Origin of the sequence: Sphingomonas sp. PvP018, assembly GCF_017876865.1 — a bacterium.
GTDB lineage: Bacteria > Pseudomonadota > Alphaproteobacteria > Sphingomonadales > Sphingomonadaceae > Sphingomonas > Sphingomonas aerolata.
In genome coordinates, this window is record NZ_JAGIOU010000001.1 from 3,972,844 (window position 1) to 4,027,540 (window position 54,697).

The following is a 54,697-nucleotide window of genomic DNA, read 5'->3' on the forward strand; positions in this document are numbered from 1 at the left end:
CGGCGGCGGGAACTAGCAGCATGGTCAGGACGAGCGGATGGGGGAGGATGCGTCTCGACCGTGACGGCCGGAACGGGGTCGGGATGGCGGGGAGGCACGTGCGTTGTCCCCGATCAGTGTCGTTCCCCGACTGGGCCCCGGCCTTCGCCGGGGTGGGGGTTGGGGTTGGGGTTGGGGTTGGGGTTGGGGTGTTTGTGTTTGCGGGGTCTGACCGCTGAAAGACACTGGTCATGGGTCGAGCGGATCGCGGGGATCCTGGCGGAGCGACTGGCGTGATGGGCGGAATTCGAGGTCGTAGACGGACAGCCGCTGGCCGATCATGCCGGGCATGTAGCCGAGCTCGGCGATGTTGCGCGTGGTGAAGGTCGGGCTTTCGATATAGGCGCTCTGCTGCGCGTCGGTGACGATCAGCGTCGGCCGGTCGAGCGGGATGCCGAGCGCGGCCATCCGCCGCGTGGCGTTGCGCAGATTGGTCGTCGTGTGCCGCGCATAGGGTTCGAGGATGATGCGATCGGCGGGGATCGCGTAGCGCTCGATCAGCGCGCGGCGGATCTCGACGGCTTCGACGAAGCGCGTGCCGCGCGGGTGGACCGCGCTGCCCGAGACGAGGATGAACGGGGCGAGCCCCTGGCGATAGCGTTGCGCGGCGAGCAGCGCGTGGAGCTTGCTGCGCGGGCTGAGCCGTGTGGCGCCGTCCTCCGGCCCGACGCCGGGGACGATCAGCGCGGTATAGCGGAAGGCGGTCCAGTCGGTGCGGGCGGCCGCGGCGCGGGCGCCGGCATTCTCGCGGTCGTCGAGCGGTTCGAACAGCGTCGCCGCGGTCGCGTCGTTGCCATCGAGCAGCGCGAGCGCGAGCGCGACGCTGCCGTCGAGCGTGTCGGGTTCGGCGCCCGAGGCGGCGCGGGCGAACTCGATGCCGACTGCGACGTCATCGGCGAAATACGGGACCGCGGGGGTGAAGACGGGGCCGTCGATCGCGGGATAGCGTGACGGATGGCCGAGCCCGTAGACGCGCAGCACCGCGTTCAGCCCGTCGAGCTCGGCATCGATCGCCGCGACCGGCGCGAGATCCGCGTTCGCCGCGAGCGTCGGCAGCCCGCGCTTGCCCGCGAGCCGGTCGAGGATCGCGACGAGCGCGGCGCGATCTTCGATCGTCCAGATCGCCGCCTCGATCGTGCAGGCGGCTGTGGTGCCACATGACGCGCGCCGCGCCGTGCGCGCAGCTTGCAGCGTGCGCATCGCCGGGTCGCGGTCGAGCGCCTGCGCCCAGCCCGGCGTCGCGCGTAACGCGCCGAGCCGGGGAAACAGGCGCTGCGAAAGCGCGTCGATCGGGGCGTCGGGGGATTGCCCGACTGCCCCGATCTGCCCGGTTGCCGCCTGTGCCGGAACCTGCGCGCCGAGCGGTACCGATGCGCTGCCCGCCAGTGCCACCGCGAGGATCATCCGCAGGCCGGTCACCAGGACTTGCTGACCACGAGGCGGACGTTGCGGCCGAAGATCGGACGGCCGTAGATCGCGTCCGCGGTGCCTTGGCCGCTGAGCTGGTCGGTGCGCGTATTGCCCTCGGTCAGGCCCTTGGCATTGAAAATGTTGTCGCCGACGACCTGCATCTGCCACGTGTCACGCGTCAGCGTGATCCCCGCGCCGACCGTCCCATAGGCGGGCAGCGCGGTGTTGTTGAAGAAATCGACATAGCGTTTCCCGACATATTCGTAGCGACCATAGAGCTGGACTGCATTCCCCGCGATGTCGAAATCGACCGAGGGGCGGATATTGCCATAGACCTTGGGCTCGCGGACGAGCTGGTTGCCCTCGACATCGCCTGCGCTGGCGCCGTTCGCGTTGACGAGGCTCTTGTACTTGGGATCGCTGACCGTGACCGCGCCGGTGATCGCAAAGCCGTAGGGCAGCGCGAGATTGCCGTCGATCTCGATCCCCTTGATGTCCGCCTTGCCGACGAACGGCACCGACTGGTCGTTGCGGCCGGTGACCGGGTCGAGCGCGACGAACGAGGCGTTGAGCGGGTCGTAGCGCGTGTAGAAGCCGATGACATAGAGATAGGACCGGCCGAACGCCGCCTTCAGCCCGACCTCATACTGGTTGGCCTTGGGGGTCAGGATCGTCGGGTTGATCTGATAGGTGACCTGGGTCGAGGGCGGGGTTTCGAGATGCGAGGCGCGCGCATAGGCGCCGAGATGGCGGGTGACGTCGTAGTTGATGCCCGCGGTCCAGTTGGTGATGTCGGGCGCGAGCGAGGAGCGGATGATCTGGCCGGTAAAGGCGCGCACGGCATTGTCGGCGAGCGTCGTCGTGTCGCCGAGATTGGCCGAGGTCGTCGCAAAGGCATAGCCGTCGAAGCTGTAGCGTTCGTGACGGATGCCGCCGTCGATCTTCAGCCCCGGGGTCAGTTCCCAGGTGTCGTTGGCGTAGAAGGCGTACATCGAAGCGTCGGTGTTGCCGCGGTTGAGCGTGGTCGTGTAGCGCAGCACGCCATTGTCGGTCACCGAGCCGAGCGCCTGGCCGGCGGCGTTATAGGCGATCAGGTCGAGCGTGCGCGGTTTGCCCCGGACCTCTAGCAGATAGTCCTGATAGGCGACTTCGTTGGTTTCGCCGTACAGGCTGCCATAGACGCCGACGCGCAGGTCGTGCGTGCCGAAGCCGGTCGCGATCGAGCGGGTGACGCTGAGATCACCCTGGGTCGAGTAGAATTTCGACGTGACGTCGCGGAACTGCGCGGGGACGACCAGGCCGGAAGCCGCATTGGGGTCATAGACCTCGGCGCCGTCGGTGCCGGCGATCGCATAGCCGAGGCGGGTGACGCCCGCGCCGAAGGCGGTGCGCGCGGCGGTCAGGTAGCTGCCCGCAAAGGCGGTGGCGTCGGACGGATTGCTGGTCGAATAGAGCGCGTTGAAGTGGAGCTTGCCGATGCTGACCCCGCCCTTGGCGGCGACCTTCCAGCCGTCATAATCGGCGTCATACTGAACGCCGATATTGCCGAACTGCGTATGGCGGCCATTGCCGAGATCGGCGCCGACGTTGCGCGTCGTGCCATCGGCCTCGCGGTAGCGGATCGTCGCGTCGCGCAAAGCGGGCGAATTCATCGTGCCGCTGAAGAAGTCGATATACTGGTTGAGCGACTTGGACGGATCGCGCGGGTCGGCGGTCGGGATCGGCAGGTAGAAGACGTTGTGGTCGTTCAGGTAATTGCCCGACACGCGCAGCGACCCATTCGAGAAGTCATGCTTGATGTTGGCGCGGATCTGGCCGCCGCGGTCGTTGGGGAAGCCGTTGTCGCGATAGCCGTCGTGGCGGCGGAGGAAGCCGCCGATCGCGTAATAGGTCGAATCGTCGATCGGCCCGGCCTGATAGCCGTCGATCCGGTAGAGGCCGGTGTCGCCGAGCGTGAGCTGTGCCTTGCCGCGCACCGTGTCGGTGCCCGAGACGGTGATGTTGTTGACGATCGCGGCGGCATAGCTCGCATAGACGGGGGCGGGGCCGCCGCGCACGACCTCGACGCGCTGCGTCATCAGGTCGAAGCGGTTGAGGCTGTCGCCGCGGAAGAAGTTGCCGTCATTCTCGTGGAACAGCGGCAGGCCGTCCTGCTGGAAGGTGACGAGGCCGCCGTCGCTGGGCAGACCGCGCAGCCGGATGATGTTCTGGACCTCGCCACCGGTGTTCTCGACTGCGAAGCCCGGCAGCTTGCCGAGCAGATCGGCGAAGTTGAGCGGCGCGAGCTTCTGGATGTCGGCATTGCTGAGCGAATTGACCGCATAGGAGACATCGAAGCGACGCTGCTCGCGTGCCGAGCCGGTGACGATGATGTCGGTGCCGGCGACGGGGTCGGTTTGGGCAGGGTCGGCCTGGGCGGGATCACCCTGGGCGGGGTCGCTGGCCGGGTCGGCAGCGGTCGCGGTGGTGGCGGCGGGGGCCGACGGCGCCGTCTGTGCCCAGGCCGGCGTCTGTGCCGCAATCCCCAGCGCGATCAGCGCACATCCCGAACGCAAGCCGTGTTTTGTCATGATTTTTTTTCTCCCACCCGATTGATATATCAGCCGGTGGTCGGGAAATATGACAAAATTAATTAATTTCACGAAATAAACTAATCGGCTATCTGTCGCGGCGAAGGGACGTGTGCGGATGGCGATGTCGCGGTTGAGACTGGATGACGACGAGCGGCGCGTGATGCAGATCCTGCGGTCCTGGGGGGCACGGTCGCGCAAGGATCTCGCCGCCGATCTGGGAATGAGCGCGACCAAGATCACGCGGCTGTCGGCGACGCTGCTCGCGCACGGGCTGATCGAGGAATGCCCGGGGGCGGCCCCGGTCGCGCCCGGCCGCCCGGCGGTCCCGCTGCAAATCTCGCCCGAGGCGGGATACGGGGTCGGGGCGATGCTCCACCGCGGGCTGCTCGAGGTGGCGCTGGTCGATTATGCGGGCGGCGTGATCGCGCACCGGTTCGCGCCGTTCGACGATCCCGATCCGCGCGTGTTCGCGCAGCGGGTGACGACCGCGATGCACGAGATGGCGATCGCGAACCGGCTGCTCGGCCGGCGGCTGCTCGGCGTCGGGATCGGCGTGCCGGGTGCGGCGCTGTCGATCGAGGGAACGCGGCGCTGGACGGTCGACAGCCTGGCGGCGTGGCGCGGGATCGACCTGAAGGCGTTGTTCGAGGAGCATATCGGCCACCCGGTGTGGATCGAGAACGACGCGAACGCGGCGGCGCTCGCCGAATATTATGTCGGGGGACTGATGCGGCGCTGTTCGACCGCGGTCGTCATCCTGCTCGGGCACGGGATCGGCGCGGGAATCATCGTCGAGGGGCGGATCCTGCGCGGGGCGATGGCGAGCGCGGGGGAGATCGGCTGCCTCTACCCGACCAGCGCGCCGCGCCCCTCGACGCTCGACCTGTTGTCGACGTTGCGCGAGGCGGGCTGCGCGATCGACTCGCTGGTGGATTTCGACCGGGTAATCCAGGGCTATGAGCCGGTCGTCGATGCGTGGGTGCGCCGGGCCGCGCGGCAGATCGGGCCGATCATCAACTGGGGCATCGCCTGGATCGATCCGGGTGAGTTCGTGATCTCGAGCCCGTTGCCGACGCCGATCCTCGACGCCTTGGTCCGCCACATTGATTTCGGCGCGATGCATATCGGCGACCATTGCAGCGTCCCGCCGCGCATCTCGGTATCGACGCTGCAGGGTGCGGCCGCGACGATCGGCGCGGCGCTGATGCCGATCCACGCGACCGCGGTCGGCTGACGCCCGGCCCCGCCGTTACGACGCCGATCGCGTCGCCGTCGCGGGCATCCGGACCCGCAGCGTCGCGGCCGCGCCGAGCACCATCAGTGCGCCCGACACATACAGGATGTTGCGCGGGTCGCCGCCGAGCAGCGACTGGTAGAAGAGCGGGACGGTCAGGCTCTCGATGATCATCGGGATGACGATGAACATGTTGAAGATGCCCATATAGACGCCGTTGCGTTCGGGCGGGATCATGTCGATCAGCATGACGTACGGATTGCCCATCATGCTCGCCCAGCCGATGCCGATGCCAAGCATCGCGACGAACAGCCCCGCCTCGTCGCGGATGCCGGGGATCGCCAGCATGGCGACGCCCGATGCGAGCAGGCAGCCGGCATGCGCCGTCTTCGCACCGAAACGGCGGGCGACGGGCACCAGCGCGATCGCCGCGACGAATGCGACCGCATTGTAGAAGGCGCCGAGCTGGCCGACGGTCAGCACGGTGTCGCGGAACGCCACGCTCTTCGCATCCGACGTGCCGTGCAGCGAGCGTGCGACCGCGAAGGTGATGAACTGCCAATAGGCGAACATCGCATACCATTGGCACAGCATGGCGAGCGCGAGCTGGCGCATCGGCCGCGGCATCTCGACCAGCGCGGTCTTCAGGTCGCGCAGCGTGCCGCCGAGCGTCAGCGGTTCCTTCGCCAGCCGCGCCTTTTCCTCCTCGGGCAAGGGCAGCTCGGGTACGCGCAGCACCGACCAGAGGATCGTCGCGAGCGACAGTACCGCGCCGATCAGGAAGGCGATCCGCGTGATATCGGGGATGCCGTTGCCGTCAACCGCATCCTTGTTGAAGCCGATCCAGACGAGCAGCGACGGCGCGAGATAGGACAAGGTCTGCGCAAGGCCGGTGAACGCCGACTGGGTGAGGAACCCCGCGGCACGCTGATCATCGGGCAGTCGGTCGCCGACATAGGCGCGGTAGGGCTCCATCGTCACGTTGTTCGCGGCGTCGAGCACCCACAACAGGCTGGCGGCGACCCACAAAGTCGGGCTGTACGGCATGGCGAGCAGGCACAGGCTGCACAGCACCGCGCCGACGAGGAAATAGGGGGTCCGCCGCCCGATCCGGGTCGAGGTGCGGTCGCTCATCGCGCCGATGAGCGGCTGAATCAGCAGCCCGGTCACCGGCCCCGCGAGCCAGAGCAGCGGCAGGCTCGCCTCGTCCGCGCCGAGATAGCCGTAGATCGGCGCCATGTTGGCCTGTTGCAGGCCGAACGAGAATTGCAGCCCGAGAAAGCCGAGATTCATCTCGATGAGGCGGATCAGCGACAGACGGGGTTTGGTCATCGACGCGCCCTTTGTGCGAGTGCCAGTGCGCCGAGCAGCCCGGCGCGGTCGCCAAGTCCCGGCGCGACGATGAGGGTGGCATAATCGGGGGTGCCGAAATAGCCGTTCGCCATCCGCGCGGCGTGATCGCGAACCCGGTCGAGCAGCCCGGGGGTTCCCAGCACGCCGCCGCCGAGGACGATCCGCCGCGGCGACAGCAGCGCCTGCTGCGCGACGACCAGCTGGGCGAGATAATAGGCGACGATGTCATGCGCGGGATGATCGGGGCCGAGCTCCGACAGTGACGCGCCCCAGCGCGCGGCGATCGCGGGTCCGCTCGCCAGTCCTTCGAGGCAGTCGCCGTGGAAGGGGCAGGTGCCGGCGAAGTCGCGGTCGTCGGGATGCCGGCGGGGGAGGATATGCCCCATTTCCGGGTGGCGGCTGCCATGCACGGGGCGTTCCTCGACCAGCGCACCGCCGCCGATGCCGGTGCCGACGGTGACATACACCGCGATGTCGGCGCCGGTGGCGGCGCCCCACAGGCTTTCGGCGAGGATCGCGCCGTTGACGTCGGTGTCGAACCCGACCGGGCAGTCGAGCGCGCGGGCGAACGGGCCGACCAGGTCGGTGCCGCTCCAGCCGGGCTTGGGTGTGTCGACGATCCGGCCCCAGCCCGGTGACGAGCGATCGAGATCGACGGGGCCGAACGAGGCGATGCCGAGCGCGTCGAATGCACCCCATTCGGCTTGCGCCGCGGTGAAGAATTCGAGCGCGGCGGCGAGCGTCTCGTCGGGCGTCGTGGTGGGGATGCGTGCGGTCCGGATGACGGTGTCGGGATCACGCGCGACGCCGAGCACGAACTTGGTGCCCCCCGCCTCGATGCAGCCGAACAGCGGCGGGGCGGCGGTCATGCCGAGGGTCCTGCCCAAAGCACGCTCCAGGGACCGATCATGGCGTCGTCTCCGATGGGGGTATCCGCCACCCGGTCGTGCCGGCCGGCGAGATCGCCGACCCGGACCGCATGGGGCGAGAAGTTGAGGAAGACGCGGTCGCTGCCACAGGCGATGCCGAGCAGCGCGGGCGTCGACGTGGCGATCGTCGCAGGCGCGCCGGCCCCGCCGCTGGCGATGCGCGCGGCGCGCAACGCCCTGATGTCGCCGGAGATCCGCCGGGCGGCGGCGCCGTCGAGCGCATCCCAGTCCATCACCGGGCGGTGCAGCCAGCGCCCCTCATGCGCGCGATCGGGATCGTCGCGATAGCTGTGGTCGTTGAGCAGGCCGGCCTCGTCGCCCATATAGAGCGTGGCAAGTCCGCCGCTGGCGATCGACAGCGCGTTGAGCAGCGCGATGCGGCGGAACGCATGCTCGCGCTCCTCATCGGTCCGCGCGGCCTCGAGCCCGGCGAGCGACGCCATCGTCCCGTTCGAGCCGTGCAGCACCGAGCCGTCCGACTGGAACGGTTCGCCGCGCGCCCAGCTGCCCTCCGCGCCGTCGAGAAACTTCGCCGCTATGGTCAGCCGCGCGACCGGGTCCGGGTCGATCCCGGCAAGGTCGCCGATCACCGCGCCCCAGCCGATATCGTCATGGCAGCGCGCATAGCTGAGCCAGTTCGCGCCGCGTGGCAAGCCGCCGCTCGCCGCGACGATCGCGTGGGGCAGCGCGGCCGACTGCTCGGCGAGCCCGACCCAGCCGGCGACCATCAGCGAGTTGTTGTAGACGAGATGGCATTCGGGCTCGAACCCGCCATCCCAGTCCGACCCCTCGTCCGCGCCGAAATAGGGCGGGACCAGCGCGGTCGGGACGATCGCCTCGGCCTTGAGCAAGGTCGCGGGGGCGACGATGTCGAGCGCGGCGCGCAGTGCGCGGACGATGTAATGTGCCTGCGGCCGGTTGCGGCAATCGGTGCCGAGCTGCTTCCAGAGGAACGCGATCGAGTCGAGCCGGAACGCCTCGAACCCGTGATTGGCGAGCCGCAGCATCGTGTCGACGATCGCGAGCATGACCTCCGGATTGGCCCAGTTCAGGTCCCACTGGAACGGGTAGAAGGTCGTCCAGACCTGTCCACCCATCGCCGGGACGGGCGTGAAATTGCCCGGTGCGGTGGTCGGGAAGACCTGCAGCAGATCGGCCTCATAGGCCTGCGCCTCGTCGTCGCCAAGGACGTGGTAGAAGGCGCGGTAATGCGGATCGCCGTCGCGCGCCGCCTGCGCCCAGGCATGATCATCCGCGGTATGGTTGAGCGCGAGATCGACGCACAGGCTTATCCGCCCCTCGCGCAGTCGTGCGGCGAGCCGCTCGACATCGGTCATCGTTCCCAGCCGTGGCTCGACCGACAGATAGTCGGCGACCGCGAAGCCGCCATCGCTGTCGCCCTCGCGCGCCTTCAACAGCGCGAGCAGGTGGAGATAGCGGACACCGAGCGATTCGAGATGGTCGACATGCCCGATCAGACCCTCGACGGTCCCGGCGAAGCGGTCGACATAGGTCGAATAGCCGAGCATGTCGGGCGCGACGAACCAGTCGGGGTCGGCGAGCCGCGCCTCGTCGAGGGCAGCCATCGCGGCGGGGCGTTCGGCAGCCCGCTCGCACAGGATCGCCTCGAGCCGCGGCCAGATCGCCAGCCCGGTACTGCCATACAGGCGTTCGAGCTGGCGGCGCAGGCGGGGCCCGAGCGCCGCGAGGCGACGCTCGGTGGGGGAGGATACGCGCACCTGGGTCAGCCGATCAGAAGCCGAAGCGGACGGCGGCGGAGATCGTGCGACCGGTGATCGACCGCGCGCGGACGATGCCGTTGGTCGGGATCGCACCCTCTTCGGCTTCGGTGATGCCCTTCACGTCGAACAGGTTGTTGCCGTTCACCGACAGCGTCACATTGTCCGCCGGGCGGATCGAGACGAACGCGTTGACCTGCGTATAGCCCGGCATCTTGAGGACATTGTTGTCCTGCGCATAGCTGTCGGTGGTGCCGATCACGTTCGCGCCGATCGTCACGCGGTCGAAATCGACCTGTGGCGTCGCCTGATAGATGAACTTGGCCTGGCGACGCGGACGGTTGCCCTCGACCCCGGGGTTGAGCACGTCGCGGGTGATCTCGGCATCGGTATAGGTGCCGCCGGCCGAGAGCGAGAACGGTCCGCGTGCGATCCGGCCCTCGATCTCGACGCCCTTGGCGTCATATTCGCGGTTGAAGAAGCGCTGCGTCGTCGCCTCGAAATTCTGTTCCTCGGTGCGTGCCCAGAAGCCGGTGGCGTAGAGCGAGACGCCGCCCTGGCGGAACTTGAACCCGCCCTCGAGCTGGCGGACGAAATCGACCGCTGCGCCCTGGTCGGTCAGCCCGCCCGTCGTGGTGTTGATCGAGGGGCCGAACAACAGGCGATCGGCATTGGCACGCCCGCCGCGGCTGTAGCGACCGAACACCGCGGTGCTGTCAGTCAGGCGGAAGTTCACGCCGCCCGAATAGGACAGGTAATCATAGTTATAGTCGAGCGGCGAGCGGACGTTGGGGATCACCGCGACCTGACGCTCGGCCGCCGAGATCACGCCGTCGCCGTTGATGTCGAACGTCGTGATGCCGCTGCCGAACGCGGCGCCGAGATCGGAGCCGGCGACGCTGCCGCGTGCGCGACCGAAATCGTAGCGCAGCGACCCGTCGATGTTGAACCGGCCGAGCTCGAGCCCGAGCTGCGCGAACGGTGCGTAGGTCGTGTAGTCGAGGTCATAGGAGCGGCGGCAGCAATTGCCGAAGAAGCTCGCCGAATAGCCGGGGACGCCGTTCTGCGTGACGGGCACGCCCGCCGCGGTGCGGACGTCGACGAGTTCCGAGCGGCCATTGTCCGCGACGGTCTGGACGGACGAGGTCCACAGCCAGTCGCTCTTGATGTCCTGACGCGAGGCATAGAAGCCGCCGGTGACCGCGAGCGACCCGCCGGCGAACGGCAGCGAACCGTTCAGGCGGATGTCGTTGGTGATGTTGTTGAGGCTCTTCAGGTCGACATCGAACAGGACGATGTTGGCGAGCAGGCCGTTGCCGTTGAGCGAGGCGGGGTCAGCGATGCGCTGACCGGTCTGCGCGCCGCTGGCGTAGAAGAGCTGTGCGCCCGCGCCGCCGATGCCGTTGGCGATCGACTGCGCCGAATCGACGCTGGCAGGGAAGGGCGAGGTGAAACCGCCCGAGATGTCGGCGTAGCGGAACCGCTCGACGATGTTCCAGTCGTCCGCGAGCGGGATCTGCGTCTCGAGACCCGCCGAATAGACGACCGGGTGCTGGCCGTCACGGATCGACCGCGTGGTCAGCCGGTTGTTGCCGTCGAGCGTCTGCACTGTGCGGATGTTGGCGCTGTGCAGCGTGCCGTTGTTGATCGAGAAATTGGCGATGCTGCTGTAATCGGGGTCGCTGTTGCTGCCCGTAACGCGCACCGGGTTGGGGAGATAGCCGATCGCGCGGTCGTCGAGATACTTGCCGTAGAGCCGGACATAGCCGCCATTGCCGAACGACTTGGTGATGTTCGCCTTGAGCTGGCCGCCCTTGGCGCCGTCGAAGCCGACTTCGCGCTGGCCGTCGCCGATCCGGTAGAAGCCGCCGACATGATAGGTGACGCTGTCCGAGAGCTTGCCGCCCTGGTCGAAATCGACGCGGAATTCGCGGTAGTCGAGCCCGCTCGACAGCTGGAACGCGCCGCCTTCCTGCTCACCGGTCTTCGAGATGAAGTTGATCACCCCGCCCGGCGAATTGGACGCGAAGGTCGAGGCGGAGCCGCCGCGGACCGACTCGACGGTGCGGACGTTGAAATCGGCGCGCAGGAAAATGTCGGCATTGCCGAAGGTGATGTCGCCGAATTCGAGGATCGGGAGACCGTCTTCCTGGAGCTGGAGAAACTTCGAGCCGCCCGATGCGACCGGCAGGCCGCGGACCGAGATGTTCGCGTTGCCGTCACCGCCCGAGGCTTCGACGCGAATGCCGGGCAGGTTGCGCAACAGCTCGCCCGAGGTACGCGGCGCGAGCTGGATCAGCGCGTCAGAGCCGATCGAGCTGGTTGTGATCGAGGTGTTGAGGCGGTTGGTGCCGCGCGCGACTGCGGTGACGACGATGTCGTCCTGGCCGTCGATCGGCGCTGGAGTCGCGGCGGTGTCGACTGGCTGATCGCCCGGTGCGGGTGCGGCCTGAACGGGCGTGTCCTGGATGGGCGTGGTCTGCGCTGCGGCCACCGTCGCGAAGGACGTGGCGGCGATTCCGGCGAGCAAAATGTAACGTGCTTTCATGATATCCTCCCTGCGCGGTGGCTTTCTATGAAGCCCAGAATCGCCTCATACGCTTTTCACAATCGATTGCAAGGCGCGTTATGCAATCGATTGCGAAGTGTTGAAATCAGCGCAGGCGGAGCGGTTCAGGCGGACTGGCGCTCGATCAGGACGGGGGTGACGATCGCGGATCCGGTCGCATGGCCCGCGATCCGCTGCATCAGGCGATCGACCATCAGCGCGGCGCCCTCGGCGAGATCCTGGCGGATGGTCGTGAGCGCGGGGGAGGTGTGCGCGGCCAGCGTGACGTCGTCATAGCCGATCACTGCGGTGGTGGTGGGGACGTCGATCCCGGCTTCGGCGAGCGCGCGCAGCACGCTCATTGCGGCGACGTCGGACGCGGCGAAGATGCCGTCGGGGGGCGGCGCGGCGGCGAGCCGCTGCGCCATCGCCGCGTGCACGGCCTCCGGGGTCATCGGCGTTTCGAGCAGCTCGCAGGGGAGCCCCGCCTCCGCGGCGGCGGCGGCGAATCCGGCGAAGCGATCGGCGAATTCGGGCGGGGCGGGGTCGCCGACGAACATCAGACGGGACCGGCCCTGGTCGATCATGCGGCGGCCCGCGAGTCGGCCGCCTGCGATATTGTCGGAGCCGATCGTCAGATGGTTCTGGTCCGCCCGGTACGCGCCCCACACGACCAGCGGCGCATAGCGTTGCGACACGCGTTCGATCACCGCCCCCTGGTCGGACTGGCCGACGAGGAGCAGGCCGTCGATGCGGCCGCTGTCGACCAGCCGGTCGAGCCAGTCGTCGCCGTCAGGAATGACCCGCGACAACAGGATGTCGTAGCCGCGTTCGACCAGCAGATCGGCGAGCAGCCCGAGCAAGGTCAGGAAGAATGGATCGGTCAGATGCTGCGTGCGGGCATGGCCGAGCGGCAGGACGAGTCCGATCGCACCGGTGCTCTTCAGCCGCAGGTTGCGCGCGAGCTGGTTGGGACGGACGTCATGTTCCTGCGCCAGCGCCTGGATACGTGCGCGGGTCTGCGCATTGACGGACGAATGCCCGGCCAGGGCGCGTGACACGGTTGCGGTCGAAACGCCGGCGAGCACGGCCAGATCGGCGAGCTTCATTGCGATAGGATATCCTCATCGTCACGGGTGATCGCCCGGTCGTACCGTCAGCCGCGCCAAGCCGCAATTGCGCGCGATCGAAGCGGGGTGCTTACGACGGGGGGCTAAAACAGAAAACGTTTTCTGTTGCGTCCTTCACCTGCTGTCGGTAGGAGCGGGATACGCAAAGCGACAGAGCAGTGTGCCGCCCCGCCATAAGGTGACGTCGGGGCGGTGGCGGCGTTCGCTCGTGCCCGCGGCTCCGGGGAGTCGTCACCGTCCACGCCAGCCCGAGAGACGCAATTGAGCATCGAACTTACCATTCAGAGCCATGGTGCGCGTCTGGCGGCCATCGGCGGCGTGCCGCTGGCCTTCCTGGCTTATGCGGCCTTCGCGTTCAGCGACGCGTCGGTACGGCTGCTCGAAGGCGCGTTCAGTCCGTTCCAGGTGACGTTCACCGGCGCGCTGCTCGGGCTGGTCGCCTTGCCCTTCGTGCGGACGCCCGGCGACCGCCTGCTCGACGTGTTCAGCGCGACGCGACGCTCGCTATGGCTGGCGCGCGCGATCGGATCGTCGATCAGCGGCCTGTCGAGCGTCGTCGCCTTCACGCGGCTGCCGATGCCCGAGGCGTTCGCGCTGATCTTCCTGATGCCGATGCTGGTGACGTTGCTGTCGATGCTGTTCCTGAAGGAACAGGTCGGTGCCTGGCGCTGGGCGGCGGTGGCGATCGGCTTCGTCGGCGTGCTGATGGTGCTGCGTCCGGGGCTGCGCGCATTCGATCTCGGCCATGGCGCGGCGATGCTGTGCGCATTGTCGAGTGCGATCGTCATCGTGCTGTTTCGCGCCGGTGGCGCGGGCGAGAAGCGTGTGTCGATGCTCGGCGCGGGGCTGATCGGACCGCTGGTGATCAACGGCGCGGCACTGCTGTGGCTGCAGGCGTTCCGCTGGCCGGACGGGGCCGAGATGGTCCTGCTCGCCGGTTATGGCCTGCTCGCGATCCTCGGCCAGGCGCTGCTGATGCTGGCGGCGCAACGCGTCGCGGTCAGCCGGATCGCGCCGCCGCAATATAGCCAGATGATCTGGGCGGTCGCGCTCAGCTACACCGTGTTTCACCAGAGCGTCGACCTGCCGACTTTTGCCGGCATCGCCGTCATCATCGGCGCCGGCCTGCTGACCTGGGCGCGCGAGCAGATCCGCCTGCCGTCCTGGCGTCGCCGCTTCGCGCTGCGCCCGCGCTGAACAGCCTTTCAACGACCACGGAGTCCTCCACGTTTTGACAGATCACAGCATCGCCCCATCCCTGACGCGGCGCAGCCTGACGGCGCGCAACGAGCCGAGAATTCCCGAACCCTATGCCAATGGCGACCGGGTGCTGCGCACCGCAGCGTTTGTCGCCGCGGTATGCGGCGCGCTCTATGGCTATGACACGGGGATCATATCGGGGGCGTTGCTGTCGATCACCGACGAGTTCGGGCTGGATCACCGCATGCAGGAGATCGTCACCGCGGCGATCCTGGCGGGCGCGGTGATCGGTGCGCTGGCGACGAGCTGGCTGTCCGAACGGATCGGGCGCAAGCTGTCGGTGATGGGGGTGAGCGCGCTGTTCACGCTGGGCGCGATCGCCTGTGCGATGGCGCCGAGCGTCGGCGCGCTGATCACCGCGCGGGTGTTCCTGGGCATGGCGGTCGGCGGATCGACGCAGGTCGTGCCGATGTACATCTCCGAACTCGCGCCGCAGCATCGTCGCGGCAATCTGGTGACGATGTTCAACGTCGCGATCGGCGTCGGCATCCTGCTCGCCAGCGTCGTCGGGTTCGGCCTGCACGACGTCTGGAGCTGGCGGACGATGGTCGCGGTTGCGGCGATTCCCGCTGCGATCGTCTTCGTCGCGATGGCGTTCATGCCGCGCAGCCCGCGCTGGGCCGCGGAGAATATCGGCATCCACGCCGCGATCGACGTGCTGCGCCGCGTGCGGACCACACGCCGCGAGATCCGCCACGAAGTCACCCAGATCCGCGATGCGACGACCGATGCGGATCCGGCCGATAGCGGCTGGCGCGGCATTCGCCAGAGTTGGGCGCGACCGGCGCTGATCGCGGCGCTGGGCGTCGCGTTCTTCACCCAGTGCGGCGGGCTGGAGATGATGATCTACTACGCGCCGACCTTCCTGTCGGGGGTGGGGTTCGGCAAGGAGTCGGCGCTGCTCGCCAGCCTCGGCGTCGCGATCGTCTATGCGGTGATGACGCTGCTCGGCTGTCTGTTCGTCGACCGGATCGGGCGGCGGCGGCTGATGCTGGTGATGATTCCGGGCTCGGTCGTCAGCCTGATCGGGCTCGGCATCATGTTCGCCAGCGGCGCGCATGGCGGGTGGCAGGGCTGGCTGACGATCGGCTTCCTGCTGGCGTTCATGCTCTTCAATTCGGGTGGCATCCAGGTGTGCGGCTGGCTGCTCGGTGCAGAGATGTTTCCGCTGGCGATGCGCGGCCCCGCGACCGCGCTTCACGCGGCGATGCTGTGGGGCAGCAACCTGATCGTCACCGGGACCGCGCTGTCGCTGGTCCATGCGATCGGGCTGGGTTCGACGATGTGGGTCTATGCCGGGGTCAATCTGGCGTCGTTCGTGTTCGTGCTGTTCTTCGTGCCCGAGACGGCGGGCGCGAGCCTTGAGGATATCGAGACTGCGCTGCGCAGCGGCCGGTTTCGCCCGACGCGCGGCCACACCGCGATCGCCGCCGCCGCCTGACCTGAACCTCAGGCGGGGCTGACGATCGTCCCGGTGAAGACGAGCCGGACGACGTCGCCCCGCGCCCCGGTCATGCGTTCGACGAGCAGCGCCAGCGCGGCATGCGCCATCTCGTCGACCGGCTGCTCGACGATGAGGGGCGCGGCGTCGAGCAGGCGCAGCCAGGCGGCGTCGTCGAACCCGGCGAGCCGGACGGGCGATGCCTGCGGATCGGAGCGCGCGCGCAGCACGACCGCCGCCTCGAGCATCAGGAACGTGTCGCCGACCAGCACCGCGTCGCAGGCGGTGTCGGCGAGCGCGGTCCGCACGCAGGCCGCCCGCGCCGCGGGCTCATGCGGGACGTCGATGATCTGCGCGGGGAGCGCGTGGCGGTCGAGCGCCGCCGCATAGCCATGACGGCGGTCGACCGCGGTGCTGCCGCGCTCGCCGAACAGGCCGGTGATCCGCCGACAGCCCGATCCGTGCAGCGCGTCGACCAGCGCGCCCGCCGCGCCGGCATTGTCGAGCCGGACGCTGTCGACCTGCGGCGTTCCCTCGACGCGATCGACCAGCACGAGCGGCGTCGCGGTCTCCGGCACGCCGCCCGCGCGCGTCGGGGCGAGGATGATGCCCGATACGCGCTCGTCCTCGAGCAATTGCAGGTAATGGCGTTCGCGTGCGGGATCCTCGCCGCTGTTGCACAGGATGACGCGCAGCCCCTCGCGCCAGGCATAGCCCTCGACCGCCTGGACGAAGGCAACGAAGAACGGGTTGCCGATATCGGGCACGATCAGCCCGATCACGCTCGCCCGCGTCGAACGCAGCCGCCGCGCCGCCAGATTGGGGCGATAATCGAGCGCGGCGAGCGCGTCGTCGACGCGGCTGCGATAGGCGGGGCGGACGGGCTTGCCCGACAGGACGCGCGATACCGTCGCGATCGAGACGCCTGCGCGTGCAGCGATGTCCTTCAGTCCGATCGTCACGTGTTTCAGCCCTCTTCCTCGCCGACCTCTAGGCGGCGGCGGGTGTTTGTCCACCGTGATGGCAGGGCGGCGCGTTTGACCGCGGCGGATGCCGCGTCCATGTTTCGCGGATGAACCAACCCCTGTTCCGCCGCCGCGACGCGCTTGCCGGCATCGCGGCCACGTTTGCCGCCGCACCCGTCTCCGCACAGACTGCCGGCCGCTTGCCGGCATCCGCCGACGCGGCGGCTCTTCTCGACCGGCTCGCGTGGCAGTTGCTGACGCTCGATCCCGGCAAGGCGACCGGGCTCGGGCTCGACACCGGGGCGCATGCGGCGTTGCGGGGGCAGCTCGACGACCGGTCGCCGGCGGGCATCGCGGCGCGGCGAGGCGTCCTGACCGATGGGCTGGCGGCGCTCGGCCGGCTGCCGCGCGACGGGATCGATCAGGCGACGCTGACCAGCATCGCCGTGACGCAGAGCGCGTTCCAGACCGCGCTGGACGGGATGGCGCTTCCTTACGGCGTCGCGACGATCGGCGACTGGCGCAACACGCCCTATGCCGTCATCCAGAATGTCGGCGCGTGGCTGGACGTGCCGCAGCTGCTCGACGGCGATCAGCCGCTGCGCACGGCGGCGGATGCCGAGGCCTATCTCGCGCGCGTGGCGGCGATGGCGAAGCAGCTCGATGACGAGACGGGCAGGGTGCGCACCGCGCGCGAGCAGGGCCTGGTGCCGCCTAGCTTCCTGCTCGACAAGACGCTGGCCGGGATGCGGCGTACGCTGGCCGAGGCGGCGGCGGTCGATGGTCCGCTGATCGGGCCGCTCGCGCGCAAGACGCAGGCGATCCCCGGCGACTGGACCCGGCGTGCGACACAGATCGTGCGCGATGCGGTCATCCCCGCGCTCGAGCGGCAGATCGCCGAACTCACCGCGCAGCGCGCGGTCGCAACCGACGTCGCCGGACTGGGATCGCGCCCGCATGGCGCGGCCTGGTATGGCTGGGGGCTGCGCGCGGGGACGACGACGCGGCGGAGCCCGGCGGAGATCCACGCGCTGGGGCGTGCGCAGCTCGTCGAGCTGCAGGCGCAGATGGACAGGATCCTCAAGGGCTTCGGGCTGACCAAGGGGACGGTGGCGGAGCGCGCGGCCGAATTGCAGCGTCGGCCGGACATCGCCTTTCCGAACGACGATGCCGGCAGGCAGCAGATCGTCGCCTATATGCAGGGGCGGATCGATGCGATCCGCCCGCGCCTGCCAAAGGCGTTCCGCACGCTGGTGACGGGCAGGCTCGAGATCCGGCGGATGCCGCTCGCGCAGGAGGCGGGGGCGCCCGCCGCCTATGGCGGTCCGGGCGCGCTCGACGGATCGATCCCGGGCAAGATCTGGGTCAATCTGGGCGACCCCACGATCCACAACCGCGTCACGATCCCCGATCTGGTGTTCCACGAGGGCATTCCCGGGCATGTCTGGCAGGGGGAATATGCGCAGCAGCTGCCGTTGATCAGATCGGTGCTGGCGTTCAACGCCTATACCGAGGGCTGGGCGCTCTATGCCGAACAGCTTGCCGACGAGCTCGGCCTGTATGACGGCGATGCGGCGGGGCGGCTCGGCTATTTCATGGGGCTGTCATGGCGCGCGGTACGGCTGGTGGTCGATACCGGGATCCATGCGATGGGCTGGACGCGCGAGCAGGCGTTGCGCGAATTCGTCGCCGCGACCGGACTGCCGATGAGCAACGCGGTGAGCGAGGTCGAGCGCTATTGCGCCTGGCCGGGTCAGGCCTGTGGCTACAAGATCGGCCAGACCGAGATCGTCGCGCAGCGGACCCGCGCCAAGGCGGCGCTGGGCACGCGGTTCGACGTGCGCGACTTCAACCAGGCGGTGCTCGCCGGCGGCAACGTCCCGCTCGACGTGCTGACCGGCAACGTCACGCGGTACATCGCCGCTAGCAGGGGCTAGTCGCGCCCCACGCTCACGGGCCGATATCGATGTCGCGGGCTTCGGCACGCCGCGCCGCCGATCGCTCGAACCCGAGCTGTTCGGCGACCGGATCGTTCCAGCCATAGGGATCGGTACGGAAGGCGACCTTGCCGGCGTCGCCGACATAGACATTCTCGTACAGCAGCCGCACCGGGATGCGGCGCGGCAGCGGGACGAACTGCATCTCGCCCGACGCCTGCGCGGTCTGCCATGCCTCGGTAACGCCCTGGTCGTCGGCGAGCATCTGCGCGAAGCCGATCGCATCCTCGACGCGGACGCAGCCATGGCTCAGATGCCGCTGGCTGCGGTCGAACAGCCCGGGGGCGGACGTGTCGTGCAGATAGATCGCCTGATCGTTCGCCATGTCGAACTTGACGAGGCCGAGCGCATTGCTCGGACCGGGCTGCTGGACGATCCAGCCGTCGCGCAGGACCATGTTGTGCTCCTGCAGATAGGCGTCGTCGACATTGGCCATCTCGCCGTTCTGGATCGACTTGGGCACGGTCCAGGTCGGATTGGCGACGAGGCGATAGATCGGTGACGACAAGGCCGGCGTCTCGCGACCGGGTTCGCCGACGATCACCTTGCGCTGATCGACGAGCACGCCGTCGCGGTAATAGCGCAGCTGCGAGGCGGCGGTGTTGACGTCGATCCGCGTCGCCGGGGGCGTCCGCTCGAGCCAGCGCCGCCGCTCCAGCGCCACCGCGAGCGCGCGCGCGCGGTCACCGGGTCCGAGATTGAGGACCTTCAGAGTCTCGGGCCCGACGATCCCGTCCGCGGCGATGCCGTAATCGGTCTGCAGCCCCTTCATCGCGTCGGCGATCGCCTGCGTATAGACCAGGGCGCTGGACGGGGTGGCCGGCTGGAGGCCGGCGATGGTCGAGGCGGATTGCGCCAGCGTCGGCGCGGCGACGGGGCCGGGCGTCAGGAGATAGCCGCTCTCTACCAGCTGCTCGACGATCGTCGCAACGCGCAGATCGCGGGTGCCGACGCGGATCAGCGCGGCCGCGCCCGTCTGGGCGGGAGCCTCGAGCGGTGCCGGGCCGGCTGGTGCGGTGAGCGCCTTCTCGCTGAAGACGCGATAGGCATCGGACAGCAGGCGATAGTCGGCATCCTGCGGCGCGAGGCTTTCGAGCCAGTCGTCGACCTTGTGCCGCGCGATTGCGGCGACCAGCCCGGTGGCGAGATCGACACTGGGTCGCGGCAGGGTATAGACCTGATGAAGCGTCGCCGGATCGACGCGGCCCCTTGCCAGCGCGCCGGCATAGGCGAGCGCGACGCGCGTGCGGGCGATGTCGATATCCGCCGGGGCCGCGTCGGCGGGCAGGTCGGGCAGGAAGGCGACATGATCGAGCCCGTGACGGCTGCGGTCGCCGAGTGCAGTGTTGAGCGCCGCGACGTCTGCATCCGACCAGACCGCACGCCACTTCGACTTGGTGTAGACCGCGCGGACGGTCGCGTCCGTCACCGCCTGCCGGCTGATGACGACGCCGCCGATCGCAGCGGGTGCAGCACTCGGCTTGGCAGGAGGCGCGGCGCGTCTCGGCGCAGTCTGGGCGGGCTGGGCAGCGGCGGCGCCGTTCGTCAGGAGGAGTGCAAGCGGCATCGCGCCGGACGCGAGCCGGGCTCGCAGGGTCGTCACTATCATCCCTGTTGAACGTACCAGTCGCCGCATCGGCTCAGATCGACGGCGAAATTCCCGCGAACCACGCCGCATAGGGGGTGTTGGCGGCCATGTGGCGGTTATAGTCGGGCGACCCGTCATGCCACCAGACCGGGCCGCGTTCGCCGAGCCCATGCTTGGCCGCGTCGACGTCGGCACGTGCAGTGGCGACCGCCTCGGCATCGTCCCGACGCCTGGCGACGCCGACCGCGCGTCGCGCCGCCATCAGCGCCCGCACCAACTCGGCACGATCGGCTTCCGGCAGCGACGGATCCGCGCACCGCCACAATCGGCCGCGGACGACGAAATAGCGGCCGTCGGGGGTCGTCGGATAGGCCTTGGGGGGCGTGCTGCCGGTCATGCCGCGCTCACAGCATCGCGAGCGGCTGCGGCGACCGCGGGCGGGGAAAGGCCGTGTCGAGCGCGGCAAGATCCTCGGCCGACAGCAGGAGATCAGCGGCCGCCCGGTTTTCGCGGACATGCGCGACGCTCGCGGCCTTCGGGATCGCGATCGTCGCGGGGCGTTGCAGGACCCAGGCGAGCGCGACCTGCGCGGGCGTCGCGCCGATGTCCCCGGCGATCCGCGCCAGTGCCGGATCGGCGAGGAGCCGGCCCTGTTCGACCGGACTATAGGCCATGACGGGAATGTCGTGACGGTCGAGCCAGGGGAGCAGGTCATGCTCGGGACCACGCCGCGTCAGGTTGTACAGGATCTGGTCGGTCGCGCAGCCCTGTCCGCCCGCCGCATCGAGCTCGGCCATGTCCTGCGTATCGAGGTTGCTGACGCCCCAGTGGCGGATCATGCCCGCGGTTTTGAGCCGTTCCATCGCCTCGACCGTCTCGGTGAGCGGTACCGACCCGCGCCAGTGCAGCAGATACAGGTCGAGCCGGTCGGTCCTCAGCCGCCCAAGGCTCGCCTCGCAGGCGGCGACGAGCCGGTCGCGCGAGGCGTTCTGGGGATAGGCCTTGCTGACGAGGAACAGCGTGTCGCGGACGTCGTGGAGCGCATCACCGATCAGAGTCTCGGCGGCGCCCTCGCCGTACATCTCCGCCGTATCGATCAGCGTCATCCCGCACTCGACGCCTGCGCGCAACGCAGCGGTTTCGGCCTCGCGACGATCGGCGCGCTCGCCCATCATCCAGCTTCCCTGGCCCAGGGCAGGCACCGTCTCGCCGCCCGGGAGAATCACCGATTTCATCGTCTGCCCCAATCGCTCTGGTCGTCAGGGGTCAACGCCGGTCGGACGCGCGGGATGCGTGCCGCGAAGGTTGTATTGCAAATAGTGTATCGGGGGATCTTGCCGCGGTCTGGCGCGGGGCGTCTCGCCAGAAGCGAGATCTCGCGGCTTGAAAATGGCTCCCTGAGTAGGATTCGAACCTACGGCCACTCGATTAACAGTCGAGAGCTCTACCGCTGAGCTATCAGGGAACGTTGCCGGAGGCGGCTCTATAAACGGCCAGTTGGACGATGCAACCCGGTTTTTGTCGATTTCTGCAACAAATTGCGCCGGGGCCGGGGCTATGCTGCGAACTGTTCCATCGTGATGCGGTCGTCGAGCGCATGCTCGGGATCGAAGAGCAGGGTGAGTTCACGCGCACGGTCCATGCAGATGTCGACCTGTGCCACGTCGCGGATCTCGCGCTGGTCGGCGACCGCGGAGACGGGGCGTTTGCCGGGGTCGAGGACGCGGATGCCGATCCGCGCCTTGTCGGGCAGGATCGCACCGCGCCAGCGCCGCGGGCGGAACGGGCTGATCGGCGTCAGCGCGACCATGCCCGAACCGAGCGGCAGGATCGGGCCCTGCGCGGAGAGGTTGTAGGCGGTCGAGCCCGCGGGCGTCGCGACCAGGATGCCGTCACAGGCCAGTTCGGCGAGCACGACGCGGTCGTTGACCGTCACCTCGAGCTTGGCGGTCTGGCGCGTCTCGCGCAGCAGCGAGACCTCGTTGATCGCGGGGAGGGTGAGGGTGCGTCCGTCGATTCCGGTCGCGGTCATGCTGAGCGGCGTGACCTTGAACGGCTTGGCGCGCAAAAGCCGGTCTTCGAGGCCGTGATGCCGCCACTCGTTCATCAGGAAGCCGACGGTACCCAGATTCATTCCGAAGACCGGGACCGCGGGCTTGCGCCGTTCCAGCATCGCATGGAGCGTCTGCAGCATGAACCCGTCACCGCCGAGCGCGATGACGACATCCGCCTCCTCGGGCTCCACCCAGTCGCCCAGATCGGCGAGCTGGGCGGCGGCGGCCTGTGCCGGCGGGGTGGCGGAGGCTACCAGCGCCCGGCGGACATAGTCGGTCACCCGCCGGTGACGCTCATGTGACGCGCGACCGCGGGACCTTCGCCCTCGCCGATGCGGAAGTCGTGCCGCTTGGGCTTGGCGTAGAGGCCAGCATCGATCGCCTCGTCGAGCCCGGCGATGCCGCCGTCGCGCAGCGCACCCTTGAGGTCGACCTGATCATCATGCCCGAGGCACAGGTACAGTTTGCCCTCGGTGGTGAGGCGGACGCGGTTGCAGCCTTCGCAGAAATTGGCGGTCAGTGGCGAGATGAGCCCGAGCCGCGTACCGGTGCCGTCGACATTCCAGTAGCGCGCCGGTCCGCCGGTCTTGTACGAATCGCGCTCGAGCCGGAACCGGGTCTCGAGATCGCGGAACACGCCGGTGAGCGGGAGGAAGCGGTCGGTGCGATCCTCGTCGATCGCGCCGAGCGGCATCGTCTCGATCAGGGACAGGTCGAACCCCTCGTCACGGCACCAGGCGAGCATCGGTGCGATCTCGTCCTCGTTGAAGCCCTTGAGCGCGACCATGTTGATCTTGATCGCGAGCCCCGCATCGCGCGCCGCCATGATGCCGCCGATCACCTGCGCGACGTCGCCGTGCCGGGTGATGTAGCGGAAGCGCTCGGGATCGCGGCTGTCCATGCTGACATTGACGCGTCGGATGCCCGCATCGACCATCGCCGGCGCATGCTCCGCCAGCCGCGTGCCGTTGGTGGTCATCGTCAGCTCCTCAAGCCCGCGGCCGAGATTGCCACCCAGTCGCTTGACGAGATCGCCGACGTCGCGGCGGACGAGCGGCTCGCCGCCCGAGAGACGGATCTTGGTCACGCCGCGCGCGATGAACCGCTCGGCGATGATCGCGATCTCGTCGAGGCTCAGCAGCTTTGCGCGCGGGAGGAAGGTCATCGCCTCGGACATGCAATAGCGGCACCGCAGATCGCAGCGGTCGGTGACCGATATCCGCAGATATTTGATCGTCCGCTGATGCCGGTCGACCAGCGGACGATTGACGGTTGCGGAGTGGCTCGAAGGGGAGTGAGACGCCATAGCAACAGAGCTAGGTGGTGCAGTGTCGAGCGGCAAGTGCGTTCCAGGATTGGCGACGGGCGATGGGGTGGCTAGGTTGTCGGCGATGACACCGGCCACACTGGATACAAAGGACATGCTGAACAGAACGATGCTGTTCGCATGCTCGTTCCGTCACTTCGCGGAGATCGCTGATATTGCGGTGGCTTGCGGCTGGGATGCGGTGGTCACTGCGACCGCCAGCGGTATCGACCCGGCCTATGTCGAAAGCGGCGCGCCGGTCGTGCTGATCGATGCGCGCGGGGCGATCGCGCAGGGGCTGGCGGCGGCGCAGACGATTGCCCCCCGGGTCGCCGAGGATGGTGGGGCGCTGCTATTCGTCCTGTCGCGCCGCGACTGTACGGCGCTCGACCGCGTGTTCGAGCTGGGGGCGACGCATTTCCTGATCGACCCGGCGAGCGACGGCGAACTGATCCAGTCGCTGCGCTTCGCGGCGCGCCATGTGACGCGCGCGCCGGGCCGGCCGGGCATCGTCGACCGCCGCGACGCGATGGCCGGCGCACGCTTCGGCCGCGATCCGAACCTCGCGCAGCAGTGGATCGCCGCGCGGATCGGTGACGGACAGCCGGTCTCCGTCGTGCTCGTCTCGCTGTCACGGCTCGACATCGTCAACGCCGCGCACGGTCGGCCCGCGGTCGATTCGCTGATCGAGGTCGCGGTCGAGCGGGCGGAGGTGGTCGCGGCCGAGGCGATGGCAGGCGCGGCGCGCGTCGCACGTCTCGGCGGCGCGGATCTCGCGCTCGTGGTCGGGGCCGGGGCTGCGGACATCGCCGCGCTGATCGCGGCGCTCGACGAGGCGCTGGCGCGGCCGTTCGCGGTCGCCAACGCGCTGGCGGTACTCGGCTGCCGGTTCGGTGTCGCAAGTCACCAGCCGGGAGATCCGAGCGATCCCGTGGACGGTGCCGCGACGCTGATGCGGCGCGCGTTCGGTGCGCTCGCCAAGGCCAAGACCAGCGACGGGGCGATGCTGCAGATCGCATCGGCGGCGCACGACATGTCGCTCGATGCGCTGGCGATCGACCTGCATCACGCGATCGAGCTCGACGAGATCGACATCCGCTTCCAGCCGCAGGTCGAGATTGCGAGCGGACGGATCACGGGCGTCGAGGCGCTCGCGCGCTGGGATCACCGCAAGCTCGGGCCGCTGGGCGCGGATGCGCTGTTCGCGGCCGCGGACCGCGCCGATCTGGGGATCGCGCTGTCCGACCATATCCAGCGGCTGGTCCTGGCACGCGCGCTGGCATGGCCCGAGGCGCTGGCGACGCTGCGCGTGTCGCTCAACCTCACCGCAGCGGATATCGCGCGGCCCGGCTTCGCTACGCTGTTCCTCGCGCGGGTCGACGATAGCGGCTTTCCACGCGGCCGGCTGACCGTGGAGATCACCGAGACCGGGCTGATCGCGGATCTCGCCAGCGCGTCGACGCTGCTCACCGAATTGCGCGGGGCGGGGTGCCGCGTCGCGATCGACGATTTCGGCACGGGCTATTCGAGCCTCGCCTATCTCAAGGACCTGCCGCTCGACTATGTGAAGATCGACAAGGCGCTGGTCCACGACATCGGCGGCAGCCCGCGCGACCGGGTCGTCGTCGCCGGCGCGATCACGATGGCGCGGTCGCTCGGCCTGTCGGTGATCGCCGAGGGGGTCGAGACGCGCGAGCAGCTGGAGCTGCTCGCAGCGTGCGGGGCCAGCCTGTATCAGGGCTTCCTGCTGTCCGAGCCGGTCGGCGACGCGGCCTTGCTCGAACTGGTGACCCGGACATGAGCCGGGCAGGATCTGCCATGATCGTCGCGGTTGCTGCGGCGACGATCGCCGTCACGCCCGCGCTGGCCGCGCCCGACCGGGCACCCGCATCGGTGGCGATCCGGGAAGCGATGGCGGCGAGCGCGGCGGGGTGGAATGCGGGCGATCTCGCCCGGTTCGTCGCGGTCTATGCCGAGGATGCGGTGTTCGTGACGCCCAAGGGTCTGGTGCGCGGAAAGGCCGCAATAACAGCGCGCTATGCGCCGAGCTTCACGGGTGGTGGCAATAGCCGGGGGCAGCTGAGCTTCGTTCCCGCCGAGCTGCGCGGGATCGATCCGACGCATGCCCTGCTGGTCGCGCGCTGGACACTGACCGGCGCGACCTCGACCGAGACGGGGATGACGACCTTGCTGTTCGAGCGGCGCGGCGATGCATGGAAGATCGTCGCCGATCACAGCAGCTGAGCGCGGCGGCGCTCAGCCCGCCGCCTTTGCCAGCCCCTTCGACAATTGCAGCGCACCGTGCAGCCGTGCCTTGGGATCGCCCCAGGCGCGCTGGAGCACCAGCTTGCTGTCGGGCCGCAGCCGCGCGACGCCGTTGAGCCGTTCGACATAGGCGAGCAGCTTGTCGATGTTGGGCGGGGTGTCGTTGTGGAACGACACGAGCACGCCGCGGGGCCCTACGTCGATCTTCGACACGCAGGCACGCTTCGCGTTCAGCTTTATCTCGATGACCCTGATCAGGTTCTCGGTCGCGTCGGGCAGCGGGCCGAAGCGATCGATCATCTCGGCGGCGAACGCCTCGATCTCCTGACCCTCTTCGAGCTCGTTCAGGCGGCGATACAGCCCCATGCGGAGGTCTAGATCGGGGACATACTCCTCGGGGATCAGGATCGGTGCGTCGACCGTGATCTGCGGCGAGAAGTCCTTCGGGCGTGCGGAGGCGAGACCACCCGACTTGGCGTCCATGATCGCCTCCTCGAGCATCGCCTGGTAGAGTTCGAAGCCGACCTCCTTGATATGCCCGGTCTGCTCGTCGCCGAGCATGTTGCCGGCCCCGCGGATGTCGAGATCGTGGCTCGCCAGCTGGAACCCGGCGCCGAGCGAATCCAGATCGGACAGCACCTTCAGCCGCTTCTCGGCGGTCACCGTCATCTGCCGCTCGGGCGGGGTGACCAGATAGGCATAGGCGCGCGTTTTCGAACGGCCGACGCGCCCGCGTAGCTGATAGAGCTGGGCGAGGCCGAAGCGGTCGGCGCGGTGAACGATCATCGTGTTGGCGGACGCGATGTCGATCCCGCTCTCGATGATCGTGGTCGAGACGAGCACTTCGAACTTCTTGTCGTAGAAGGCGGACATGCGCTCCTCGACCTCGGTCGGCGACATCTGGCCGTGTGCGACGACGAAGCGGATCTCGGGAACCTGTTCGCGCAGGAACTCCTCGATCTCGGGCAGGTCGGCGACGCGCGGGGTAACGACAAAGCTCTGGCCGCCGCGATAATGCTCGCGCAGCAGCGCCTCGCGCAGGACGACCGGATCGAACGGCATGATGTAGGTGCGCACCGCGAGGCGATCGACCGGCGGGGTCTGGATCACCGACAGCTCGCGGATGCCTGACATCGCCATCTGCAGCGTGCGCGGGATCGGCGTCGCGGTCAGCGTCAGCATGTGGACGTCGGCCCGGAGCGCCTTCAGCCGCTCCTTGTGGGTGACGCCGAACCGCTGCTCTTCGTCGACCACGACGAGGCCCAACCGCTTGAAGTCGATATTCTTCGCCAGCAGTGCGTGCGTACCGATGACGACGTCGATCGTGCCGTTCGCCAGCCCCTCCTTGGTCGCCTTCGCCTCGCTCGCGGTGACGAGCCGCGAGAGGCGGCCCATGTTCATCGGGAAGCCTTCGAACCGGCTGACGAAGTTGTTGTAGTGCTGGCGCGCGAGGAGGGTCGTCGGGCAGACGATCGCGACCTGCTTGCCGCCCATCGCCGCGACGAACGCCGCGCGCAGCGCGACCTCGGTCTTGCCGAAGCCGACATCGCCGACGACGAGCCGGTCCATTGGCTTGCCCGCGGACAGATCGGCGAGAACCTCCTCGATCGCGCGGTCCTGGTCCTCGGTCTCCTCATAGGGGAAGCGATCGACGAAGCTGGGATAGCCGCTGGCGTCGGGTTCGAGCACGTCGCCGGGGTGCAGCGCGCGCTCGGCGGCGGTCGCGATGAGCTCGCCCGCGATCTCGCGGATCCGCTCCTTCATCTTCGACTTGCGACGCTGCCAGCCTTCGCCGCCGAGCTTGTCGAGCGATGCGCCTTCCTCCGACGAGCCGTAGCGCGAGAGGACGTCGATATTCTCGACGGGCACGTAGAGCTTGTCGCCGCCGGCATAGCTCAGAGCGACGCAGTCGTGCGGGCTCTGGCCGACCGGGATCGAGGTCAGCCCCTCGTACCGGCCGATGCCGTGTTCGGTATGGACGACGAGATCCCCCGGCGTCAGCGTCGCCAGTTCGGCGAGGAACGCGTCGGCGGATTTCTTGCGCTTCTTGCGGTGGACGAGGCGGTCGCCGAGCATGTCCTGTTCGGTGAGGACGGCGACGCCGGGCGCGGTGAAGCCGTGGTCGAGCGGCAGGACGACCAGCGCGACGCCGAAGCTCTTGGCGGTATCCGCGACGCCGAGCGCTTCCTGCCAGGTTTCGGCGTGCTTGCCGCCCTTCATCCCGTGATCGGCGAGCAGGCTCCCCAGACGTTCGCGCGCGCCGATCGAATAGCTGGCGAGGATCGGCTTGCGACCCTGTTTGCGCAGTTTCTCGACATGATCGGCGACGGCTTCGTAGATGTTCGCCTGCGCGGCGCGTTCGGGGCCGAAATCGCGCGGGCCGTCGACGTCGAAGTCGAGCACGGTGGCGCTGGTCGGCTCGTGAAAGGGCGTGACGACATGCGCGGTGGCGGCGTCGAGCGCGGCGGACCAGTGCGACGCGTCGAGATAGAGCGCGGTCGCACCCAGCGGACGATAGCTGCCGGGCTGCGCGGCTTCGGCGCGCCGCCGGTTCGCGTAATAATCGGTGATCGATTCGAACCGGCTCTCCGCCGCGGCGCCGACCCCGCTGTCGCGGACGACGACGTCGTCGCCGCCGAGATGGTCGAACAAGGTCGCCATCTTGTCCTCGAACAGCGGCAGCCAATGCTCCATGCCGGCGATGCGGCGGCCGTCCGAGATCGCCTGATACATCGGATCGCCCGTCGCGGTCGCGCCGAACGCGTCGCGGTAGCGCGTGCGGAAGCGCTTGATAGACTCTTCGTCGAGCAGGGCTTCGGAGGCGGGGAGCAGGACGAAGCCGTCGATCCGGCCGGTGGTGCGCTGGTCGGCGGCGTCGAAGGTACGGACACTCTCGATCTCGTCGCCGAAGAAATCGAGACGCAGCGCATGGTCCTCGCCCGACGGGTAGAGATCGACGATCCCGCCGCGGACCGCATATTCGCCCTGGTCGTGGACGGTGTCGGTGCGGACATAGCCGTTCGCCTGGAGCAACGTGGCGAGCGTGTCGCGGCCGATCCGTTCGCCGGGCGCGAGGCGGGCGACGAGCTGGCGGACGCGGAAGGGGGTCAGGACGCGCTGGGTCGCCGCGTTGACCGTGGTGAGCAGGAGCTGCGGGCCCTTGGGCTTGGCCTGCAGGCGGTGCAGCGCGGCGACGCGTTCGGCCATGATCCGCAGGGTCGGCGAGGCGCGGTCATAGGGAAGGCAATCCCAGGCGGGGAAGCTCAGCACCTCGAGATCGGGCGCGAAATAGGCCGCGGTCGAGGCGATCGCGCGCATCGCCGCATCATCGGGGGCGATGAACACCGCGCGCGTCTTCGCGGCGCGGGCGAGGTCGGCAAGCAGCGACGGCTGGAACCCCGATGGCACGCCCGACAAGGTCAGCGGGGTGGTCGCGGAGAGGATCGTGTTCAGATCTGGCATATTCGCTTCTCGTTCCCCGGCGAAGGCCGGGGCCCAGTTGGGAAGGCAGGTGTAACTCGGTTCCGACGCCAATCGTTGACGTCCCCCCAACTGGGCCCCGGCTTTCGCCGGGGAACAGTTTCCGACGATTACTTCACGACCGTGACGTAATTGATGTCGCGCATCGCCTGCATCATCGGGCCGTCCCATTCGGGCGGGCAGGGGATCGAGCCGATCGCCCAGCCCATGATGTCGACGTCCTGCTGTTCGAGCAGCGCCTCGAACCAGTCGAGCTGCTCGGGCGTCCAGCTGCGGCCATAGGTTTCGAAGAAGCCGCCGATCATCATGTCGGCTTCGCGCGTGCCGCGATGCGAGCTGCGGAAGCCGAGGCGCTTGAGGCGGGTTTCGTGGTCCATCATATCTCCAACGCCGATTGACCGGCGACCCGCTGGCGGCGGGCGTCGGCTGGGCTATAGGGGGCAGATAGTCATGCGACCCGAAATCCTCAATCCGCTGTTCGCCGAAACCCTCGTCCTGAAAGGGGTGGGGCCTGCGCTCGCCAAGCCGCTCGACCGGCTTGGGCTCGCGCGCGTCGTCGACGTCGCCTTCCATCTGCCGACCGGCTATGTCGATCGGGTGCCCCGCACCGAGCTGATGTCGAGCGATGCCGGGCGGATCATCGTCATCACGCTGACCGCGCGCGAGTATCGCGTCAGCGCGGGGCGTGGCCCGACGCGGGTGCAGGCGACCGACGAGCATGGCAATTATGTCAGCCTCGTCTTCTTCGGCGGCAGTTCGGGCTGGGCGAAGAAGCTGCTGCCGATCGGCGAGGCGAAGCGCGTGTCGGGGCGGCTCGACGAATATGGCCAGGAACTGCAGATCGTCCATCCGGACATCGTCGAGCAGGACGAGGAGTTGCGCGAGCGCGAGCCGATCTATCCGCTGTCGGAGGGGCTGACATCGCGGCGGCTGGCGGCGCTGACGACGCAGGCGGTCGCGCGGGCGCCCGATCTGGCCGAGTGGATCGAGCCCGGGCTGAAGGCGAAGCGCGAATGGCCGGGCTGGCACGAATCGCTGGAGCGGATCCACGCCGACCCGTCGGATGCCAAGGCGCGCGAGCGGCTGGCCTATGACGAGGTGTTCGCCAACCAGCTCGCGATGACGCTCGTCCGCGCCGATACGCGGAAACGACGCGGGCGTGCGCTCCACGGCGACGGGCGGCTGCGGGGCATGCTCAAGCTGCCCTACACGCTGACCGGCGCGCAATCGCGAACGGTGGGGGAGATCGAGGGCGACCTCGCGCAGACCGCGCCGATGCTGCGGCTGCTGCAGGGTGATGTCGGCTCCGGCAAGACTTTGGTCGCGGCGATGGCGATGCTGATCGCGGTCGAGGCGGGGGCGCAGGCGGCGATGCTCGCGCCGACCGAGATCCTCGCGCGCCAGCATTACGAGACGCTCAGGAAGACGCTCGCCGGGCTGCCGATCGCGGTCGGCGTACTGACCGGGCGCGACAAGGGGCGCGTGCGCGAGGCGACGCTGATGGCGTTGGCGAGCGGCGAGGTCGACATCCTGATAGGCACGCATGCGATCTTCCAGGACGCGGTCGCTTACAAGGACCTCGCGCTGGTGGTGGTCGACGAGCAGCACCGGTTCGGTGTCGCGCAGCGGATGACGCTCCAGGCCAAGGGGATCGCGCCGCCGCATCTGCTGGCGATGACCGCGACGCCGATCCCGCGCACGCTGACGCTCGCGCAGTACGGCGAGATGGACGTCAGCCGGCTCGACGAGATGCCGCCGGGCCGCCAGCCGATCGAGACGCGGGTGATTTCGGAGGATCGGCTCGACGACGTGGTCAACGCGCTCGGCCGGCATCTCGCAGACGGGGGCCAGGCCTATTGGGTATGCCCGCTGGTTGAGGAGAGCGAGAAGAGCGACCTCGCGGCCGCGGAGATGCGCGCGGAGACGCTGCGTGCGCGGTTCGGCGACAAGGTGGCGCTCGTCCATGGCCGGATGAAGCCCGCCGAGAAGGACGCGGTGATGGCCGAGTTCTCCGCCGCTCGCACCGCCGTTCTGGTCGCGACGACGGTGATCGAGGTCGGCGTCGATGTCCCCAATGCAACGCTGATCGTTATCGAGCATGCCGACCGGTTCGGCCTCGCGCAGCTCCACCAGCTGCGCGGGCGGGTCGGGCGCGGGAGCGGGCGGTCGATCTGCCTGCTGATGCGTGGGAGCTCGCTCAGCGAGACGTCGCGCGCGCGGCTGGCTTTGATGCGCGAGACCAATGACGGGTTCCGGATCGCTGAGGAGGATCTGCGGTTGCGCGGCGCGGGCGAATTGCTGGGCACGAAGCAGTCGGGCGAGATGGCGTTCCGGCTCGCGACGCCCGACATGATGGCCGACCTGCTGCAATGTGCAAATGACGATGCGCGGTTGCTGATCGATCGCGACGGCGGGCTGGAGGGACCGCGCGGGCAGGCGGCGCGCACCGCGCTGTACCTGTTCGACCGCGATGCCGGGGTCGCGTTGCTGCGATCGGGCTGACGGGCGGCCCGGTCAGCTGGTGCGGAGCATCGCCGCGAGCATGCCGTAATAGGCCTTGGGCGGGATCGTCCGGTCGAACGCGCAGCCGATCCGTCCGCCGAGCGACCAGCGGACATGCGCGAGGATGTCGCCGACGATCGGCATCCGGACATGGAGCCGCTCGCCAGCGTCCAGATCGCCGTCGCAGCGTGCCATGAGGCCGCTTGGCGAGACGTTGACCAACGTAAGCCTGAATTCGGTGCCTGCGCTGTCCGCCGCACGCGTGCGGTGCATCACTTCGTCGCGCGGCTCAGACCGCGTCTCGTGCCTAGACGTCGCTTGGTTCGGCATTGGTCAGTCCCCGCTGTGCCCCGGTCGAGGGCTAGGCCGACATCATGAAGCCCGTACCACCAACCATCCCTAACGCGGTGTTCATGCCCGTGCCGGACGGGCGGGTCAGCCGGGCAGCAGCATCCCGTGACGCTTCTTGCCGAGGCTGAGGCGGACCGGCGCGGCGACGGGGATCGTGGCGGCGGGGTCGCGCAGCGGTTCGCCGTCGACACGGACTGCGCCTTCGCCGATCTTGCGTCGTGCTTCGCCGTTCGATGCGACGAAACCGAGCCCGACCAGCGCCTCGACGACGCCGATGCCGGTCCCGGTGCAGACGAGGCTCGGCAGGGCGTCTCCCGACGCGCCTTCCTCGAAGGTCTTGCGCGCGGTCTCGGCCGCCTGCTCGGCGGCGTCGCGGCCGCGGCACATCGCGGTCGCCTCGTTCGCGAGCACGACCTTGGCGGCGTTGATCTCCGCGCCTTCGAGCGCCTCGAGACGCGCGACCTCGTCGAGCGGCAGGTCGGTGAACAGCCGCAGGAACCGGCCGACGTCGCGGTCGTCGGTGTTGCGCCAGAACTGCCAGTAATCGAAATGCGGCAGCTGATCCTCGTGCAGCCAGACCGCGCCCGACATCGTCTTGCCCATCTTGCCGCCGTCCGCGGTCGTGATCAACGGGGTGGTGACGCCGTAGACCTCGGTGCCGTCCATCCGGCGCGAGAGCTCGATGCCGTTGACGATGTTGCCCCACTGGTCAGAGCCGCCCATCTGCAGCCGGCAGCCGGCGCGGCGCGACAGTTCGAGAAAGTCGTAGGCCTGGAGGATCATGTAGTTGAATTCGAGGAAGCTCAGCGACTGTTCGCGGTCGAGGCGGAGCTTGACCGAGTCGAAGGCGAGCATCCGGTTGACCGAGAAATGCTGGCCGACGTCGCGCAGGAACGGGATATATTCGAGCGCATCGAGCCACTCGGCATTGTCGAGCATGACCGCATCGGTCGGGCCGTCGCCGAACGTCAGGAAGCGTTCGAAGATACGGCGGATCGAGGCGACGTTGGCTTTGATGCCGTCCTCGCCGAGCAGCTTGCGCGCCTCGTCCTTGAAGCTCGGATCGCCGATCTTGCCGGTGCCGCCGCCCATCAGGACGATCGGCTTGTGGCCGGTCTGCTGAAGCCGACGGAGCAGCATGATCTGGACGAGGCTGCCGACGTGGAGCGACGGCGCGGTCGGGTCGAAGCCGATATAGCCGGGTACGACCTGCTTGCCCGCGAGCGCATCGAGCGCAGCGGCGTCGGTCATCTGGTGGACATAACCGCGCGCGGTCAGCGTGGTGAGCAGGTCGGACTGGTAGGTCATGGAGGAGCCACTAGCAGCGGTTGTGCGGTCCGTCATCCCGGCCCCCAATCGTCATGCGAGCTTTCGTTCGCTGAACGGGGGGGATCAGCTGCGGGGGAGTTGCGACGACGGATCGACCGGGGTGCGGCCCTTGCGGAGTTCGAAATGGAGTTCGGGGCGATCGGCGAACCCGGTGTCGCCTGAGAGCGCGATCGTCTGGCCGCGCTTCACGCTCTGGCCGCGCTGGACCAGCAGTTTCGAGGCATGGCCATAGACGCTGGTCCAGCCGCCGCCATGCTTGACGATCACCAGCCCGCCGAGCGCGGCAATGCCGTCGCCGACATAGGCGACGACGCCGTCGGCGGTGGCGCGGATCGGGGTCGATACCGGAACCGCGATCTTGATGCCGTCGTTGCGTTCGCCACTGGCGCCGTGACCAAACCGCTTCACGACGCGGCCGTCGACCGGCCAGAGAAAGCCGCCGCCCGCGAGCCGTACGGGCGCGGTGACGACGGCGCTTGGCGGCAGGACGCGCCGCGGGGTCGGGGTGGGGCGGACCGGCGCCTGGTTGCTCGCAAGCGCAGGCTCGCCGCCGGTCAGGATGTCGTCGACGTCGAGCGTGAACGCGGCCGCTCGATCGGCAAGGCTGGTGCCGCCTTCGGTGTCGGGGATGACGATGCGCTGGCCCGCACGCAGCACATAGGGTTCGAGCAACGCATTGACGGTGACGATGCGCGACCAGGCGACCCCATAGGCACGCGCGATCGCGATCCCGGTCTCGCCGCGCCGGACGAGGTGATAGCGGCCTGCCGGGATGGTCAGCCGCTGTCCCGTCTGGATCGTGAAGGGCGGTTCGATCGCATTGGCGCGCGCGATCGCCTCGCTGCTCGCCCCAGAGCGTTCGGCGATGGCGAGCAGCGTATCGCCGGGGCGGACCGTATAGAGTGATTGATCGACGCGCTGCGCATCCGCTGCGACCGGGCGCTCCTCCCAGGCGGGGCGCGGCGCCGGCAGCGTCGAGACGGGCACGGGGGTGCGATCGGCGCGCCGGACGGGTGAGGGGGCAGGGCTGGCGTCCTGCCGCTCCACGCGGCGCGGATAGGTGCGCCGACGCGGTGGAGCCTCATAGGGGTCGGATCGTGCGGCATCGCTGCGGTCGCGGGCGTCGTTCGCGAAGCGGTCCTGCGGGTCGGCGCGCGGGAGGCGCTGGATCCGTTCGAGCGACTGCGGCGGCGGCCCGCGGTCGGACCGGACCGGCGTGTCGACGCTCGGGATGCACCCGGCGAGAGCCAGCGCCGCGCCCAGGATCGCGGCGGCGCGCGTCACGCGTAGGCGCGTCCCAGCATGTCCAGCGACTCGGCATGCGTCAGATCGAGATGCAGCGGCGTGACCGAGATATAGCCGTCCGCAATGGCCTCCAGATCGGTCGCGTGAAGCGGCGTCTCGACCGCGCCGCTGAGCGCGAACCAGTGATACTCATAGCCGCGCGGGTCGGTGTTGGTGACGATCTGCAACCGGCCATAGTCGCGCAGGCCCTGGCCGACGACGCGAATGCCGCGCACCGCATCGGCCGCACCGACGGGGAAGTTGACGTTGACGAGCGTCCGGGGGGCGAGCGGCGCGTCGAGCAGCGGGCGCAGGACGCGTTCGCCCCAGGCGGCGGCGACCTCGAACGGGACCGAATCGCCCATGCCTTCGCGGCTATAGACCTGGCTCAGCGCGATCGACCGGACCCCGGCCAGCGCACCCTCCATCGCGGCGGAGACGGTGCCCGAATAGGTCACGTCCTCGGCGAGGTTGGCGCCGCGATTGACCCCCGAGAGGATCAGGTCGGGGGGGCTGTCCTTCATGATGCGGGCCAGCGCCATCATCACCGCATCGGTCGGCGTGCCGGCGACGGCATAGCGCTTCTCGGCGAACTTGCGCACGCGCAGCGGTCGCGACAGCGTCAGCGAATGGCCCGCGCCCGACTGTTCCTCCGCCGGCGCCACCACCCAGACATCGTCGGACAGCGTCGCGGCGATCGCCTCGAGCACCTTCAGCCCGCGCGCATGATAACCGTCGTCATTGGTCAGCAGGATCCGCATCAGGCAGCGGGCTCGAGCAGGGTGAGGCCGCCCAGATAGGGCTGGAGCGCGGTTGGTACCGCGACCGCGCCATCCGCCTGCTGATAATTCTCGATCACCGCGACGAGCGTGCGACCGACCGCGAGGCTGGAACCGTTGAGCGTGTGGACGAACCGCGTCGCCTTCTCGCCCTCGGGGCGATAGCGCGCGTTCATGCGCCGCGCCTGGAAATCGGTGCAGGTCGAGATGCTGGAGATCTCGCGATACTGCGCCTGGCCGGGGAGCCACACTTCCAGATCATAGGTGCGCGCCGCGGTGAAGCCCATATCGCCACCGCATAGAAGCATTCGCCTGAACGGAAGCTGCAACGCGTCGAGAACGCCCTCGGCACACTGCGTCATCCGCTCGTGCTCGGCCTCGGACTGGTCCGGGGTGACGATCGCGACCATCTCGACCTTGTCGAACTGATGCTGGCGGATATAGCCGCGAGTGTCGCGACCGGCCGACCCGGCCTCCGAGCGGAAGCACGGCGTCAGCGCGGCGAAGCGGAGCGGCAGTTCGCCGTCGGTCAGGATCCGTTCGCGCACGATGTTGGTCAGGCTGACCTCTGCGGTCGGGATCAGCCAGCGGCCGTCGGTCGTGCGGAACAGGTCCTCGGCAAACTTGGGCAGCTGGCCCGTGCCGAACACCGCCTCGTCGCGCACCAGCAGCGGCGGCGCGACTTCCTCGAAACCGTGATCGCGCGTCAGCCGGTCGAGCATGAACTGACCGAGCGCGCGTTGCAGCCGGGCGGCGGGGCCGCGGACCAGCGTGAAACGCGCACCGGACATCGCAACGCCCGTCTCGAAATCGAGCCCGATCGCCGGGCCGACGACGTCATGCTCGCGCGGGGCGAAGGCGAAGTCGGGCTTCGTCCCGCGTGCATGGACGAGCACATTCCCGCTCTCGTCGACGCCCGCAGGGACGTCCGATGCGGGCAGATTGGGGATCGCCGCGAGCGCCGCATCGAGCTCGGCGGTCAGCGCCGCCTCGTCGGCCTCGAGCGTCGGCAGCGCGGCCTTCAGCGCGGCAACTTCCGCCATCAACGCCTGCGCGCGCGGTTCGTCCTTCTGCGCCTTGGCCTGGCCGATCGCCTTGGACAGCTCGTTGCGGCGGGTCTGCGCGGCCTGCGCTTCGGCGATCGTCGTACGGCGGCGCTCGTCGAGGGCGACGAGCCGATCGCTGGCGGGGGCAGCGCCGCGGCGGGCGAGAGCTGCGTCGAACGCGGCGGGGTTTTCACGGATCAGACGGATATCATGCATGGCGCTAGGCTATGCCGAGGCCGGCAAGCGCGCGCAACCCGGTGCGCCCGCGGGACGTTGGGGAGGGCAGAGGCACAGATCAAAGAGGAGAAAGCCCGTGGATCTTCCGCACAAGTCCGTCGTCATGGTCGCCGATGGCCGCAAGATGTTGTTCCTGCGCAACGAGGGCGATGCCGCCTTTCCTAACCTGGTCGTCGAAGAGGCGGTCGAGCAAGAGAACCCCGCGACGCGCGACCAGGCGACCGACTCGGCCGGCCGCGCCTCGTCCCCGCAGGGTGCCGCGCAGAGCTCGGTCGAACCCACCGATTTCCATCAGATCGAGGAAGACCGGTTCGCGGCCGACGCAGCCGAGCTGCTCAAGACACGCGCGTTGAAGAACGACTTCGATTCGCTCGTCATCGTCGCACCGCCCAAGACACTGGGCGAGATGCGCAAACATTATCACAAGGCGGTCAGCAGCAGGCTGGCGGGCGAGCTCGCCAAGGATCTGACCGGGCATCCGATTGCGGACATCGAGACGGCGCTCAAGAACGCCTGATCATTGCCACCCGATAGTTGAAAAGGCCCGCAACACGTTGTTGCGGGCCTTTTTTTTATGTCCGAGATTTATGCAGGATCAGTGCGCGGCGCGCTTCGCGAACCGCCGGCGGGCAACGAGGGCCGCGGCCGCTGCGCCGAACAGCAGCACCATCGGGGGTGCCGGAACCGGGGCGGGTGGCCCGCCACTTGAGCCGGTGCTGCCATTGCCGCCGCCGTTTGAGCCATGCCAGCCGCCGTTCGAGCTCCAGCCGCCATTGCTGCTCCAGCCGGCGCTGCTCGATCCATAGCTCGACGACGAGGTCGAACTTGATCCGCTGCTGGTCGACGACACGGTGCCGCCCGAACTGCTGCTGGTCGACGAGGCGACGTTGCCGCTGGACGAGGAAGACACGTTCCCGCTCGACGACGACGAAACGTTGCCACTGGATGAGGAGGATACGTTACCGCTCGACGAGGACGATACGTTACCGCTGCTCCCGCCGCTGGCGGACGACGAGGTGCTCGACACCGACGCGCCGCCGGTGCTGGACGACGATCCGCCTGTCGATGATCCGCCCGTGGATGACCCGCCGGTCGACGAGGTGCTGCTGACGCCACCGCTCGAGGTCGAGCCGCCACTCGTGCTCGATGAACCGCCGCTCGTGCTCGACGAGCCCCCGCTCGAGGTCGACGAGATGACGATGCTGCCGCCCGAGCCGCCGCCGCCAAAGAAACCGCCGCCAAAGCCGCCGCCGCCAAAGCCGCCACCCGGGCCGCCGCCGCCGAAGAAGCCGCCGCCGCTGTTTATCGGCACGGCGGTCGGACTGCCGGCGCCGCCTGCGAACGGGTCGGCAAACCCCACGGGGACCGGGGGCGCATTGGCGACCGTCACCATGGCCGGCGCGCAGGCGGTCGTCCGTGTGGTGACGACGCGACGGATGCGCGGACGGGCGACGGCGCCAATCTGGCGGGGGACAACGCGCTTGGTCATCGTCTTGGTCTGAATCGCGCGCTTCGGACGCTCGGCGACATGGACGGCGCCGCCGCCGATGATCGCGCCTCCGCAGGCACACGCGCATAATTTGGCCAAGGCCATCCGCACCGACATACTCAAAGTCTCTCTCGTTGCCGACGCGCAGACGACGTCGGATCGCGTTCACGGCACTCGGACACCGTCATCGCACAAAGCGCAAAACAAAGCGTTAAGCGCAAGCGCCCATCACGTGATCCGGTGGTCATTCTTACAATATCGCGACGGACGGCCTGCCCGATACGCAGACCGTGCCGTGGCGGGACAGTTGTCGCATCCAGGATCATGGCGACGGGCCCGTTCGCGGGACTCGCTGAGGCCGTCGGCGGGCGGTGTAACCCGGATGCATCGGTACGCAAGAATGTGTCTTCATTATCGATCCAAGCGCAAGTCTGCTCGCTTGTGGTCCGGAACACGTAAGACTATAGGCCCTTTCACCATTTGGGGGTGGCTTCGAGACGCGGCTTTTCGCGCCGACCGGCCAGAGGGAGAGTGGTATGGCAACGGTAATGAATCGCGTAGACGAGCACGGTACCAATCTTGCAGCAGCCAATGATGCCGATGGCTATCGACCGACGGCCGACGAGCCGTTCATGAGCCTGCGTCAGCAGGCCTATTTCCGGCAGAAGCTGCAGCAGTGGAAGGACGCTATCCTGCGGGAATCGCAGGAAACCCTGTCGCAGCTCCAGGTCGATTCGCTGCGCGAGGCGGATCTGACCGACCGTGCGTCGAGCGAAACCGACTGGTCGATCGAACTGCGGACCCGGGATCGCCAGCGCAAGCTCGTCTCGAAGATCGAGGCGGCGATCCGCCGGATCGACGATGGCGAATATGGCTATTGCGAAGTCACGGGCGAACCGATCAGCCTGGCACGCCTCGAGGCGCGGCCGATCGCGACGATGACCGTGGAGGCGCAGGAACGCCACGAGCGCAACGAAAAAATCTCCCGCGAGGACTGATATCGGGTCGGCGAACAGCGCATAGGCACGTGGTCCGCCTTCTGATATATGCGACGCATATCTCGACGTCGGGACACAGGAATACGGATGGACATGAGAAACCAAGGGTCGTTGGGCGCCGAGGGTGCGGCAGGGGCCGGCGCCGGGGAGTCCGTCGAGGATAGCGCAGACCCGGGCCAGAACCGGCCGGTCCGTGACAGTCTGCTGATGATCGCGCGGTTCAGCTATGCCGACGGTGCGGGTGTGTACGAGGTGCGGGTCCGCAACCTGTCCGAAGGCGGGCTGATGATCGAGTTCGATCGGCCGCTCGCCGTCGATACGCCGGTCACGATCGACCTGCGTGGGATTGGTGAGGTTACCGGACGGGTGGCGTGGTGCACGCAGGGCCGTCTGGGAATCGCGCTCGACGAGACGATCGACCCGATGAAGGCGCGCAAGTCGGTCGGGCAGGGGCAGACGACACCGACCTTCGCCAAGCCGATCGTGTTCCGGGAGCCGCGGTCGCGGTAACGTCGTTTCAGTAGATCGGGGCAGCGGCATCTCGCCAAGCACGTCCGAATGGACGGCCGGGGGGGCAGGGCGTATCCGGCACCCCGCCAGTCCGGCTTTCCCGAGGGGGAAGGAGTCGGAAAAGCCGGAACCGCGTGACGACAGGCCGATCGCCCGCCGTCACGAACGGCGTGGGGTCTAGAGGTTGGCGAGTTCTTCCTTCAGGCGAAGCTTCTGCTTCTTCAGTCCTGCGAGCGCCAGCGCGTCGGGCATAGGCCGGTGTACCTCTTCGGAAATCCGGCGGTCGAGCATTTGATGCTTGGTTTCCAGCGCAGCCTGGTGCGTCGTTTGCATGGTGGAAAAGCTCCTTCTGCATTCGTGTTGGGGTCCCGAGTAAACCATCGCCCCAGCAAAAAGTCTTTAACGAAGATTGGTGAATCGACCGGGCGAGCTGTCACGTGCGACGGGCCGAGTCCAAGCGGTCGAACGGCGCCCCTCGGGCAGTTTTTGGTGCTCGCGCAATGCCATGCATTTGCTAAGGACCGCGTAGCAGGGGTGGGCGAAGGACATGATGGTGGACGAGGCACAGATCAGGGTCCGGCTGGACGAAATCCGGACCGAGCATCGCGACCTCGATTCGGCAATCGCCGCGCTCTGGTCGCTCACCGTTCCCGACCAGCTGCAGATCGCCCGGCTCAAGAAGCGCAAGCTGCGGCTGCGCGACGAAATTGCCGCGTTCGAGGACCAGTTGATCCCCGACATCATCGCCTGACCCGTCCGAGCAGGCGCGGATGCGGGGCGTGATTTCGGACAGCGCCTTCAAATTGCGTCATAATATAGATCGAGCGGTCGATCGAAGCGGCGCGTTTCGGGACACATCCTGGCGCATCGCTGCGTTTTCCCGATGGGCGCGGCGATGCGGCTATGGCAGTCGGGCAGAATGATTGGTCGACCGCCCGAACTGCCCCTGCAAGACCGCATGATCGGTGCGCTGTACCGTGAAGCGATGCGGCTGGCCGAAGAGGCGCGGGCCTATTTCGACGATACGGGACGGACCGACCGGGACGGGCTCGAACCGCTCGTCCGCGTCAGCCTGAGCTGTGAATCGCTCAAGGTCACGACCCGGTTGCTCCATGTCCTCGCGTGGTTGCTGACGCAGCGCGCGGTCCAGGCGGGTGAACTCACGCGGGGCGAGGCGCTGGATCCGGCGCGGCGGCTCGGCGAGGCGCCGGTGACCGATGACGCGATGCTGGCGGCGTTTCCGCCCAGCGCGAGGGCGTTGATCACCGCGAGCATGCAGCTTCACCGGCGCGTCGCGCTGCTTGACGCCGCGCTCGATGCGCCACGGCCCGCCGCCAGCCCCGCCTTGTCGATGCAGGATCGCCTCGCCCGCGTCCTCTAATGCCGCTGGCGGGGCGTACCGCCAGACGAGCCTGGCCTAGGCGAGGCCAAGCCGGTTGCGTGCCGCGCGATATTCGCGCTCGAGCCGGTCGACGCGGTCGGCGACGCTCTCGACCGCGGTGACCGCGCCGATCCCCTGGCCCGATCCCCAGATATCCTTCCACGCCTTGGGCTTCGATCCACCCTCGGCATTGGCGCCGGCCCCGAAGTTCATCGTCTTCAGATCACCCTCGGGCAGCGCATCGGGATCCATCCCCGCCGCGACGATCGACGCGCGCAGGTAATTGCCGTGCACGCCGGTGAACAGGTTCGAATAGACGATGTCCGCTGCGCGCCCCGCGACGATGCCGTCCTTATAGGCCTGATCGGCATTCGCCTCGAGCGTCGCGATGAAGGGCGAGCCGATATAGCCGAAATCCGCGCCCATCGCCTGCGCCGCGAGCACCGCGTCGCCGGTCGCGATCGCGCCCGACAGCGCAAGCGGGCCGTCGAACCACTGGCGAATCTCCTGGATGATCGCGAAGGGCGACAGTCGTCCGGCATGGCCGCCGGCGCCCGCGGCGACCGCGATCAGGCCATCGGCGCCCTTTTCGATCGCCTTGCGCGCGAACCGGTCGTCGATGACGTCGTGCAGCGTGATCCCGCCCCAGCCATGCACCGCGGTGTTCAGATCCTCGCGCGCGCCGAGCGAGGTGATCACGATCGGCACCTGCCATTTGGCACAGGTTTCGAGATCGCGTTCGAGCCGGTCGTTCGACTTGTGGACGATCTGGTTGACGGCGAACGGTGCCGCCGGACGGTCGGGATTCGCGCGATTGTGCGCGCTTAGTTCCTCGGTGATCCGGTGGAGCCATTCGTCGAGCATCGCCTGCGGTCGCGCATTGAGCGCGGGGAAGGATCCGACGATGCCCGCCTTGCACTGGGCGATCACCAGGTCGGGTCCGGAAATGATGAACAACGGCGACCCGATCACGGGCAGGCGCAGGCTCTTTAGAATAGCGGGTACGGTCATGGCGCGTTTCATAGCGCAGCCGAAACGGCTGCGCCAGCACTCTGGTTAGAGCGGCAGTCACGTGTGATTGCCATGTGACCGCAAATGCTTAGAGCGGTCGGCATAGAATGTTCCGGAGATGTGCCGCCATGAAGTTTGCCGTTGCCGCCTTGCTGGCGCTGTCCGTGTCTGCGCCCGCGCTTGCCGCAGGTCAGTTGCCGCGCAGCGTCGTGCCGATCCTGTACGATATCCAGGTACGCCCGGACGCGAAGGCGATGACGTTCAGCGGGACCGAGACGGTGACCATCGACGTCAAGCAGGCGACCCGGACGATCCAGTTGAACGCGGCGGATTTGAACATCACGTCGGCGACGTTCGACGGCCGCCCCGCCACCATGAAGGCGGACGCTGCCGCGCAGCTGCTCACGGTGACGCTGCCCGCGGCGGCGAGCGTCGGGCGGCACAGCCTCGCCTTTGCCTGGACGGGCAAGATCAACGAGTCCGCGTCCGGGCTGTTCGCGATCGACTATGCCAATGCCGACGGGTCGTCGTCGCGGATGCTCGCGACCCAGTTCGAGGCCCCCGACGCGCGCCGGTTCGCACCGATGTGGGACGAGCCCGCGTGCAAGGCGAAGTTCCGCCTGTCCGCGGTCGCGCCGGGCGCACAGCTGGCCTTCTCGAACATGCCCGCGACGGCGATCACGAAGCAGGCGGACGGCACGCAGCTCTACAAGTTCGGCGAGACGCCGCTGATGTCGAGCTATCTGCTGTTCCTCGGCATGGGGGACATGGAGCGCAAAACGCTGATGGCGGGCAAGACCGAGATCGGCATCATCAGCCGCAAGGGAGTCGTCGATCAGGGCGATTATGCGCTCGCCGCCGCGAAGGACCTGCTCGCCTATTATAACGACTATTTCGGCCAGCCCTATCCGCTGCCCAAGATGGACATGATCGCGGGGCCGGGATCGAGCCAGTTTTTCGGCGCGATGGAGAATTGGGGCGCGATCTTCTATTTCGAGAACGAGCTGCTGTTCGATCCCAAGCGCGCCACCGAAAGCGCCAAGCAGCGTATCTACACCGTCGTCGCGCATGAAATGGCGCACCAGTGGTTCGGCGATCTCGTCACCATGGCGTGGTGGGACGATCTGTGGCTGAACGAGGGGTTCGCCTCGTGGATGGAGGGCAAGTCGAGCGGCGTGCTCGTGCCCGCGTGGAAGTCCGAGGCGGCCGCGGTCTCGGGCGAGCGCGAGGGGGCGATGGGGATCGACGCAACGTCCGCGACGCACCCGATCATCCGCAAGGTCGAGACCGTCGACCAGATCGGCGAAGCGTTCGACGGCATCACCTATTCAAAGGGGCAGGCCGTGATCGGCATGCTCGAATCGACGCTCGGCCCCGACGTGTTCCGCAAGGGCATCCGCAGCTACATGGCCAAGTATAAATACGGCAACACGGTCACCGAACAGCTCTGGGCCGAATTGTCCGCAGCCGCGGGCAAGCCGGTCGCCGAGATCGCGCACGACTTCACCTTGCAGGGCGGCGTGCCGCTGGTGACGATGACGGGCGCGACCTGCAACGGCGGCGTTACCACCGCCACGCTGACGCAGGGCCGGTTCGGGCTGGATGCGGCATCGAAGACGCCGCAGACCTGGCACGTGCCGCTGGTCGTGGGCAATCTCGGCGGTGCGCAGACGGCGACGATCGTCAACGGCGCAGCGCCGTCGCGAGTCACGATCCGGGGATGCGGTACGGTCGTCCTCAACCGCGGCAAGGGCAGCTATACCCGCGTGATGTACGACGATGCGGGGCATGCCGCGATCGTCCGCGACTATGCCAGACTAGACCTCGCCGACCGGCTGGGCACGCTGGGCGATGATTTCGCACTCGCGGCGGGCGGCTATCAGGACCTGTCGCGCTATTTCGCGGTGATGGACAAGGTCGGGCCGGACGCGGATCCGCTCGAATGGTCGTCGGTCGCAGGTGCGCTCGGCCGGATCACCGGGCTGTACGACGACACCCCGCTCGAGGCGCCGCTGCGCGCGCGGTCGGTCGCGATCCTCGGCCCCGTGCTCGCGCGGATCGGCTTCGAGGCTAAACCGGGCGAATCGCCGCTGACGAGCAATTTGCGCGAGACGCTGGTCGGGCGGCTCGGCACCAATGGCGATACGGGCGTCGCGGACCGCGCGCGGCGCTATGTCGCGGCGCTGGCGACCGATCCGACCGCGATCCCGCCGGCGATCCGCCAGCCGATCCTGTCGACCTATGCGGTCAATGCGACCCCGGCGGAATGGGATGCGCTGCTTGCGCTCGCCAAGGCGGAGACGAGCCCGGTTGCCAAGAACCGGTTCGTGACGCTGCTCGGGGCCGCGCGCGATCCCGCAACCGCGGGGCGGGCGCTCGCGCTGCTCAAGACCGACACGATCACCGCGCCGCAAAAGGCCGGGCTGCTCCGCGCCGTCGCGGGCGCGCATCCCGACCTGGCGTTCGACTGGGCGGTCGCGAACCGTGAGCTGGTCGAGAGCTTCCTCGAGGCGAGCACGCGATCGGGCTATATCGTCGGGCTCGGCGCGGGCTCGAACGATCCGGCGATGCCGGGCAAGATAAGCGCCTTCGCCGACAAATATCTGCCCGCCTCGTCACGGGGCGGCGTGACGCGGTCGCTGTCGACGATCGCGGTCCGCAAGGCCGCCGCCGACCAGCTGCGTCCCGCCGTCACCAAGTGGGTCGCCGGCTGACACAACGGCACCGGACCCCGGGCGATGTCCCGGGGTCCGGCGCGCATGGCTAGTCGATACGGGTCAGTCCGGTTGCGCAGGCGCGGGCCTTCTCGACATAATGCCGGGCGGAAACGCGGAGCGCCGCGATCGCCTGCGCATCGAGCTGCCGGACCGCGCGCGCCGGGCTGCCGATGATCAGGCTGCCCGCGGGGAAGGTCTTGCCCTCCGTGACGAGCGCGCCGGCGCCGACGATACAGTCCTCCGGAATCACCGCATGATTGAGCAGGATTGCCCCCATGCCGATCAGCGACCGGTCGCCGACCGTGCAGCCGTGGAGGATCGCGTGATGGCCGATCGTGCAGTCCGCTCCGATCCGAAGCGGCGCGCCGGGATCCGAATGGAGCATAGCGCCCTCCTGGATGTTGCTCCGCGCGCCGATGACGATCGGCGTATTGTCCGCGCGGACGACCGCCCCGAACCAGACGCTCGCCGCCTCTCCGAGCTGGACATCGGCGATAAGGTCGGCGCTTGGCGCGACCCAGGCGGTCGGGTGGCAGGTGGGGCGTTTGTCGCCCAGGGCATAAAGCGGCATCGCAAAGTCTCTCCGTCGAACCCGCGGGCCGCGACGAAGCCCGAAACGACACCGCCGCACCGCAGATCATCGGTTCGATGTCTGCGATACGGCGGGATCCTCTGCAAGGGCGGCAGGACAGGTTGTCAGGCGACGGGCGGCATGCCCTTGATCACCTTGTCGAGCGTCAGCGGATATTCGCGGATCCGGACGCCGCAGGCATTGTAGACCGCATTCGCGACCGCGGCGCCGACGCCGCAGATGCCAAGCTCGCCGACGCCCTTGGCCTTCATCGGTGACGACTTGGCATCGGTCTCGTCCATGAAGAACACGTCCTGATAGGGGACGTCGGCATGCACCGGGACATGATATTCGGCCATGTCGTGATTAACGAAATAGCCGAACCTCTTGTCGACGACCGCGTCTTCCATCAGCGCCGCACCGACGCCCATGGTCATCGCGCCGATGACCTGGCTGCGCGCCGACTTGGGGTTGAGGATTCGCCCGGCGGCAAATGCACCGCTCATCCGGCGTACCCGAACCTCGCCGGTCGCCGAATCAACCGCGACCTCGACGAAATGCGCGCCGAAGGTCGACTGCGCATAGGTCTTGGTCAGATCGCCGAACTCGATCGAGTCCTCGGCCGACAGGCCCGCATCGCCCGCCGCCTCGGCGAGCGAGACGCTGCGGTTGCCCGACTTCACCTTGCCGTCCTCGAAGACGATGTCGGTCGGGTCGAAGCCGAGCTTGCGTGCGACGCTGTCGCGCAGTGCCGAACAGGCGGCATAGACGCCCGCGGTCGAGCTGTTGCCGCCCCATTGGCCGCCCGAGCCGGACGAGACGGGGAAGCTGCTGTCACCGAGCAGGACGATCACCTTGTCGATCGGCACGCCCATCATCTCGGCTGCGGTCTGCGCGATGATCGTGTAGCTGCCGGTGCCGATGTCGGTCATGTCGGTGGCAACGGTGACAACGCCCTTCTTGTCGATCCCGACACGCGCGCCCGACTTCATCGTGACATTGTCGCGGAAGGCGGACGCCATGCCCATGCCGATGAGCCAGCGGCCTTCGCGGACCTGGCCCGGCACGGGATTGCGCTTGTTCCAGCCGAACCGCTCCGCGCCCGTCCTGAGACAGCCGACGAGATCGCGGTGCGAGAACGCACGCTTGGGCGATTCGGGATCGACCTGCGTATCATTGACGATACGCAGCTGGACCGGATCCATTTTCAGCGTCTCGGCAAGCTCGTCCATCGCCGCCTCGAGCGCGAGCAGCCCGACCGCCTCGCCGGGGGCGCGCATCGCGTTGCCCTCGGGAAGGTCGAGCGTCGCGAGCCGCGTCGCGGTCATCCGGTTCGCGCCCGCATAGAGCAGCCGGGTGACGTTCGGCGCGGTCTCGGGTCCGCCACCGGGGAGATCGCCCGACCAGCTTTCATGCGCGATCGCGGTGATCGTGCCGTCCTTGCGCGCGCCGATCCGCAGCCGCTGGATCGTCGCCGGACGGTGCGTGGTGTTGTTCATGATCTGCGGACGGGTCAGCGCGACCTTGACCGGCTTGCCACCGATCGCCCGCGAGGCGAGCGCGGCCATCACCGCATCGCTGCGGATCCAGAGCTTCGACCCGAAGCCGCCGCCGACGAAGGGCGACAGGACGTGGATGTCCTCCTTGGGAATGCCGAGCGTCTCGCTCATGTCGCGCACCGCCCAGTTGAGCATCTGGTTCGACGTCCACAGCGTCAGCTTCGACCCTGTCCACGCAGCGGTCGTCGCATGCGGTTCCATCATCGCATGGCTTTGATCGGGCGTGGTATAGGTCTGGTCGAGCTTGACCGGGGCCTTGGCAAAGGCGCCGGCGAAGTCGCCGATCGCGGTATCGGGCTTGCCGTCCTTCGGCTTCACCGCGGCGGATTTCTCCGCGGCGAGATCGAACTTCCCTGCGCTGCGGGCATAGGTGACGCGGACCAGCTTTGCGGCTGCGCGCGCCTGTTCGAACGTCGATGCGACCACGATCGCGACCGCCTGGTCGAAATGCTGGACGTCGGGGCCCGCGAGCATGCGGGCGGTATGCGCCTGCGCCTTGGCGACCGTACCGGCATTTTCATGCGTCACGACGGCGAGGACGCCCGGTGCAGCCTTGGCTTCGGCAGAGTCGATCCGCTCGATCCGGCCCTTGGCGATCGCCGCGCCGATGATATAGCCATAGACCGCGCTGGGGGCGGCGTCGTTGCGTTCATAGGCATAGCGCGCTGTTCCGGTGGTTTTGCGCTTGCCGTCGATGCGGTCGACCGGTTGGCCGACGACCTTCATGCGGTCGATCGGGTTGGTCGTTGCGGGGGTGTCGAACTTCATGGCGATCAGGCCTTCGCTTCTTCGAGCACTGCGTGGATCGTGCGTTCGATCAGCGGCAGCTTGAATGCATTTTGCGACGTCGTGCGGGCGCCAGCCAGAACGGCTGCGGCCGTGGCCTTGGCACCCTTAGGGAGTTGCGCCTCGGCAGCTTCGACCCGCCACGGCTTGTGCGCCAGGCCGCCAAAGGCAAGGCGCCCGCGGCCATCGGGCTGGACGACCGCCGCGACCGACACCAGAGCGAACGCGTAGGAGGCACGGTCACGCACCTTCTGATAGATGTGCGTGCCGCCAATCGGCTTTGGCAACGTGACCGCGGTGATCAGCTCACCCGGGGCGAGCGCGGTCTCGATATGCGGCGTGGTGCCCGGCAGCCGGTGGAAGTCGGCTATCGGGATGGCGCGCGTCTGGCCGGCCGAATTGACCGTCTCGACAGTCGCATCGAGCACCCGCATAGCGACCGCCATGTCGCTCGGGTGCGTCGCGATGCACGCGTCGCTCGTTCCCATGACCGAGAGATTCCGGTTGAAGCCACCGATCGCCGCGCAGCCGCTGCCCGGCTGGCGCTTGTTGCAGGGCTTGGTGGTATCGTAGAAATAGGGGCAGCGGGTCCGCTGCAGCAGATTGCCCGCGGTGGTCGCCTTGTTGCGCAGCTGGCCGGACGCGCCCGACACCAATGCGCGGCTGAGCACGCCGTAGTCCTTGCGAACGCGGGCGTCAGCGGCGAGGTCGGTGTTGCGAACCAGCGCACCGATCCGCAGGCCGCCGTCGCTGGTCGGTGCGATCGTATCGAGATCGAGGCCGTTGACGTCGATCAGATGCTGCGGCGTCTCGATCTGCAGCTTCATCAGGTCGAGCAGGTTGGTCCCGCCCGCGATGAACTTGGCGCCCGGGGTGCGGACCGCTGCTGCTGCAGCGGCGCTCGCGGTCTTGGCGCGTTCGAAGGTAAAGGCCTTCATGCCATGCGCTCCGTGCCGGCGACGTCGTGGATCGCGTCGATGATGTTCGAATAGGCGCCGCAGCGACAGATATTGCCGCTCATCCGCTCCTGAAGTTCGGCGGTCGTCACCTTCGGCTTGGCGGCGATGTCGCCGGTGGCATGGCTGGGGATGCCTTCCTTGATCTCGTTGAGCGTCGCGACCGCGGAGCAGATCTGGCCCGGCGTGCAATAGCCGCACTGATAGCCGTCATGCTTGACGAAAGCGGCCTGCATCGCGTGCAGCTTCTCCGGCGTGCCCAGACCCTCGATCGTCGTGATCGAGTCGCCCTCGTGCATCACTGCAAGCGTCAGACAGCTGTTGATCCGCCGGCCCTCGACGATGACCGTGCAGGCGCCGCACTGGCCGTGATCGCAGCCCTTCTTCGTACCCGTCAGCTTCATCGTCTCGCGCAGCGCGTCGAGCAGGGTCGTCCGCGTATCGACCTCGATCAGGGTATTGCGGCCATTGACCTTGAGCGTCACCGGCATCGTCGTCGGTGGGGTCTGTTGCGGTGCCGCAACCTGCGCACCCACCGGGGTCCCGGTCAGGGTCGCGGTCGCTACGCCACCCGCGATCACGCCACGGCGCGATACGGGAAATCCGTCATTGCTGTTCATAAAGATCTAAAGCTCCCTGATCCGCTAACGAACGGATCGCCACGGAACCGGTTGCGTCGCCACGCCGGAATCCGCCCTAACTCGGAAAAAATAGGTATTAGGCGGCTGCCGCGCCATAGGGCGGGACCGAGATAATCGACGGTCTAAGCCAAAAGTCCCAATCCGACACCGTCATTGACCCTTCAAATCGCACGCAATTCTGATATCGTCATGATCACGATCAAGGGATTGAGCGATGCAGAGTTACGCGCAGACGGTTGCTCGACTGAGGTCGATGGCTTTCCTCCTCGAGGAGGCGCTGCGCATCGCGGACGAAGGCGGCAATGCGCTGGTCGGCGCGAAGATCAGCGATTGTGTCGACTGGATCGAACAGGAGCTGACGTCGGTCAACGTGCGCGCCTCGCTCCATCCGATCACCGAACAGGGCAGCGCGGACCCCGCCTGAGGGTCTGGCGCTCGGCGCTTCGAAACCACGTCAGTCGTGGAGCCAGCAAAGGTCCCGTTTTTGAGGATCGTCAGCTGGACCGTCTGGGCATGACCCGTCTCGGCGTTTGATCCGCTCGCGCGCGGCCGATGCCAGTTAAGGCAGCCGATAACGGCGGTGATCCGTAACCAGCGTCGCTCGTCCTGACTGTACGCGCTGCCGGTTGCTGCAGCACTCGCGCAGTCCGAATCCTCGCGCTTTCATCGGTGCCGCGACTCGACGTCAAAAAATGTCGGAGATGGAGCGATGGACAGTCTGCGCGCCCTGTGCTCGGATCTGTGCAGAGGGGAACAGCATGAGACCGGTTTTCAGATCTGGAATGGCGCTAACCGCGGTCGCCGCGACGATGGCTTATGGCATGACCCCAGGGGTGGCCCGCGCCCAAGTCGCAGATCCCCTAGCGATGACGACCGATCCCGCAGATCGCGCGGTGATGGCGGAGGCAGCGTCGGCGATTGCCGGACGATCGCCCGACATCGCCCGGCTCGATGCGGTCCTTGCCAAACTGCCGCGGCCGACGCCGCTGCGCGGCATGGTGCAGACGGTGCGGGCTGGTGTTCTCGCAAGCGCGCAGGCGACCGGCCCCGCGGTCGCGGCGATCGAGGAGGCGCTGCGGCTTCTGCCGGATGATCCGCGGCCGAAACTCGTCGCGACGGGCATCTATACGTTTTCCGGCTCGCCGCAGCGCGCCGCGGATCTCCTCCTCCAGGCCAGCCGGCTCGCGCCTGAGATGACGCGGCATTTCGACCGCTACGTCGTCATGGCGTTGACGGGGCGTTTGACCGAGATCGGCGACCGGAGCCGGGCAGACCGGCTCAACGCCCGGCTTGGCGAGATCGGCTTCAGTTCGGGGCTCGCGCCCGAACGCTCGACCGCAGGCTTGTCCCGCACGCGCGAGGCGATGCGGATGTCGCCAGGCGCATCGACTGACGAGGCGGCAAACCTCGTCACGACGATCGGCGATCCGGACGATCTGCTCACACTCTATATCGACCGACGCTATACGCCGCTCTGGCCGCGGATCGCGGAATGGGCCGGGGCCGATCTCGCTGCCCAGTCCCGGCGCTACCTCGACGAGCTGCGCGGCGACTGGGCGGCGGCTGCCGATTTCGACACCGCGACACCCTATGCGCGTCGCCTCTCCCGCCTCGAGGCGTATCCCGCGGTGCTCGGCCTGTTTTTGCCGATGTTCGACGGGATCGACACCCGAGCGGCGGTGCCCGTGGAGGCGCGGGCCGCGGGCGCGCCGCGGGGCGAGGGCGTGTTCCTCGCGCCGATCGTCGCCAGGGCGCTGGCGCATCAGGGGCGCTATGACGAGGCGCGGGCATTGCTCGCCAGGGTCGCGACGACCGTGCCGCCCGACGACCAGGGCAATGGCCTCAATCTCGACGGCGCCTATCTGCAGCTGGCGGCGATGGAGACCGACTGGCCGCAGGTCCTCACGCGCGCCGACGTCTTTCTCGATCGGGCAAAACGATACGGGAGCAACGTCAACCGCGCGTCCGTCCTGCTCGTCAAAGCCTGGCAGGCCTGTGCGCTCACCCGCACCGGACAGAGCGCTGCCGCCGAACCCGTCACCGCGGATGTGCTGTTGGATGAAGCGCTGGTGCCGGGCGCCGCGATGCAGATGTATGTCTGTCGGGGCGACCAGGCCGCAGCACGCGCGCTCGTCATCCGCCGGCTCGCTGACGAGACGACCCGCGACTGGGCATTGCGCTATGTCCAGCCGACCGGCTCAGCGACGACGACGCCGCTCGACCGGTTGACGGACCCGGTCGACGACGCGGTCCGGACCGCGCCCGACGTCGTCGCCGCGGCGACGCGGGTAGGGCGGATCCTGCCGAATCCCGTCAGCGTCGGGCTGCCGCAGGGGTTCGATCCGTTCCGCCTCCAACCGCGGACGACGCCGCTGGACGCGAACGCGGTCTAGGCGGCCGCGACGCCGATCGACCTCAGTCGCCGCACTGCGTCATTGGCACCGGCGCCGAATCGATCCGCACGTCGGATACCGACACGCCAAGCGCGCCGTCGGTCGCCAGCACGAAGGGTGCGGTGACATCCGCCATGTCGACACCGCGCTTGGCAAAGCATTGCAGCGGCACGACGACCTGGCGCCATTCGCCCGGCGTACCGGTCGCGAGCGTCCTGGTGATCGGGACGGTCACCACGGCGCCGTCATGGCTGACCATGCCGAGCGTGACGGGTGCGCTGGCGGCGCGATCGACGCGCAGGTCGACGACGAGGCTCAACTCGCCATTGCTCTCCCGCGTGAGATCAAGCGGACGATCCGCCTCGATGCGTGCCTCGGCCGCACCGCCCGACCAGACGAGGCTGCGTGCATCCTCCTGGCGGCGGCGGTCGACCGCCGAGGCGGTGAGCCGCCGGTTCGTCGTCCTCGCATTGACGCCAAGGAGGCGGACTTTCGACTGCCCTTGTTCGGCGAGGACGAGCGACCACCCTTCGGGGACACGGCCCTTGCCGAACACGATGCCGCTCGATGCCACGGCGAGTCCGGCGGGGCGCGTCTCGTCGAACTTCGCGACGGTGCCCGGCTTCGCATAGCTCAACCCATAGCCATAGGCGAACAGCGGGTCATAGCCGGGGTCCGCGCGGTTAAGCACATATTGATCGGGGCGTTTTGGCCAGGAGAAGCTGAGCTTGCCGCGGAAGTCGTTGGCGATACGGCCGTCCTTGGTGCGGAACAGCACGTCGGCGACGCCGCCGCCCTCGCTGCCCGGCAGGAACGCCGCGACGAACGCATCGGCGGCATTGAGCTCGGCGTTCACCCAGAGCGGCCGTCCGGAGAGGAATACCGCCACCACCGGCACGCCCGCCGCCTTGAGCTTGCGGAGCAGCGCGAGATCGGCCTTGTCGTCGGGGCTATAGTCGAGCGTCGGGCGGTCGCCCTTGAACTCGGCATAGGGCTGTTCGCCGAACACGACGATTGCCGCATCGGGTTTCTTCGCGAAGCTGCCGTTCGCCGACAGCGTCGCGGTGCCGCCCGCCGCCTTGACCGCCGCGTCGATGCCCGACCAGATCGACTGGGCATTGGGGAAGTTCGCATTGGTGAGGCCGCTACCCTGCCAGGTCAGCGACCAGCCGCCCGCCTGTTGTGCGATATCATCGGCACCGCCGCCTGCGACCAGGATATTGGCCGAGGGTTTGAGCGGCAGCAGCCCGCCTTGGTTCTTGAGCAGTACCAGCGATTCGCGCACCGCCCGCCGTGCGATGGCCCGGTGGTCGGCCGCGCCGATCCGCTCCATCTTGCCCGCGAGCGCGCGCGACGAAGGGCGACCGCGATCAAACGTGCCGGCGCGCAGCTTCACGCGGAGGATGCGGCGGACCGCGTCGTCGAGCCTAGCGGCCGGGATCTCGCCCGACTGCGCCTGTTTCAGCGTGTTGGCGTAGAGCGTCTTCCAGCCGCTGCCCGAATACATGAACATGTCGAGCCCCGCGTTGATCGCAGCGGCGCAGCTCTCGTTCGAACAGCCCTCGACCTGGCCGTGGCCGTTCCAGTCGCCGACGACGAAGCCGTCGAAATGGAGCCGGTCCTTGAGCACGCCGGTCAGCAGGCTCTTATTGCCGTGCATCTTGGCGCCGTTCCAGCTCGAGAAGCTCGCCATCACCGATTGCGTGCCCGCCTCGATCGCGGCGGGGTAGCCACCGAGATGGATGTCGCGCAGCGCCGTTTCGGGGATCAGCGCATCGCCCTGGTCGCGCCCGCCGGTGCCGCCGTCGCCGAGGAAATGCTTGGTCGTCGCGATCACCCGGTCCGCGGCAAGGAAATCCCTGGTGCCGACCTTGCCCTGCACGCCCTCGATCACCGCGCCGGCGAAATCGGTCTGGACCGCGGGTTCTTCCGAATAGCTTTCATAGGTGCGGCCCCAGCGATCGTCGCGAACCACCGCGAGCGTCGGCGCGAAGGTCCAGTCGATCCCGGCTGCGGCGGTCTCGATCGCGGTCACATGGCCGATCTCGCGCATCAGGTCGCGGTCGCGCGTCGCACCGAGGCCGATATTATGCGGAAAGAGCGTCGCACCGGGAATGTTGTTGTTGCCGTGCACCGCGTCGGTACCCCAGATCACCGGAATGGCGGGCCGACCGTCGCTGCGCGCCATCGACGCATCGTAAAAGGCATCCGCGAGCTTCAGCCACTCGATCGGCGGCGCAAGATCGTCGCCGTTCGGCCCCGAATTGCCCCCGTTCAGGATCGAGCCGAGCTTGTAGGTACGCAGGTCGGCGGGGGTGATGCTGGCGATGTCGACCTGGATCAGCTGGCCGACCTTGTCCTCGATCGACATGCGCGCGACGATCGCGTCGAGCCGCGCCTCGATCTTCGCATCACGCAAAGGCATGGCCTTGGCCGTCGGCCAGAGGCCTGGATGCGCGACCGCCGAAAGCGGTTTGGACGCTGGGCTCGCGGCTGGCACGGCAGATATTGGAGCAGATGTCGGGGCAGGGGCAGGGGCAGGGGGCGGCGAGGCTGGCGGTCGCGACGCGATCGGCGCGGCCGCGGTCTGTAGCAGCAGTGCGATCGTCACCGATGAGAAACCCGTCGACATCCTTATCTCCCTGATCCCGGTTCGAAGCTCTCCGACTGATGCCGACGCCCCCGGGCATTACCACCCTGCTATCGCCGCAGCGGGGCGTCGGGCAAATCATTTACGTTACAAGGTAAGGGAAGGATCGAACTGGCATCCGAACTCCGGTGTTGTCTGCCACCGCTCGGTAGCCCCGTATAAGCGTCACGGGGGCCCAGAACGCGCCAGGGCGCAG

Annotated in this window: 45 protein-coding genes and 1 tRNA gene (1 of these 46 cut by a window edge); 16 read left to right on the forward strand and 30 right to left on the reverse strand. The window is 68.1% G+C overall.

Features of this window, described 5'->3' with window-relative positions; translation table 11 throughout:
• From J3A66_RS17890 to J3A66_RS17900, 3 genes are all read right to left on the reverse strand, one after another.
• Window positions 1–22: the start of a glycoside hydrolase domain-containing protein gene (locus tag J3A66_RS17890; RefSeq protein ID WP_209570282.1), read on the reverse strand. 2,054 nt of this gene lie to the left of the window's left edge; only the first 22 of its 2,076 coding nucleotides appear in the window; its start codon is at window positions 20–22; its stop codon lies beyond the left edge, outside the window.
• Window positions 23–228: 206 nt separating this feature from the next.
• The gene (locus J3A66_RS17895) at window positions 229–1,458 is read right to left on the reverse strand and encodes a YdcF family protein (RefSeq protein ID WP_200874005.1); all 1,230 of its coding nucleotides are present in this window, start codon (window positions 1,456–1,458) and stop codon (window positions 229–231) included.
• The gene (locus J3A66_RS17900) at window positions 1,455–4,019 is read right to left on the reverse strand and encodes a TonB-dependent receptor (RefSeq protein ID WP_209570283.1); all 2,565 of its coding nucleotides are present in this window, start codon (window positions 4,017–4,019) and stop codon (window positions 1,455–1,457) included. The genes J3A66_RS17895 and J3A66_RS17900 overlap by 4 nt, the downstream gene beginning before the upstream one ends.
• A gap of 163 nt (window positions 4,020–4,182) precedes the next feature.
• Between J3A66_RS17900 and J3A66_RS17905 the strand changes: the two genes are divergently transcribed.
• A complete protein-coding gene (locus J3A66_RS17905) occupies window positions 4,183–5,256 on the forward strand; it encodes an ROK family protein (protein WP_245337142.1) in 1,074 nt (357 codons plus the stop codon).
• A 15-nt stretch (window positions 5,257–5,271) separates the two neighbouring features.
• Here the strand turns inward: J3A66_RS17905 and J3A66_RS17910 are convergent, their stop codons facing one another.
• The 5 genes from J3A66_RS17910 to J3A66_RS17930 form a co-directional block, all read right to left on the reverse strand.
• Window positions 5,272–6,588 (reverse strand): MFS transporter, encoded by a 1,317-nt coding sequence (locus J3A66_RS17910; RefSeq protein ID WP_209570285.1) that lies wholly within the window; start codon window positions 6,586–6,588, stop codon window positions 5,272–5,274.
• Complete coding sequence (locus J3A66_RS17915) at window positions 6,585–7,478, reverse strand: ROK family protein (protein ID WP_209570286.1); 894 nt, start codon at window positions 7,476–7,478, stop codon at window positions 6,585–6,587. Before J3A66_RS17915 ends, J3A66_RS17910 begins: the two co-directional genes overlap by 4 nt.
• A complete protein-coding gene (locus J3A66_RS17920) occupies window positions 7,475–9,277 on the reverse strand; it encodes an alpha-amylase family glycosyl hydrolase (RefSeq protein WP_209570287.1) in 1,803 nt (600 codons plus the stop codon). The genes J3A66_RS17915 and J3A66_RS17920 overlap by 4 nt, the downstream gene beginning before the upstream one ends.
• Window positions 9,278–9,290: 13 nt before the next feature.
• Window positions 9,291–11,825, reverse strand: a complete 2,535-nt coding sequence (locus J3A66_RS17925; RefSeq protein ID WP_209570288.1) for a TonB-dependent receptor — start codon at window positions 11,823–11,825, stop codon at window positions 9,291–9,293.
• Window positions 11,826–11,950: 125 nt separating this feature from the next.
• Window positions 11,951–12,934 (reverse strand): LacI family DNA-binding transcriptional regulator, encoded by a 984-nt coding sequence (locus tag J3A66_RS17930; protein WP_209570289.1) that lies wholly within the window; start codon window positions 12,932–12,934, stop codon window positions 11,951–11,953.
• Window positions 12,935–13,216: 282 nt separating this feature from the next.
• On the opposite strand from J3A66_RS17930, the gene J3A66_RS17935 reads away from it, so the two are divergent.
• Window positions 13,217–14,152 (forward strand): DMT family transporter, encoded by a 936-nt coding sequence (locus J3A66_RS17935; RefSeq protein WP_209570290.1) that lies wholly within the window; start codon window positions 13,217–13,219, stop codon window positions 14,150–14,152.
• A 34-nt stretch (window positions 14,153–14,186) separates the two neighbouring features.
• Window positions 14,187–15,656, forward strand: a complete 1,470-nt coding sequence (locus tag J3A66_RS17940; RefSeq protein WP_209570291.1) for a sugar porter family MFS transporter — start codon at window positions 14,187–14,189, stop codon at window positions 15,654–15,656.
• 8 nt (window positions 15,657–15,664) lie between these two features.
• Here the strand turns inward: J3A66_RS17940 and J3A66_RS17945 are convergent, their stop codons facing one another.
• Complete coding sequence (locus J3A66_RS17945; protein ID WP_209570292.1) at window positions 15,665–16,618, reverse strand: LacI family DNA-binding transcriptional regulator; 954 nt, start codon at window positions 16,616–16,618, stop codon at window positions 15,665–15,667.
• Window positions 16,619–16,728: 110 nt separating this feature from the next.
• Between J3A66_RS17945 and J3A66_RS17950 the strand changes: the two genes are divergently transcribed.
• On the forward strand, window positions 16,729–18,558 hold the full coding sequence (locus J3A66_RS17950) for a DUF885 domain-containing protein (RefSeq protein WP_245336869.1): 1,830 nt from the start codon (window positions 16,729–16,731) through the stop codon (window positions 18,556–18,558).
• 13 nt (window positions 18,559–18,571) lie between these two features.
• Here the strand turns inward: J3A66_RS17950 and J3A66_RS17955 are convergent, their stop codons facing one another.
• The 6 genes from J3A66_RS17955 to moaA all read right to left on the reverse strand — a co-directional run bounded on the left by J3A66_RS17955 (window position 18,572) and on the right by moaA (window position 23,566).
• Window positions 18,572–20,221 (reverse strand): L,D-transpeptidase family protein, encoded by a 1,650-nt coding sequence (locus J3A66_RS17955; RefSeq protein WP_348634078.1) that lies wholly within the window; start codon window positions 20,219–20,221, stop codon window positions 18,572–18,574.
• A 37-nt stretch (window positions 20,222–20,258) separates the two neighbouring features.
• A complete protein-coding gene (locus tag J3A66_RS17960; RefSeq protein ID WP_209570293.1) occupies window positions 20,259–20,603 on the reverse strand; it encodes a hypothetical protein in 345 nt (114 codons plus the stop codon).
• A 7-nt stretch (window positions 20,604–20,610) separates the two neighbouring features.
• Window positions 20,611–21,441, reverse strand: coding sequence for an aldo/keto reductase (locus J3A66_RS17965; RefSeq protein WP_209570294.1), 831 nt, complete (start codon window positions 21,439–21,441; stop codon window positions 20,611–20,613).
• Window positions 21,442–21,596: 155 nt separating this feature from the next.
• Window positions 21,597–21,671, reverse strand: a tRNA-Asn gene (locus tag J3A66_RS17970).
• Window positions 21,672–21,761: 90 nt separating this feature from the next.
• Entirely contained in the window at window positions 21,762–22,541 is a 780-nt protein-coding gene (locus J3A66_RS17975) for an NAD kinase (protein WP_192099059.1), read from the reverse strand.
• Window positions 22,538–23,566: a GTP 3',8-cyclase MoaA gene (gene moaA, locus J3A66_RS17980; RefSeq protein WP_192099060.1), complete on the reverse strand. Its 1,029-nt coding sequence runs from the start codon at window positions 23,564–23,566 to the stop codon at window positions 22,538–22,540. Before moaA ends, J3A66_RS17975 begins: the two co-directional genes overlap by 4 nt.
• 115 nt (window positions 23,567–23,681) lie before the next feature.
• On the opposite strand from moaA, the gene J3A66_RS17985 reads away from it, so the two are divergent.
• Together J3A66_RS17985 and J3A66_RS17990 are read left to right on the forward strand one after the other, a co-directional pair.
• Window positions 23,682–25,367: an EAL domain-containing protein gene (locus tag J3A66_RS17985; RefSeq protein ID WP_245336872.1), complete on the forward strand. Its 1,686-nt coding sequence runs from the start codon at window positions 23,682–23,684 to the stop codon at window positions 25,365–25,367.
• Between the two features lie 17 nt (window positions 25,368–25,384).
• Entirely contained in the window at window positions 25,385–25,810 is a 426-nt protein-coding gene (locus tag J3A66_RS17990) for a nuclear transport factor 2 family protein (protein WP_042466595.1), read from the forward strand.
• A gap of 12 nt (window positions 25,811–25,822) precedes the next feature.
• On the opposite strand, the gene mfd is transcribed toward J3A66_RS17990, so the two are convergent.
• The gene (gene mfd, locus J3A66_RS17995; RefSeq protein ID WP_209570295.1) at window positions 25,823–29,293 is read right to left on the reverse strand and encodes a transcription-repair coupling factor; all 3,471 of its coding nucleotides are present in this window, start codon (window positions 29,291–29,293) and stop codon (window positions 25,823–25,825) included.
• A 128-nt stretch (window positions 29,294–29,421) separates the two neighbouring features.
• Window positions 29,422–29,688: a succinate dehydrogenase assembly factor 2 gene (locus tag J3A66_RS18000; RefSeq protein WP_031395519.1), complete on the reverse strand. Its 267-nt coding sequence runs from the start codon at window positions 29,686–29,688 to the stop codon at window positions 29,422–29,424.
• A 73-nt stretch (window positions 29,689–29,761) separates the two neighbouring features.
• Here J3A66_RS18000 and recG point away from each other — a divergent pair, with 73 nt between their 5' ends.
• Window positions 29,762–31,813, forward strand: coding sequence for an ATP-dependent DNA helicase RecG (gene recG, locus J3A66_RS18005; protein ID WP_209570296.1), 2,052 nt, complete (start codon window positions 29,762–29,764; stop codon window positions 31,811–31,813).
• A 12-nt stretch (window positions 31,814–31,825) separates the two neighbouring features.
• On the opposite strand, the gene J3A66_RS18010 is transcribed toward recG, so the two are convergent.
• From J3A66_RS18010 to serS, 5 genes are all read right to left on the reverse strand, one after another.
• Complete coding sequence (locus tag J3A66_RS18010) at window positions 31,826–32,143, reverse strand: PilZ domain-containing protein (RefSeq protein ID WP_209570297.1); 318 nt, start codon at window positions 32,141–32,143, stop codon at window positions 31,826–31,828.
• A 105-nt stretch (window positions 32,144–32,248) separates the two neighbouring features.
• Complete coding sequence (gene tyrS / locus J3A66_RS18015) at window positions 32,249–33,472, reverse strand: tyrosine--tRNA ligase (protein WP_209570298.1); 1,224 nt, start codon at window positions 33,470–33,472, stop codon at window positions 32,249–32,251.
• An 84-nt stretch (window positions 33,473–33,556) separates the two neighbouring features.
• The gene (locus J3A66_RS18020; RefSeq protein ID WP_348634079.1) at window positions 33,557–34,777 is read right to left on the reverse strand and encodes a peptidoglycan DD-metalloendopeptidase family protein; all 1,221 of its coding nucleotides are present in this window, start codon (window positions 34,775–34,777) and stop codon (window positions 33,557–33,559) included.
• The gene (gene surE / locus J3A66_RS18025) at window positions 34,774–35,538 is read right to left on the reverse strand and encodes a 5'/3'-nucleotidase SurE (RefSeq protein ID WP_209570299.1); all 765 of its coding nucleotides are present in this window, start codon (window positions 35,536–35,538) and stop codon (window positions 34,774–34,776) included. Before surE ends, J3A66_RS18020 begins: the two co-directional genes overlap by 4 nt.
• Window positions 35,538–36,818, reverse strand: a complete 1,281-nt coding sequence (gene serS, locus J3A66_RS18030; RefSeq protein WP_192142393.1) for a serine--tRNA ligase — start codon at window positions 36,816–36,818, stop codon at window positions 35,538–35,540. The genes surE and serS overlap by 1 nt, the downstream gene beginning before the upstream one ends.
• Window positions 36,819–36,915: 97 nt before the next feature.
• Here serS and J3A66_RS18035 point away from each other — a divergent pair, with 97 nt between their 5' ends.
• Window positions 36,916–37,356: a host attachment family protein gene (locus J3A66_RS18035; protein WP_031441820.1), complete on the forward strand. Its 441-nt coding sequence runs from the start codon at window positions 36,916–36,918 to the stop codon at window positions 37,354–37,356.
• Window positions 37,357–37,434: 78 nt separating this feature from the next.
• Here J3A66_RS18035 and J3A66_RS18040 read toward each other — a convergent pair whose 3' ends face one another.
• Window positions 37,435–37,689, reverse strand: coding sequence for a PEP-CTERM sorting domain-containing protein (locus tag J3A66_RS18040; RefSeq protein ID WP_081874428.1), 255 nt, complete (start codon window positions 37,687–37,689; stop codon window positions 37,435–37,437).
• Window position 37,690: 1 nt separating this feature from the next.
• Here J3A66_RS18040 and J3A66_RS18045 point away from each other — a divergent pair, with 1 nt between their 5' ends.
• The 3 genes from J3A66_RS18045 (at window position 37,691) to J3A66_RS18055 (ending at window position 39,836) form a co-directional block, all read left to right on the forward strand.
• Window positions 37,691–38,341, forward strand: coding sequence for a hypothetical protein (locus J3A66_RS18045; protein ID WP_348634080.1), 651 nt, complete (start codon window positions 37,691–37,693; stop codon window positions 38,339–38,341).
• Between the two features lie 523 nt (window positions 38,342–38,864).
• The gene (gene dksA, locus J3A66_RS18050; RefSeq protein ID WP_031393916.1) at window positions 38,865–39,326 is read left to right on the forward strand and encodes an RNA polymerase-binding protein DksA; all 462 of its coding nucleotides are present in this window, start codon (window positions 38,865–38,867) and stop codon (window positions 39,324–39,326) included.
• Between the two features lie 87 nt (window positions 39,327–39,413).
• Window positions 39,414–39,836, forward strand: a complete 423-nt coding sequence (locus J3A66_RS18055; RefSeq protein WP_235188463.1) for a PilZ domain-containing protein — start codon at window positions 39,414–39,416, stop codon at window positions 39,834–39,836.
• A 177-nt stretch (window positions 39,837–40,013) separates the two neighbouring features.
• Here J3A66_RS18055 and J3A66_RS18060 read toward each other — a convergent pair whose 3' ends face one another.
• Window positions 40,014–40,169: a YdcH family protein gene (locus J3A66_RS18060; RefSeq protein ID WP_081874429.1), complete on the reverse strand. Its 156-nt coding sequence runs from the start codon at window positions 40,167–40,169 to the stop codon at window positions 40,014–40,016.
• Between the two features lie 220 nt (window positions 40,170–40,389).
• Here J3A66_RS18060 and J3A66_RS18065 point away from each other — a divergent pair, with 220 nt between their 5' ends.
• Together J3A66_RS18065 and J3A66_RS18070 are read left to right on the forward strand one after the other, a co-directional pair.
• Entirely contained in the window at window positions 40,390–40,587 is a 198-nt protein-coding gene (locus J3A66_RS18065) for a DUF465 domain-containing protein (protein ID WP_031393918.1), read from the forward strand.
• A 168-nt stretch (window positions 40,588–40,755) separates the two neighbouring features.
• Complete coding sequence (locus J3A66_RS18070) at window positions 40,756–41,217, forward strand: DUF1465 family protein (RefSeq protein ID WP_031441823.1); 462 nt, start codon at window positions 40,756–40,758, stop codon at window positions 41,215–41,217.
• 36 nt (window positions 41,218–41,253) lie between these two features.
• Here J3A66_RS18070 and J3A66_RS18075 read toward each other — a convergent pair whose 3' ends face one another.
• The gene (locus tag J3A66_RS18075; protein WP_209570300.1) at window positions 41,254–42,228 is read right to left on the reverse strand and encodes a nitronate monooxygenase family protein; all 975 of its coding nucleotides are present in this window, start codon (window positions 42,226–42,228) and stop codon (window positions 41,254–41,256) included.
• 128 nt (window positions 42,229–42,356) lie between these two features.
• On the opposite strand from J3A66_RS18075, the gene J3A66_RS18080 reads away from it, so the two are divergent.
• A complete protein-coding gene (locus J3A66_RS18080) occupies window positions 42,357–44,942 on the forward strand; it encodes a M1 family metallopeptidase (protein WP_209570301.1) in 2,586 nt (861 codons plus the stop codon).
• A 49-nt stretch (window positions 44,943–44,991) separates the two neighbouring features.
• Here J3A66_RS18080 and J3A66_RS18085 read toward each other — a convergent pair whose 3' ends face one another.
• The 4 genes from J3A66_RS18085 to paoA form a co-directional block, all read right to left on the reverse strand.
• Window positions 44,992–45,516: a gamma carbonic anhydrase family protein gene (locus J3A66_RS18085; protein WP_107934348.1), complete on the reverse strand. Its 525-nt coding sequence runs from the start codon at window positions 45,514–45,516 to the stop codon at window positions 44,992–44,994.
• 125 nt (window positions 45,517–45,641) lie between these two features.
• Window positions 45,642–47,843 carry an aldehyde oxidoreductase molybdenum-binding subunit PaoC gene (gene paoC, locus J3A66_RS18090; protein ID WP_209570302.1) on the reverse strand — a complete coding sequence of 734 codons (2,202 nt, stop codon included), beginning with the start codon at window positions 47,841–47,843 and terminating at the stop codon, window positions 45,642–45,644.
• 5 nt (window positions 47,844–47,848) lie between these two features.
• Window positions 47,849–48,799, reverse strand: a complete 951-nt coding sequence (locus J3A66_RS18095) for a xanthine dehydrogenase family protein subunit M (protein ID WP_209570303.1) — start codon at window positions 48,797–48,799, stop codon at window positions 47,849–47,851.
• A complete protein-coding gene (paoA, locus tag J3A66_RS18100) occupies window positions 48,796–49,437 on the reverse strand; it encodes an aldehyde dehydrogenase iron-sulfur subunit PaoA (protein ID WP_037529025.1) in 642 nt (213 codons plus the stop codon). The genes J3A66_RS18095 and paoA overlap by 4 nt, the downstream gene beginning before the upstream one ends.
• 274 nt (window positions 49,438–49,711) lie before the next feature.
• On the opposite strand from paoA, the gene J3A66_RS18105 reads away from it, so the two are divergent.
• A complete protein-coding gene (locus tag J3A66_RS18105; protein WP_159043649.1) occupies window positions 49,712–49,882 on the forward strand; it encodes a hypothetical protein in 171 nt (56 codons plus the stop codon).
• A 442-nt stretch (window positions 49,883–50,324) separates the two neighbouring features.
• A complete protein-coding gene (locus tag J3A66_RS18110) occupies window positions 50,325–51,851 on the forward strand; it encodes a hypothetical protein (protein WP_209570304.1) in 1,527 nt (508 codons plus the stop codon).
• A gap of 22 nt (window positions 51,852–51,873) precedes the next feature.
• Here the strand turns inward: J3A66_RS18110 and J3A66_RS18115 are convergent, their stop codons facing one another.
• Window positions 51,874–54,483 carry an exo 1,3/1,4-beta-D-glucan glucohydrolase gene (locus J3A66_RS18115; protein ID WP_209570305.1) on the reverse strand — a complete coding sequence of 870 codons (2,610 nt, stop codon included), beginning with the start codon at window positions 54,481–54,483 and terminating at the stop codon, window positions 51,874–51,876.
• Between the last annotated feature and the right edge of the window lie 214 nt (window positions 54,484–54,697).

Excerpts from the sequence above, each read along its gene's own strand:
- J3A66_RS18060 (WP_081874429.1), bottom strand. The coding sequence starts at position 40,169 with ATGCAAACGACGCACCAGGCTGCGCTGGAAACCAAGCATCAAATGCTC.
- dksA (WP_031393916.1), top strand. The coding sequence starts at position 38,865 with ATGGCAACGGTAATGAATCGCGTAGACGAGCACGGTACCAATCTTGCA.
- J3A66_RS18105 (WP_159043649.1), top strand. The coding sequence starts at position 49,712 with ATGGCTTTCCTCCTCGAGGAGGCGCTGCGCATCGCGGACGAAGGCGGC.
- J3A66_RS17965 (WP_209570294.1), bottom strand. The coding sequence starts at position 21,441 with ATGAAATCGGTGATTCTCCCGGGCGGCGAGACGGTGCCTGCCCTGGGC.
- J3A66_RS18115 (WP_209570305.1), bottom strand. The coding sequence starts at position 54,483 with ATGTCGACGGGTTTCTCATCGGTGACGATCGCACTGCTGCTACAGACC.
- J3A66_RS18110 (WP_209570304.1), top strand. The coding sequence starts at position 50,325 with ATGACGACCGATCCCGCAGATCGCGCGGTGATGGCGGAGGCAGCGTCG.
- J3A66_RS17905 (WP_245337142.1), top strand. The coding sequence starts at position 4,183 with ATGCAGATCCTGCGGTCCTGGGGGGCACGGTCGCGCAAGGATCTCGCC.
- J3A66_RS18075 (WP_209570300.1), bottom strand. The coding sequence starts at position 42,228 with ATGACCGTACCCGCTATTCTAAAGAGCCTGCGCCTGCCCGTGATCGGG.
- J3A66_RS18010 (WP_209570297.1), bottom strand. The coding sequence starts at position 32,143 with ATGCCGAACCAAGCGACGTCTAGGCACGAGACGCGGTCTGAGCCGCGC.
- J3A66_RS17985 (WP_245336872.1), top strand. The coding sequence starts at position 23,682 with ATGCTGAACAGAACGATGCTGTTCGCATGCTCGTTCCGTCACTTCGCG.
- paoA (WP_037529025.1), bottom strand. The coding sequence starts at position 49,437 with ATGAACAGCAATGACGGATTTCCCGTATCGCGCCGTGGCGTGATCGCG.
- J3A66_RS18000 (WP_031395519.1), bottom strand. The coding sequence starts at position 29,688 with ATGGACCACGAAACCCGCCTCAAGCGCCTCGGCTTCCGCAGCTCGCAT.
- recG (WP_209570296.1), top strand. The coding sequence starts at position 29,762 with ATGCGACCCGAAATCCTCAATCCGCTGTTCGCCGAAACCCTCGTCCTG.
- J3A66_RS18085 (WP_107934348.1), bottom strand. The coding sequence starts at position 45,516 with ATGCCGCTTTATGCCCTGGGCGACAAACGCCCCACCTGCCACCCGACC.
- serS (WP_192142393.1), bottom strand. The coding sequence starts at position 36,818 with ATGCATGATATCCGTCTGATCCGTGAAAACCCCGCCGCGTTCGACGCA.
- J3A66_RS17930 (WP_209570289.1), bottom strand. The coding sequence starts at position 12,934 with ATGAAGCTCGCCGATCTGGCCGTGCTCGCCGGCGTTTCGACCGCAACC.
- J3A66_RS18095 (WP_209570303.1), bottom strand. The coding sequence starts at position 48,799 with ATGAAGGCCTTTACCTTCGAACGCGCCAAGACCGCGAGCGCCGCTGCA.
- J3A66_RS17960 (WP_209570293.1), bottom strand. The coding sequence starts at position 20,603 with ATGACCGGCAGCACGCCCCCCAAGGCCTATCCGACGACCCCCGACGGC.
- J3A66_RS18070 (WP_031441823.1), top strand. The coding sequence starts at position 40,756 with ATGATTGGTCGACCGCCCGAACTGCCCCTGCAAGACCGCATGATCGGT.
- J3A66_RS17900 (WP_209570283.1), bottom strand. The coding sequence starts at position 4,019 with ATGACAAAACACGGCTTGCGTTCGGGATGTGCGCTGATCGCGCTGGGG.
- paoC (WP_209570302.1), bottom strand. The coding sequence starts at position 47,843 with ATGAAGTTCGACACCCCCGCAACGACCAACCCGATCGACCGCATGAAG.
- tyrS (WP_209570298.1), bottom strand. The coding sequence starts at position 33,472 with ATGACCTACCAGTCCGACCTGCTCACCACGCTGACCGCGCGCGGTTAT.
- J3A66_RS18080 (WP_209570301.1), top strand. The coding sequence starts at position 42,357 with ATGAAGTTTGCCGTTGCCGCCTTGCTGGCGCTGTCCGTGTCTGCGCCC.
- mfd (WP_209570295.1), bottom strand. The coding sequence starts at position 29,293 with ATGCCAGATCTGAACACGATCCTCTCCGCGACCACCCCGCTGACCTTG.
- J3A66_RS17910 (WP_209570285.1), bottom strand. The coding sequence starts at position 6,588 with ATGACCAAACCCCGTCTGTCGCTGATCCGCCTCATCGAGATGAATCTC.
- moaA (WP_192099060.1), bottom strand. The coding sequence starts at position 23,566 with ATGGCGTCTCACTCCCCTTCGAGCCACTCCGCAACCGTCAATCGTCCG.
- J3A66_RS17950 (WP_245336869.1), top strand. The coding sequence starts at position 16,729 with ATGAACCAACCCCTGTTCCGCCGCCGCGACGCGCTTGCCGGCATCGCG.
- J3A66_RS17990 (WP_042466595.1), top strand. The coding sequence starts at position 25,385 with ATGATCGTCGCGGTTGCTGCGGCGACGATCGCCGTCACGCCCGCGCTG.
- J3A66_RS17915 (WP_209570286.1), bottom strand. The coding sequence starts at position 7,478 with ATGACCGCCGCCCCGCCGCTGTTCGGCTGCATCGAGGCGGGGGGCACC.
- surE (WP_209570299.1), bottom strand. The coding sequence starts at position 35,538 with ATGCGGATCCTGCTGACCAATGACGACGGTTATCATGCGCGCGGGCTG.
- J3A66_RS17925 (WP_209570288.1), bottom strand. The coding sequence starts at position 11,825 with ATGAAAGCACGTTACATTTTGCTCGCCGGAATCGCCGCCACGTCCTTC.
- J3A66_RS18055 (WP_235188463.1), top strand. The coding sequence starts at position 39,414 with ATGGACATGAGAAACCAAGGGTCGTTGGGCGCCGAGGGTGCGGCAGGG.